Annotated in this window: 50 protein-coding genes (1 of these 50 cut by a window edge); 26 read left to right on the top strand and 24 right to left on the bottom strand. The window is 36.9% G+C overall.

The window, feature by feature from the left end; translation table 11 throughout:
- The first annotated feature begins 192 nt into the window (after positions 1–192).
- The 9 genes from hflX to BW964_RS12285 all read left to right on the top strand — a co-directional run bounded on the left by hflX (position 193) and on the right by BW964_RS12285 (position 9,856).
- On the top strand, positions 193–1,425 hold the full coding sequence (gene hflX / locus BW964_RS12325) for a GTPase HflX (RefSeq protein WP_076507556.1): 1,233 nt from the start codon (positions 193–195) through the stop codon (positions 1,423–1,425).
- The gene (locus BW964_RS12320) at positions 1,425–2,060 is read left to right on the top strand and encodes a DUF4919 domain-containing protein (protein WP_076507555.1); all 636 of its coding nucleotides are present in this window, start codon (positions 1,425–1,427) and stop codon (positions 2,058–2,060) included. Before hflX ends, BW964_RS12320 begins: the two co-directional genes overlap by 1 nt.
- Before the next feature lie 16 nt (positions 2,061–2,076).
- Positions 2,077–3,363 (top strand): cation:proton antiporter, encoded by a 1,287-nt coding sequence (locus BW964_RS12315; RefSeq protein ID WP_076507553.1) that lies wholly within the window; start codon positions 2,077–2,079, stop codon positions 3,361–3,363.
- 60 nt (positions 3,364–3,423) lie between these two features.
- Complete coding sequence (locus BW964_RS12310; protein ID WP_076507552.1) at positions 3,424–4,143, top strand: DNA alkylation repair protein; 720 nt, start codon at positions 3,424–3,426, stop codon at positions 4,141–4,143.
- Positions 4,144–4,229: 86 nt separating this feature from the next.
- Complete coding sequence (locus BW964_RS12305) at positions 4,230–4,898, top strand: hypothetical protein (protein ID WP_076507550.1); 669 nt, start codon at positions 4,230–4,232, stop codon at positions 4,896–4,898.
- 94 nt (positions 4,899–4,992) lie between these two features.
- Positions 4,993–6,933, top strand: a complete 1,941-nt coding sequence (locus tag BW964_RS12300) for a hypothetical protein (protein ID WP_228432006.1) — start codon at positions 4,993–4,995, stop codon at positions 6,931–6,933.
- Positions 6,934–8,172 carry a hypothetical protein gene (locus tag BW964_RS12295; protein WP_076507547.1) on the top strand — a complete coding sequence of 413 codons (1,239 nt, stop codon included), beginning with the start codon at positions 6,934–6,936 and terminating at the stop codon, positions 8,170–8,172.
- A 34-nt stretch (positions 8,173–8,206) separates the two neighbouring features.
- Complete coding sequence (locus tag BW964_RS12290) at positions 8,207–8,545, top strand: DUF6122 family protein (RefSeq protein ID WP_076507545.1); 339 nt, start codon at positions 8,207–8,209, stop codon at positions 8,543–8,545.
- Positions 8,546–8,785: 240 nt separating this feature from the next.
- A complete protein-coding gene (locus tag BW964_RS12285; protein WP_076507544.1) occupies positions 8,786–9,856 on the top strand; it encodes a calcium:cation antiporter in 1,071 nt (356 codons plus the stop codon).
- Positions 9,857–9,906: 50 nt separating this feature from the next.
- Here the strand turns inward: BW964_RS12285 and BW964_RS12280 are convergent, their stop codons facing one another.
- Entirely contained in the window at positions 9,907–10,287 is a 381-nt protein-coding gene (locus tag BW964_RS12280) for a group III truncated hemoglobin (protein WP_076507542.1), read from the bottom strand.
- Positions 10,288–10,887: 600 nt separating this feature from the next.
- On the opposite strand from BW964_RS12280, the gene BW964_RS22560 reads away from it, so the two are divergent.
- Entirely contained in the window at positions 10,888–11,061 is a 174-nt protein-coding gene (locus BW964_RS22560) for a hypothetical protein (protein ID WP_165789184.1), read from the top strand.
- Between the two features lie 271 nt (positions 11,062–11,332).
- On the opposite strand, the gene BW964_RS12275 is transcribed toward BW964_RS22560, so the two are convergent.
- The 4 genes from BW964_RS12275 to BW964_RS12260 all read right to left on the bottom strand — a co-directional run bounded on the left by BW964_RS12275 (position 11,333) and on the right by BW964_RS12260 (position 16,094).
- Positions 11,333–12,586: a fibrobacter succinogenes major paralogous domain-containing protein gene (locus tag BW964_RS12275; protein WP_076507541.1), complete on the bottom strand. Its 1,254-nt coding sequence runs from the start codon at positions 12,584–12,586 to the stop codon at positions 11,333–11,335.
- A 10-nt stretch (positions 12,587–12,596) separates the two neighbouring features.
- Positions 12,597–13,073: a hypothetical protein gene (locus BW964_RS12270; RefSeq protein ID WP_076507539.1), complete on the bottom strand. Its 477-nt coding sequence runs from the start codon at positions 13,071–13,073 to the stop codon at positions 12,597–12,599.
- A 134-nt stretch (positions 13,074–13,207) separates the two neighbouring features.
- Positions 13,208–13,900, bottom strand: a complete 693-nt coding sequence (locus BW964_RS12265; RefSeq protein ID WP_076507538.1) for a hypothetical protein — start codon at positions 13,898–13,900, stop codon at positions 13,208–13,210.
- Between the two features lie 589 nt (positions 13,901–14,489).
- On the bottom strand, positions 14,490–16,094 hold the full coding sequence (locus tag BW964_RS12260) for a helix-turn-helix domain-containing protein (protein ID WP_076507536.1): 1,605 nt from the start codon (positions 16,092–16,094) through the stop codon (positions 14,490–14,492).
- A 711-nt stretch (positions 16,095–16,805) separates the two neighbouring features.
- Between BW964_RS12260 and BW964_RS12255 the strand changes: the two genes are divergently transcribed.
- The 9 genes from BW964_RS12255 to BW964_RS12215 all read left to right on the top strand — a co-directional run bounded on the left by BW964_RS12255 (position 16,806) and on the right by BW964_RS12215 (position 32,246).
- Positions 16,806–17,444: a 4'-phosphopantetheinyl transferase family protein gene (locus BW964_RS12255; protein ID WP_076507535.1), complete on the top strand. Its 639-nt coding sequence runs from the start codon at positions 16,806–16,808 to the stop codon at positions 17,442–17,444.
- A 184-nt stretch (positions 17,445–17,628) separates the two neighbouring features.
- Entirely contained in the window at positions 17,629–18,039 is a 411-nt protein-coding gene (locus BW964_RS12250; RefSeq protein ID WP_123911950.1) for a hypothetical protein, read from the top strand.
- 437 nt (positions 18,040–18,476) lie between these two features.
- Positions 18,477–20,240, top strand: coding sequence for a fibrobacter succinogenes major paralogous domain-containing protein (locus BW964_RS12245; protein WP_076507532.1), 1,764 nt, complete (start codon positions 18,477–18,479; stop codon positions 20,238–20,240).
- A 272-nt stretch (positions 20,241–20,512) separates the two neighbouring features.
- Positions 20,513–27,553 carry a non-ribosomal peptide synthetase gene (locus BW964_RS12240; protein ID WP_076507530.1) on the top strand — a complete coding sequence of 2,347 codons (7,041 nt, stop codon included), beginning with the start codon at positions 20,513–20,515 and terminating at the stop codon, positions 27,551–27,553.
- A 64-nt stretch (positions 27,554–27,617) separates the two neighbouring features.
- The gene (locus tag BW964_RS12235; protein WP_076507529.1) at positions 27,618–28,343 is read left to right on the top strand and encodes a thioesterase II family protein; all 726 of its coding nucleotides are present in this window, start codon (positions 27,618–27,620) and stop codon (positions 28,341–28,343) included.
- A gap of 35 nt (positions 28,344–28,378) precedes the next feature.
- A complete protein-coding gene (locus tag BW964_RS12230) occupies positions 28,379–29,593 on the top strand; it encodes a TCR/Tet family MFS transporter (protein WP_076507527.1) in 1,215 nt (404 codons plus the stop codon).
- A gap of 749 nt (positions 29,594–30,342) precedes the next feature.
- Complete coding sequence (locus tag BW964_RS12225; protein ID WP_076507525.1) at positions 30,343–31,314, top strand: ion channel; 972 nt, start codon at positions 30,343–30,345, stop codon at positions 31,312–31,314.
- Positions 31,314–31,802 carry a YkgJ family cysteine cluster protein gene (locus BW964_RS12220; RefSeq protein WP_076507524.1) on the top strand — a complete coding sequence of 163 codons (489 nt, stop codon included), beginning with the start codon at positions 31,314–31,316 and terminating at the stop codon, positions 31,800–31,802. Before BW964_RS12225 ends, BW964_RS12220 begins: the two co-directional genes overlap by 1 nt.
- 114 nt (positions 31,803–31,916) lie before the next feature.
- Complete coding sequence (locus BW964_RS12215; RefSeq protein WP_076507522.1) at positions 31,917–32,246, top strand: hypothetical protein; 330 nt, start codon at positions 31,917–31,919, stop codon at positions 32,244–32,246.
- A 227-nt stretch (positions 32,247–32,473) separates the two neighbouring features.
- On the opposite strand, the gene gdhA is transcribed toward BW964_RS12215, so the two are convergent.
- The 3 genes from gdhA to BW964_RS12200 all read right to left on the bottom strand — a co-directional run bounded on the left by gdhA (position 32,474) and on the right by BW964_RS12200 (position 36,070).
- Positions 32,474–33,832: an NADP-specific glutamate dehydrogenase gene (gene gdhA, locus BW964_RS12210; RefSeq protein WP_076507932.1), complete on the bottom strand. Its 1,359-nt coding sequence runs from the start codon at positions 33,830–33,832 to the stop codon at positions 32,474–32,476.
- Positions 33,833–34,022: 190 nt separating this feature from the next.
- On the bottom strand, positions 34,023–35,132 hold the full coding sequence (gene dprA, locus BW964_RS12205; protein WP_076507520.1) for a DNA-processing protein DprA: 1,110 nt from the start codon (positions 35,130–35,132) through the stop codon (positions 34,023–34,025).
- A gap of 170 nt (positions 35,133–35,302) precedes the next feature.
- On the bottom strand, positions 35,303–36,070 hold the full coding sequence (locus BW964_RS12200) for a rhomboid family intramembrane serine protease (RefSeq protein WP_076507519.1): 768 nt from the start codon (positions 36,068–36,070) through the stop codon (positions 35,303–35,305).
- A gap of 247 nt (positions 36,071–36,317) precedes the next feature.
- Here BW964_RS12200 and BW964_RS12195 point away from each other — a divergent pair, with 247 nt between their 5' ends.
- Positions 36,318–37,244 (top strand): DUF3078 domain-containing protein, encoded by a 927-nt coding sequence (locus BW964_RS12195; protein ID WP_076507517.1) that lies wholly within the window; start codon positions 36,318–36,320, stop codon positions 37,242–37,244.
- A 234-nt stretch (positions 37,245–37,478) separates the two neighbouring features.
- A complete protein-coding gene (locus tag BW964_RS12190) occupies positions 37,479–38,402 on the top strand; it encodes a DUF3078 domain-containing protein (RefSeq protein ID WP_076507516.1) in 924 nt (307 codons plus the stop codon).
- A gap of 69 nt (positions 38,403–38,471) precedes the next feature.
- On the opposite strand, the gene sufD is transcribed toward BW964_RS12190, so the two are convergent.
- The 5 genes from sufD to BW964_RS12165 all read right to left on the bottom strand — a co-directional run bounded on the left by sufD (position 38,472) and on the right by BW964_RS12165 (position 43,222).
- Entirely contained in the window at positions 38,472–39,779 is a 1,308-nt protein-coding gene (sufD, locus tag BW964_RS12185) for a Fe-S cluster assembly protein SufD (RefSeq protein ID WP_185117121.1), read from the bottom strand.
- Between the two features lie 116 nt (positions 39,780–39,895).
- Positions 39,896–40,639 (bottom strand): Fe-S cluster assembly ATPase SufC, encoded by a 744-nt coding sequence (gene sufC / locus BW964_RS12180; RefSeq protein WP_073336742.1) that lies wholly within the window; start codon positions 40,637–40,639, stop codon positions 39,896–39,898.
- A gap of 229 nt (positions 40,640–40,868) precedes the next feature.
- Positions 40,869–41,273 carry a GxxExxY protein gene (locus BW964_RS12175; protein WP_076507514.1) on the bottom strand — a complete coding sequence of 135 codons (405 nt, stop codon included), beginning with the start codon at positions 41,271–41,273 and terminating at the stop codon, positions 40,869–40,871.
- A 90-nt stretch (positions 41,274–41,363) separates the two neighbouring features.
- The gene (gene sufB / locus BW964_RS12170) at positions 41,364–42,812 is read right to left on the bottom strand and encodes a Fe-S cluster assembly protein SufB (protein WP_076507513.1); all 1,449 of its coding nucleotides are present in this window, start codon (positions 42,810–42,812) and stop codon (positions 41,364–41,366) included.
- Between the two features lie 80 nt (positions 42,813–42,892).
- A complete protein-coding gene (locus BW964_RS12165) occupies positions 42,893–43,222 on the bottom strand; it encodes a HesB/IscA family protein (RefSeq protein WP_034739378.1) in 330 nt (109 codons plus the stop codon).
- 210 nt (positions 43,223–43,432) lie between these two features.
- Between BW964_RS12165 and BW964_RS12160 the strand changes: the two genes are divergently transcribed.
- Both BW964_RS12160 and BW964_RS12155 read left to right on the top strand, forming a co-directional pair.
- On the top strand, positions 43,433–44,371 hold the full coding sequence (locus BW964_RS12160) for a GLPGLI family protein (RefSeq protein ID WP_076507511.1): 939 nt from the start codon (positions 43,433–43,435) through the stop codon (positions 44,369–44,371).
- 9 nt (positions 44,372–44,380) lie between these two features.
- Positions 44,381–45,217 carry a GLPGLI family protein gene (locus tag BW964_RS12155; protein WP_076507509.1) on the top strand — a complete coding sequence of 279 codons (837 nt, stop codon included), beginning with the start codon at positions 44,381–44,383 and terminating at the stop codon, positions 45,215–45,217.
- Positions 45,218–45,270: 53 nt separating this feature from the next.
- Here BW964_RS12155 and ypfJ read toward each other — a convergent pair whose 3' ends face one another.
- Positions 45,271–46,128 (bottom strand): KPN_02809 family neutral zinc metallopeptidase, encoded by an 858-nt coding sequence (gene ypfJ, locus BW964_RS12150; protein ID WP_076507508.1) that lies wholly within the window; start codon positions 46,126–46,128, stop codon positions 45,271–45,273.
- 78 nt (positions 46,129–46,206) lie between these two features.
- Between ypfJ and BW964_RS12145 the strand changes: the two genes are divergently transcribed.
- The 3 genes from BW964_RS12145 to BW964_RS12135 are packed head-to-tail and all read left to right on the top strand — an operon-like array spanning position 46,207 to position 47,985.
- Positions 46,207–46,527, top strand: coding sequence for a hypothetical protein (locus BW964_RS12145; protein WP_123911949.1), 321 nt, complete (start codon positions 46,207–46,209; stop codon positions 46,525–46,527).
- Positions 46,527–46,853 carry a hypothetical protein gene (locus tag BW964_RS12140; protein WP_076507505.1) on the top strand — a complete coding sequence of 109 codons (327 nt, stop codon included), beginning with the start codon at positions 46,527–46,529 and terminating at the stop codon, positions 46,851–46,853. The genes BW964_RS12145 and BW964_RS12140 overlap by 1 nt, the downstream gene beginning before the upstream one ends.
- A 4-nt stretch (positions 46,854–46,857) precedes the next feature.
- Positions 46,858–47,985 (top strand): glutathionylspermidine synthase family protein, encoded by a 1,128-nt coding sequence (locus BW964_RS12135; RefSeq protein ID WP_185117117.1) that lies wholly within the window; start codon positions 46,858–46,860, stop codon positions 47,983–47,985.
- Here the strand turns inward: BW964_RS12135 and BW964_RS12130 are convergent.
- The 10 genes from BW964_RS12130 to nrfD form a co-directional block, all read right to left on the bottom strand.
- Positions 47,975–50,053, bottom strand: a complete 2,079-nt coding sequence (locus BW964_RS12130; protein ID WP_076507503.1) for an LTA synthase family protein — start codon at positions 50,051–50,053, stop codon at positions 47,975–47,977. The two genes, BW964_RS12135 and BW964_RS12130, sit on opposite strands and share 11 nt — an antisense overlap.
- A 216-nt stretch (positions 50,054–50,269) precedes the next feature.
- The gene (gene ribH / locus BW964_RS12125; protein ID WP_076507501.1) at positions 50,270–50,788 is read right to left on the bottom strand and encodes a 6,7-dimethyl-8-ribityllumazine synthase; all 519 of its coding nucleotides are present in this window, start codon (positions 50,786–50,788) and stop codon (positions 50,270–50,272) included.
- 4 nt (positions 50,789–50,792) lie between these two features.
- Positions 50,793–51,500, bottom strand: a complete 708-nt coding sequence (locus tag BW964_RS12120; RefSeq protein ID WP_076507500.1) for a YfgM family protein — start codon at positions 51,498–51,500, stop codon at positions 50,793–50,795.
- A gap of 188 nt (positions 51,501–51,688) precedes the next feature.
- Positions 51,689–52,225, bottom strand: coding sequence for an adenine phosphoribosyltransferase (locus BW964_RS12115; RefSeq protein ID WP_076507498.1), 537 nt, complete (start codon positions 52,223–52,225; stop codon positions 51,689–51,691).
- Complete coding sequence (locus tag BW964_RS12110) at positions 52,225–53,424, bottom strand: NTF2-like N-terminal transpeptidase (protein ID WP_076507497.1); 1,200 nt, start codon at positions 53,422–53,424, stop codon at positions 52,225–52,227. Before BW964_RS12110 ends, BW964_RS12115 begins: the two co-directional genes overlap by 1 nt.
- Before the next feature lie 241 nt (positions 53,425–53,665).
- Positions 53,666–54,682, bottom strand: coding sequence for a hypothetical protein (locus BW964_RS12105; protein WP_076507495.1), 1,017 nt, complete (start codon positions 54,680–54,682; stop codon positions 53,666–53,668).
- 162 nt (positions 54,683–54,844) lie between these two features.
- Positions 54,845–56,176 (bottom strand): quinol:cytochrome C oxidoreductase, encoded by a 1,332-nt coding sequence (locus tag BW964_RS12100; RefSeq protein WP_076507493.1) that lies wholly within the window; start codon positions 56,174–56,176, stop codon positions 54,845–54,847.
- 8 nt (positions 56,177–56,184) lie between these two features.
- Complete coding sequence (locus BW964_RS12095) at positions 56,185–56,886, bottom strand: c-type cytochrome (RefSeq protein ID WP_076507492.1); 702 nt, start codon at positions 56,884–56,886, stop codon at positions 56,185–56,187.
- 1 nt (position 56,887) lies between these two features.
- Positions 56,888–57,409, bottom strand: coding sequence for a DUF3341 domain-containing protein (locus BW964_RS12090; RefSeq protein WP_047398786.1), 522 nt, complete (start codon positions 57,407–57,409; stop codon positions 56,888–56,890).
- On the bottom strand, positions 57,396–57,671 hold the 3' portion of the coding sequence (gene nrfD, locus BW964_RS12085; RefSeq protein ID WP_073336711.1) for an NrfD/PsrC family molybdoenzyme membrane anchor subunit. The gene runs 1,122 nt beyond the window's last position; only the last 276 of its 1,398 coding nucleotides appear in the window; its start codon lies off the right edge, out of view; it ends in the stop codon at positions 57,396–57,398. The genes BW964_RS12090 and nrfD overlap by 14 nt, the downstream gene beginning before the upstream one ends.

Raw genomic sequence — 57,671 nt, 5'->3', positions numbered from 1 at the left:
GTTTTTTATAAGATTTATAACTTTTAATGATTATTAATCGTGAATCTTCTTTATAAAGTTATTAATTTTTTTGAAGAAAAAAGTCATTGTAAACTTAAATTAACATTAAAAAGTGGGGAAGATTAAAAAATGATTTTGTTTTTTTTTCTAAAATTGGTATCTTGTGAAAATCACAAACATAGACAGAAATTAATGCTAGATAAGAAAGAACATAATTACGAGAAAGCCATTTTGGTGGGCGTTATTACCCAAAATCAGGATGAAGATAAGCTTACGGAATATATGGATGAATTGGAGTTTTTGGCCTTCACAGCAGGGGCAACGGTTCAAAAACGTTTTACTCAAAAATTAACTCAGCCGGATTCCAAAACCTTTATAGGAAGTGGAAAAGCACAGGAAATAAAAGAATATGTAAAGGAAAATGAAATCGGAACGATCATTTTTGATGATGAATTATCTCCTTCCCAGCTCAAAAATCTTGAAAAAGAAATAGAAGTAAAAATTCTGGACAGAACCAATCTTATCCTTGATATTTTTGCCCAGAGAGCCCAGACTTCTTATGCAAGAACGCAGGTAGAACTGGCCCAATATCAATATCTTTTACCTCGTCTGACAAGAATGTGGACTCACCTTGAGCGCCAGAAAGGAGGAATTGGGATGAGAGGTCCCGGAGAAACGGAGATTGAAACTGACCGTCGTATTATTCGTGACAGAATTTCCCTGTTAAAAGACAAACTGAAAATCATCGATAAACAGATGGCAACTCAGCGAAATAACCGTGGGAAAGTGGTGCGTGCTGCTTTGGTAGGCTATACCAACGTTGGAAAATCAACACTCATGAATGCCCTTTCCAAATCTGATGTTTTTGCAGAAAATAAACTGTTTGCCACCCTAGATACAACCGTAAGAAAAGTGGTTATTGGAAATTTACCTTTTCTGCTTACAGATACAGTGGGATTTATCAGAAAGCTTCCTACACAGCTTGTAGAATCCTTTAAATCTACTTTAGATGAGGTACGTGAAGCAGATCTGCTGATTCATGTCGTGGATATTTCCCATGAAAGCTTTGAGGATCAGGTAGAATCTGTTAATAATACTTTAATGGAGATCAATGCGCATCAGAAACCGATGATCATGGTTTTCAATAAAATAGACGGTTTCAGCTACGATAAAAAAGATGAGGATGATCTTACTCCGTCTACCAAAAAGAATATTTCTTTAGAGGAATGGACGAAAACATGGATGGGTAAATCTAAATATCCAACAGTTTTTATCTCTGCTTTAACGAAAGAAAACTTCCCGGAAATGAAGAAAATGATTTATGATGAGGTCATGAAAATCCATATCTCCAGATTCCCATACAATGATTTCCTTTTCGAGTATTTCGATAACGATGAGGAGGAAGAAAACAACAACAACGATTAATGAAATATTACTTTTTCCTGTTATTCGTTTTATTTTCGTTTTTTGGGTTCAGTCAGAAATCAAAGATCGATCTGAAAAACATTGAAAAAAGTCTTAAAAATCCGGATTCTCCATACAATTATGAGAAGCTGATTTTTAAATATAAAGGATATCCGAAGTCTTTGGACAGTATTGAAGCTCAGTATTTATATTACGGCAGAAATTTCAGAGATAATAAGGTTTCCACTCTTGATGATGGTTTTAAGAGTCTTGCGGATGTTTTTAAAGAGAATAATTTTGACGAATGCATCCGACAAGGGAAAATCCTTTATGATAAAGATCCTACCAATCTGGATATCCTTCTTATCCTGCTGAGAGCATATGATTCTCAGAAAGACGGGAACAATTTTATGCATCATCTGAACCAGTTCCGTTCCCTTACGGAAGGAATAAAGAATTCCGGAGACGGAGCCTCTGAAAAGACGGCTTATCTGGTCAATTCTGTGGGGGATGAGTATATTCTCCTGAATATTCTGAATATTGGGAAAGATTATACCAGAGGATCCAAGGTAGCCAAAGACGGGATGTTTGATATCTGGGAAAAAGACGGAAAGAAACTATATATTAAAATACTTTATTTAGACCTAAAAAATTAATTTAAAAAGACACTTTGTGGAGTTATATTATTCATTTTCAGCCTTAATAGTATTAGCATCGATTTTTGCTTATCTTAATTACAGATTTCTGAAACTTCCCAGTACGATCGGGATTATGGTGATTGCCATTGTAGTTTCCATTTTTCTGGTAATGTTTGGAGAATCGGTTCTTCCGCGTACTTTCGGGCATCTTAATAAATTGATGAACAGTATAGACTTCACGGAAGTGCTGATGGGAGCGATGCTTAATTTCCTTCTCTTTGCGGGAGGAATTCACATTAACATCAATGATCTCAAAGAACAGTTCCGGCCAGTCCTTATATTTTCTACGGCAGGAGTTGTAATTTCCACATTTATAGTAGGGTTTGGAATGTTTTATCTGCTGCCCTTTTTAGGCATTCAGCTTCCGTTTATATACTGTCTTGTTTTTGGAGCTCTTATTTCACCTACTGATCCTGTTGCAGTTTTAAGTATCCTTAAACAAGCCAATGTTTCCAAGTCACTGGAGACAAAAGTAGCTGGAGAGTCCCTGTTCAATGACGGTATGGCTGTTGTGGTATTTACCGTGGTATTGCAGCTGGCGATTGGAAAAGAAGTGGATCTGGGGGTTGAAAGTATAGGACTCCTTCTGATGAAAGAAGCAGGGGGAGGTATTTTGCTTGGTGTTGTATTGGGATGGATTACTTCAAGGCTGATGCGTGAAGTAGATGATTACATTATTTCTGTTTTGGTAACCCTTTCGGTTGTTATGGGAGGCTATCTTATCGCAAGACAGATGCATATTTCAGGACCATTGACAATGGTGGCTGCCGGTTTGTTCATGGGTAATTTTAATGTCAGATTTAAGATGAAATCCGTGACACAGGATTATCTGATTAAATTCTGGGAATTGATTGACGAAATACTGAATGCCGTACTGTTCCTTTTTATCGGATTTGAGCTATTGATGATCAAAGACCTGAAGCACTTTATGGTTCCAGGATTATTGGCGATTGCCGTGGTTTTATTTGCCCGTCTGATTTCGATCTGGGTACCTGCAAGATTCATGTCACTGAGAACGAGATTTAGTCCGCAGACGATAAAAGTGTTGGTTTGGGGAGGGATCCGTGGTGGAGTTTCTATTGCTCTGGCCATGTCTATTCCCAAAAGTGAATACAGTGAAATCATTCTAAGTATTACCTATTGTGTGGTGGTGTTCTCTATTATCGTCCAGGGACTTACGATTGCGAAAGTTGCCAATCCGAAAGCGATTGCTAAAGAAGAGGAGGCGCAGGAAGCGGTTGTTTTAGATGAGAATGCTTAGTAAAATACTATTTTGCATTGCTTAGAATTTATTTACATTCGATCAATTAATTGAGATCCCATGAGTGCTATAATCAAAGAAATCCAGGAAGCCCTGGCTGTACTTTCTATTCCGGAAAAAGCTGAATTCTTTCCAAAGTTCTTCAAAACAGGAAAAGGTGAATATGGCGAAGGAGATCTTTTTTTAGGCGTAAAGGTTCCGGATCAGAGATCGGTTGCCAAAGAATATTACTCAGAAATAAGCTTGGAGGACTTGAGCATTCTGCTGTCTTCAAAATATCACGAACACAGGCTTACTGCACTTTTTATACTGATCTCAAAGTTTGAAAAAACAAAGGATCAGGCGGTAAAAGAGGAGGTGGTGAGATTTTATCTGGATCATCTTCCCTATGTCAATAACTGGGATTTGGTAGATTCTACCTGCTATAAAATCTTAGGAAGATATGCCTATGAAAATACGAAAGATGAGCTATTAAGAAACCTTTCAGATTCTCAGGAAATGTGGCATAAGAGAATTGCTGTGGTCGGTACAATGCATTACGTGAAAAAAGGATCTTTTGAACTGACGAAAGAATTCGTGACCAAAAACCTGAAACATCCTCATGACCTGATGCATAAAGCCAACGGATGGCTGCTACGCGAAATGGGACAGAAAAATGAAACGGAACTGATCCGTTTTTTGAATACCCATTATCAGGAGATGCCCAGAACTTGTCTGAGATATGCTATCGAAAAGCTGGATGAATCCGTGAGGCAAGATTATTTGAAAGGCAGGATTTAAAAAAATGGCTGTTTTCAGTGAAATAACAGCGTCCATAAAGTATTTTCAAACGGAATTAAGTAGTTTTGTGTTTTTAAAACTCAATTATGAAAAATTTTCTGAAGCTGTTCGCGCTGCTTATTCCTTTATTACTACTCACCAGCTGTTTTGATATTTTGGACAAAGTCAATGTCAAAGCTGATGGAACCGGGGAATATACCATTATTCTTAATGCCAGCAAGAGCAAAACCAGATTGGCTTCTATCTCTAAAATGGAGACCATTAATGGGAAAAAGGTTCCCAAAAAATCGGAAATTGAGAACAAAATCAACGAAGCGGCCAGGATTTTCAAAGCAACACCTGGAATCAGCAATGTGAAAACTTCAATGGATTTTGATCATTATATCATCAAACTGAGCTGCAATTTTAAAAAAATAGAAAATATCAACGCCGGGCTGGAACAGCTGAAAGCTAAAAATATCCTTGGCAAAATGATTCCTACTCAAATTTACAGCCAAAGCCTTGAAAAAAAATCATTGACGAGAAACAAAGTCAATACCTTTAAAGCAGATTATGACAAGATGGGGAAGGCGGACAGAGAAGTCTTCAACGATGCTAAATATACCTCCGTCATGCAGTTTGAAAATACGGTAAAATCTCAAACCAACAGTTCTTATATATTGGCTCCAAACAAAAAAGCAGTGAAGCTGGAAGCGGATATTTTAGACCTTATTTTTCAAAAAAAACAATTACAAAACACCATATTATTTCAATAAATTCTAACACTTAACCATGAAATCTATCCTTTTAAAAATACAAATAATTACTTTCATACTTTTGGGTTTTATGCTTGTTTTTGCACAAAAAAGCATGAAGCTTCCTGTTGATGCCGTCTTTTATATGGAAATCAATGGAAAACAGCTGAACCAGAAAGTCAATTGGCAAAAGCTGAATCCGTTGTTGCATGAATTAAGTAAAAAAAGCAAAGAGAAATCTTCATGGAATGACTATTCCAAGACGGGAATTAAGTATGACGCGACACAGTATCATTATGCCAGTTTTAATGACTCTATCCAAACTTATACCACTCATTTTATTGTAGACAATAAGGAAAAATTTCAGGAGTTCATCAATTCTACCAAGAAAAAAGGATTGGAAATTTCTAAGAAAAAGAACTATTCTTTTGTGGATATAGACGATAATATTTTTGTAGCGTGGAACAATGACCGTGCTGTTTTGAGCATGGTGAACTATACCAAGCCTTATAAGGATATATGGGCTGATGCTGCCGTAGACAGTGTGGCAACCGTTACCGACAGTGCTGCTGTAGTTGTAGACAGTGCCTACGCTATAGAGCCGGAAAAACCTTTCGATTACAAAGAAGAAATCATAAGTCTGAAAGATGAGATCAAATATCTGAAAGACAACATCAGAGAAAATAATAAGGAAATTACCAGAATTCAGAAAGACATCAAATATCTGGAAAAAAACCATAAATATCCAAAAGAAAATGTAGATACCCAGCATTCCGATGGTGAAGCTGAAGTCTATCCTAAGGAAGAGGAATATGCAGAAGCTGAAGTAGATACTGCGTATCAGAAGGAGCTGGACTCTATGAATATTGAAAATTTCAAAATTGTAAAGAAGATAGCAGAAGATCGTTTTGATCAGTATTTCAGCTCGAACCTTGAACTTGAAGTTCCAAAAGCAATGCTCAACTTCAGGGATCCCGATTCTGATGCTTTCGTGTACACAGATTACGGAAGAATGGTGAATGACGGAATCTATGGAAAAATGATGAAGCAGTTTCAATTTGGACAGTTTTTTAGAAATGCCTATGATTCCAATTCGTACTACAATTTATACTTTGACAAAGACAAGGTAAAGCTGGTCAACAATTATCAGCACAAAAATTCAGAGATTCAGAAAACAATTTCATCCGTTTATAAGGGAAAGAAAAATAAAAAACTGGCAGAGCTGATTAATGAAAAAAGCATTGGATACTACGTAATGAATGTCAATGGTGCAAAATCTTTTGATATGATGTACAGCCTCCTACAGGACACAGGAGACGGGGAATATAAAAAAGAGATGGAACTGATGATGGAAACCATGAAAATTGTTCTGGATGAAGAGGCGATCACTAAAATAGCACCAGGAAACGGAATCTTTGTTCTGAATGAGCTAAAATCTAAAAAGGTAGATTATACAGACTACGAATATGATGATGACTACAATGAAAAAGAAGTAAAGAAAACGAAAGATGTGGCCGTTCCTAATTTCACATTTGCTTTTGCAACAGAAAATGAAGGCTACTGGAACCGTGTTTTCAATGTAATGGCGACTAATAAACATTTGTCGAAGAAATTCTCAAAAATCGGCAACTTTTACTCATTTAAAGATGAGAAAGGAGGGGGTTATATGGATCAACTGTACATGACGGTAAAGGACGGGATTGTTTATCTGACAAGTTCTACAGACAATATAAACCCGCAAAATCAATCGGATATCTCCAAACAATGGGCTAAAGATTCTTCTAGGTATCCATTGTCCGGAAGACTGGATATGCAGAAACTTCTGATCGGTTTGGAGAAAGAATTCAAAACACCTTCTGAAAGAAAAACATTGGATCTGTTCAGAAAAAATGTCGGGGAAGTCTATTTCAAGACTGAAGTGAAAGGAGAAAGTTTGGAAACAGAATTAGACTATAACATCAAAAATTCTTCGGAAAACAGTCTAATGTATTTCTTTGATCTGTTTGATGAGATTTTTAAAATTAAAGAATCAGAAAAAAAGCCTCAAATTCTCTAGATGAATAAAAAGAAACTTATTGTCCCGTTAATTCTTGTACTCGCAGCTGCGTTCTATCTTGTTTTTTTTCGTCAAGACAAAACATTACAATACATTCCTGAGAATGCAGATGTCGTTGTTTTAATTGATGTGAAAAAATTAACGAGACAATATATTTCAAACTTGATAGCCCATCCATCAAAATGGTCGGGAAGCAAAACAAAAGATAACAAAGAGATTTCATTAAAAGACTCCGGAATCAGAATTCCAGACTTTTTACAGATCTTCCACCTCAAAGACACCAGGTTTTCAGAATGGTACAGCGTGGTTGAACTCAAAGATCCGCAAAAATTTTCGGCTTTTTTAAAAAGTCATCAGTTTATCTCCGAAGGGAAAAACCTCTTCCGGAAAGAACAGATTTTCATTAAAACAGAAGGCGAAAAAGCTATTATAGGAACTTCCGTTACGGCTTTTGAAAATATAAATAAAGCGCTCTTTGCATCCTTCGAAAAAAATAAATTGAATGCAGATCAGTTGATCACGCATAGTACAGGTAGTATTTCTTTCATTTCAGGTCAGAAAATTCAAAATTTTTCCATTGAGTTGAAAGCAGATGAAATTGAGATAAAGAATACAGCAGACACCGGAATTTTAGCTTCTGTTATTGATGAAGTCCAGAAGAGAAATCACTTTTTAGAAATAGAATTAGATGCCCGTAATGTAAAAAATTACGCTCACTTTTTAGATAAAAACCTCATAGATTCAGCGCAGATTAATTATTGTAAAGCAACGGCTGATCTTGAGCTGGTCAATGATACCATCATCAGTTATGGCTATGACGATAATTTTAATGAAATAGAGAAAAAGACCGTTCAGAAGATCATCCAGCCTAATTATATTATTGATCTTCAGAGTCAGGTTCCCGAAAAGGCAGGGGTGTATTTTCAGCATAAAAAATGGATCAATGCCCAGAATCAATTCACTGCGATTCCTTTTCAGCCTAACCATATTGATAGAAGTCATGGAGGATTTATCATCAAATCTACCAGAAAACCGATATCTTTATCCCCTAAGCGTACAGGCAATTACATCTTCATCAAAAACAGTCCGTTGCTGCTCTCTTCTTTAAGTACTTTAACGAATAGGGAAAAAAAGGTACTTTCTGACATAGAATATATTTTTTACGGAAATAAAGCACAGAACTATTGGGTTAAGATCAAAGCTAAAGAAGGAAAACTTCCTCTCATCCTAAGATGGTAAAAGATCTGTAATCCTAAAAATTGACTGATTATTAATGACTTTATCTGAAATTGCATTACTGAAAACAGGCACCCATTATTTCTTACATCTGGTTTTTCCGGTATTCATTGCCTTGATCTTTTTCCGCAAAGAATGGAAAAAAGCCTATCTTATTATGCTGGCCACTATGCTGGTAGATCTGGATCATATTTTTGCCAATCCTGTTTTTGACCCCTCAAGGAACAGTATAGGTTTTCATATTTTACATTCCTATTATGCCATTGCGGTGTATTTTTTGCTGCTATTTTTTAAAGGAAATATCAGAATTGTAGCCATCGGTCTTTTGTTCCATATGCTGACGGATTTTCTGGACTTCAACCTGTGGATTCATTGAGAGACGAAAACTGAAAGCAGGAGGCTGGAAGTTAATCGTCGGATCCACGATCTGCTCCGGTAATAATAAATTAATGAAGTTGAGTTTAAATAATGCAAAGTGACGACCGCTGTCCTCCGGATATCAATGAGTTTTCTCTTAGAAATTTCTGATTTCCTTGATTTATCAGATTAAAATATTATTAATATTTTCTTTTGATATTTCAAATTTCATAGATTTTTTGTATTTTGTTGACACTTTATGAAATTAAAAGAATTTTTACACTATACGTATATCTTCCCCGTTTTGGCAGTGGGATATTATTTTTCCGGCCTGATGGGCAGCGGAGTTGTTTATGATATTATTGCAGGGCTTCTGCTTACCGGAAGTGTCCTGTCCGCCGTGCATCACGCAGAAGTGGTCGCTCATAAAGTAGGAGAGCCGTTTGGAACGATTATTCTGGCACTGTGTATCACCATCATTGAAGTAGCGCTGATTATCTCACTCATGGTCGCCGGCGGAGATCAGGCGATCACGCTGGCCAGAGATACTGTTTTTGCTGCCGTCATGATCATTCTTAACGGGATTTTGGGGATTTGTATCCTCGTAGGTGGCGTTAAATATCATGAACAGTTCTTTGCAAGGACTTCTGCTACAACCTATTTGGTAAGTATTGTTTCAATTCTGGTGCTTACGCTGGTTCTTCCTAATTTTACTTCAAGCGTCAACGGACCTTTCTATAATGAAGCTCAGCTTATATTTATTTCAATCGCCTGTCTTGTGATCTATGGAGTCTTCCTGATGGTACAGACTGTACGCCACAGAAGCTACTTTATCGTTCCTGATGAACATCCTGAAGAACATTATATTCCTTCATTGAATAAAACGCTGATAAGCTTTGGTTTTCTGGTGGTTTGTCTGGTGATTGTAGTCTTGATGGCCAAAGGTCTTTCCGGGACTATAGAAGGCATGGTACAGAGCATAGGTGCTCCTAAATCTTTGGTTGGGGTCATTATTGCGGGAGTGGTACTTCTTCCTGAGGGAGTGGCTGCGATACGTGCTGCGAGAAGCAATCAGATACAATCCAGTTTAAATCTGGCGTTAGGATCTGCACTGGCAAGTATTGGACTGACGATTCCGGCGGTATCTACGGTTTGTATTATGTATGATATTCCATTAGTCCTTGGACTTGACAAGAAAGATATTATCCTTCTATCACTATCGGTATTTATTGTAATGCTCTCGTTAAGCCGTGGGAAAACCAATATCCTGTATGGAACTGTTTTATTAGTGAATCTGGCGGCCTATATCTTTACCGTCATTGTCCCATAATTAATTTTAAAGCAAAATCCTGCAGCCCGGGCTACATAACCAAACCCGGGCTATAGCCTCCTTGCAAGCTCCATTTTAAAAGCCATCAGCTTGGCAATGTTTTCGGATTTGTAAATGGCCATTTCCGCATTTTCTCCGGCAAAATTATCTTCAATCGTTGTTCTCCAGAGTTCAAGCCAACGATCAAAGTGCTTTTGCTCCATAGCCTGGATCTCGTTGATTGGAAAATGAACGCCCATAGGATTTCCTTTATAGCTCATCTGTCCAAACAGGATAGATTCCCAGAATGAATACATTTTCGGAAGATGCTTGTCCCAATCTACTTTCGCAACTTCGTTAAAGAAAAATCCAATGACCTCATCTTTAACCACTTTAGCATAAAATGAATTAACAAGATGTTCAATATCTTCTCTTGATTCCAATTTTTTCATCTTTCAAAAGTACTGCAAAATCAAACTAAAAATTCAATCATCAGCTTGATAAATTTCATAATCGAAAGTTTTTTTAATCAAAAGTTTATTTTAGTTATGATTGTAAGTTGCTGAAAACTAAGAGTTATTTTGATAATTAAAATATTCCTAGCTTTTTGAGATTTTATAAGTGATCGTATTATAGTCATTTGCTTTATATTTATTTTCTCTTAATCCCATATAATAAACAAAGTATCATAAAAAGGGGAGGTCTTCAAAGCTAGCAAGGTTTGTTAGCTTTTTATGATTTTTAACTAAATTATTTATCGTTTTTTGAGGTTTTCTGTAATTTTGCAAAGTAAATACAAAAACAATAATTTAATAAATATGAAGTACTTATTAATATGTTTGATGTTACTATTTTTTAACTGTTCTGGATGAAGGTGCTACATCTTTACCAGATGAAATTGGAAGGCTAAGTTTGATGTCGCAACATAAGGTAACAGCGCTGACTTATCAATTTAAGAAACGCGAAAGCAGTGATAATGCTGAATTATTGTCTCCAACATCAATACCATGTAAGCATTTAACGAGGTCTGGTAGTATAAATACTTTAAAACAATGAAAACATCTTTTGAAAAAGCAAAAAGGAAACTTTCAAAACCTTGGTTTGCAGCCGCTTCAATCCTGTTTGCAATTATGTTTATACAAACCATTGGAGGGAAATTTGAGGATAAGAATATTGAAGCCTGGAGTTGGCTTACGCAGAATATTTTTACCTGGAGTACTTCCTGATATAAAGGTATTGCAAAAATGCATACTCAAAATATAAACCTAAATTGATTGTTGGTACTTGTGCAATGGTCTTTCTTTTTAAGTATAAGCTCAAGGCTGTATCTATCTTAAAAAAAGACCCCTGCTCTTATTAGGAGCAGGGGTCTTAAAATTTTAAAAAACTTACCTCTTACTGCATCAAGTTGAGTACGAGCTGCGGTGTTACTATATAATCAAACTTAAATAGTATAAATAGACACCTCTTCAACAAGCTCAATGCAAAAATAAGTGATTATTCTTTGATGCAACGCACAACGTATCCAGAGGCACGACTTACGTCAATACCATTAGTAAGTTGATAAGGACCAACACCATAAGGAGCTGAACCAGTATTTCTATCTCTTACAAAATTAAACTTACGTGCATTATTACCTGAACCATTTGTAGAACTCATATAAATACCAGAGGCATCACGGTTAACTAAGGATCCATTAGCAGGATTACGAAGGCCAGCAGCTGGTAATGTCAAGGTTACTATACCACCTGTTCTGTACGTTAAAGCTGAAGAAAAGCCTAAAGGAGTAAAACTCCCAAAATCATTGGCAGAAACATTAATTGGCGTGTTGTGAAATGTACCAGCTGGTGGATCACCCGCTATATTTCCTATCACATTCTGCCATTGCGCTACTGTAGGTACTCTAAATCCTGCTGGGCATGGGTCATTGGCTGTTTTGGTAGCATCATTCAATGAAGTACTAGCGGGAACAGTTGTATTCCAAGTACCAATAATAGCCGTCTGTGTAGCAACTGGCGCAACTCTACCCCACTGGTAGTAGTTACCGTGTATTTGTTGTGTTGCAGCTATTAGGATATTAGGATCTTTTGTATAGTCTGCCCCAAGGTTATGGCACATGAAATTTTTCCAAGAGGTTTGTCCTGCACCTAAATAAGCACCACAAGTTTGTAAAGTAAAAGAACAGGTTTGTCCTCCAACAGTGATGGGAAACGTAGCAACAGAACCTATATTTGGTGTTCCCGATATTGTAAATACTAAAGAACCAGCACCAACTGCCAAGGTTCCTGCTGGAAGGGTTGCAGTAAGCCCCGTAGTACCTCCATTAGAACCAACTAAACTGTTAACAGATGTTGCAGGGTAAGCACCACCGTTTCCACCTGTATAATTTACGGTAACTGTTCCGCCTGTATATAATTTTCCAGGAATAAAATTATAATTACTGACAACTGCATTGGTACAATCTAAAGCGCCAATAACAGGTGGTGTCTCAACAGCCCCCATACATTTCCAAAGTGGAGCAGCTGGTGTTCCGAAATTAGTACGTAAGCATTGCAGCGTAGTATCATAATACGTTAATCCTTTAGCAGGAGAAGAAACTGGAGCAGTCGCCAAACTTACAAACTTAACCCCTTTAGAAGAACTACTGATCTCTAAACTAGAATTTGCATTTGGAGTGGCTGTACCAATACCTACTTGTCCAAAACTTAGATTTGCAATAAGTAATAAAATAAAAAACTGTATATGTTTCATTTTGTTTTAATTAAAATTTATTTAATGTAATCCAGCTAGTGGTAAATATTTTCACATCATCAGATGTTGAGTTGTAATACATCATCCCTGCAACACCTGTAGGGTCGCTAGCCAGGATTGGCAATATAATCCCTTTTGTAGCAACGTCTAACGCAGCATTACCATCAGGATTGGAAGTGCCAATACCAACATTACCATTCGCAAGAGCAGCGCCAGCTGTTTCAGTAATTTCAGTACCTGCTAGGAGGTTAAACCATTTATCGTTACTGCGTGATACTTGTAAACTATTGGCTGTGGTGTCATAAAACACAATACCGTCTGTTGGTGATAAAAAAGACGTAGTTCCACTAATTCTAGGAAATAATAATGGGTTTCCTACTATATGAAGCATCGAAGATGCGTCTGGAGTGACTGTGCCAATACCCACTTGTGCTTTGGAAGCAAACCCAGAAAGGACTAATGCTGCTGTGTAAAGTAATTTTTTCATAATTAAATGATTTTTAATAATGTATTAATTGTAATAAAGTCATAAGTTTCTGAATATCAGAGCGACGATCAGGTTGCCTCTATACTCACAATGACTGAAAATTAAAACTACCGACTGAAAACTGCAAAGTGAATCTAGGCGGTTTCTACTCCATGTGTTTTGGAGAAGGATGGAAAAAAAATTGTTGGTGGTCTAGAGAACAGTGCATAGTCAGCGAAGTCCTGCACGCAGTTGTTGTAGGTATAAATAAAGTAGTTACCTGCTACAGAAAGTGCTTTCTCCCCTAATAAACAAGCATAAAATTGCGAGAAATTCGTTACCGATTTTGTGTGTTTTTTTTGCAGGCTAGTGTGTGAAGTTGAAATTACCATCCCACAGGAAAATTGCATTTTTAATATTGCGTTTTCCTTAGATGATCTTGTTTTTATGACGGTCGCAGATCGTGGAACTTTAGCGTTGGTTCTCGCTATTTCTCTCAACTGAAAACGTACGGTTTGTTTTGTTTTTTTTGCTAAAAGTGAAGTTGTAGTAGTTTTATTTCTAATAGGAACATGCACAATAGAAGCATTACTAGTGCCATTTAGAATTACAACAGTATTGCCTACAATATACAGTGCATTATCGGTTGGGGAAGCAACATGTATGTTTTGCGAATTGGTAATTACCGTTCCCGAGGCAATATAGAGTACAGCATTTTTTTGAGAAAAGTAAAATGCACTATCTTGTGATTGGGCCGAAACTGAAAAACACCCTAATATAAAAAGCAGCAAAAATATGCAACAGTGTTGCACTGCATTGCATTGCATAGGGTTTCTTTCTATGTACATTTGAGTGCATTCATAATTGTGTGTAGATCGGGTCAGAGTTCATATAATAATTTCAACTTTGGCAAAAGGTGTTTTCCATTTGCCAAAGAGAAATAATTGCTTTTTTCATTTGTAGTTTTAGAATCTTAATCCAAATTTTTGCGAATTATTTATTCCAGACATGAATGACTCAAATATGTTTTAATGAGTGGGGAATTTAATTATCATTGAGCCATATTGAAAGTAAGGTCAAATATACTTTTACATTAGTTTGTGTCCTAAAGACAATATTTTATAAGAAGGGAGTAACACTTTTCCATGATTAAATTTGTGTTATTATGCTTCACATTGTTTTTTGCAAATTTATCTGAAACTAACGCTTTAGAAAAGAAAAACCCTTTTGATTTTCTGAAAATCAAAAGGGTTTTTCTTTAATTAGCTGATTTATAATTATATATTTTTTTAAAATTAAATACTAAAAAATTCCATTTAATGAAAAGGTAAAGGTTTAATTTAAATTTTATGAAATAAAAGAGCCTGAAATTTAAAAAAAATTACAATTAAAAAACTCAGATCAATAATAAAAATTCATAATTGAATAAAATTATATTTAAATATTCTTTGCGCTTTCCTGTTCGATAAAAGAAATAAAAGAAGAAGGTGAAATTCCTGTGATAGATTTAAACACCGTCGCAAATGTACTGTGTGATGTAAAGCCGCATTCTTCCGCTAAAGCTCCTACTTTATGTCTTCTGTGGATCTCTGAGGTATTTAGTTTGTGGATAATATAATTGATCCTCAGTTTATTAATATAATTTTTAAAATCAGTATTCTTATATTTTTTTACCACATATGAAATGTATCTGCTATTTGTATTAAATTCAGTGGCAAGGAAGGATAGAGAAACAAAGTTTTTAGTAAACATTTCATTCTCTTCAAACTGCTGTAACTGTTCCAATATTTTTGCTTCTGTTTCCTTATTAATGGCAATATCTATCTGCTTGTTGTCTTTAAGATCTATTAAATCAGAAACATTTTCCTCTTGAATTTCACTTTCTTCAAACGCTGAAATATCGACTTTTGTTTCTAAAACGTATTCTTCTTTTTCTTTATAATGATCTATAATCGCTTTAAATTTAAGATATTCTTTTTTCTGTTTTTTCCTATAAGTAATAAAAATTCCTATAAGACTTAAAATCATAAAAAATGTAACACCAATAATTATATTTTTTGACAGATCACCTTTTGCGTACTGTTGGTTTTCATTTTCAACTTTATTATAATCAGTATCAACAATATGACTATGTTTTTCAGCTTCACGCCAATTCAGATCTGCCAATTTTTTCCTGTAAACTGAGGCTTTTTTATATTGGTTTGTCTTTTCATAATATTCTGAAATATCATTGAAAACCCGCCTCTTCATTTCCGGATGATCGGTTGTTTCTGCAAATTTTAAAGCCTGCAAATAAAACTTTTCTGCTTCTTCATAACGTTTTTGTGAAAATCTCACCTTTCCTAATCCCTCGTGGACAAGTGATGTAACATAATAGGGCTCGGGAAGATTTTTCAGAGCTATTTGATAATGTTTCTCTGCGAGGCTATATTGATTTAAATAAAAACAATACACTTCTCCCAACATTTGATGTGTTCTTCCCACATTGATTTGATCTTCAGGAATTTTCGAACAATATTCGAGAGAGTGATTAAGATAAGTAATAGCATTACTGTAATTTTTATTGTTATTAATCTCATAATATGCCAATTCCTGAAGAAACAGAGATTTTACCTGCGCCTCTTTTTTCATATCATTAATCTTATCAGCTATTTTCAGTCCTTCCTCTGCGTACTTTTTAGATTGATGTAATAGTCCTAAGATTCTGTAGACGGTCGTTAAAAGTCCGCGGATTTTTGCCTGTAATTCATAACTTTCTGTTGTATCAAGAATATCTTTTGCTTTTTCCGCAAACTTTATACTTTCTTCATACTTACTTTGTTGCATATATAAACTGGCACTAAGCATTATACTTCTTCCTTCGTGCTGGGGTGTTTTGGAAGCCACTGTCATAGAATCTGCAATCTGCAATGCATGTTTCATATCTTTAGCGGCTACTTGTGTCAGAGTGGTCATATAAAGTCTTTCGTAGGGGTCATTGATTTTTTGTGCCTTTATTGCTGTAGAGCATATAAAGAGAATAATGACTAAGTTTTTATTCATAATTTATTAGCGTTGATAAATCTGTAATTAGATAATCCAACAAAGGTAGACTGAAAAGGAGTCAAACGTGATATATATTGTATTATATTATAATACCAAATTAATTAAACAACATCAATCTTTTGGTGCTATTTTTATTTTATAGAATGGTCTATGTAGTTGATAGACGCTATTAAAAAATTTCAGAAGGATAGAAACTTTCAGAAAAAAAATAACTGAAATTACCACAATTGCTAATAGATTAAAGGGTAATAAAATTGAAAATAAGAATGGTATAACTAATAGCGTCTGGTTTTATAATAGTGGTATGGGAAAGGCATTTGAAACGAAAGGTTATTTCGATGAATTTTCTGAAAATATAAAGTCAATAAAAGCTCTTTTAGTTAATAACTAAAAATAATCTTACAAAACGATCGTTCATGGAAAAGATATTTTGGGTAAAAAGAATTTCTTAAATTTTGAATTAATTTAAATATGTAATCAAAAGTTTAAGTACAAAGTTAATAATCGAAAGTTAAATCGTATGCCCTTTAAGTTACTTTTAATCAATCTTTTTTTTTATAAAAGTTTACAAAGAAATCACAAACTGATTTGGTTAGTAGCAGACAGTAAGAAATATTAGATTATTTTAGTTAAAATTACTTGCTTTCAATAATGGATATCGTGTGATTCCAAAAACAAAATGACTATTTTTAATATAATTTATATTTAATGAACATTCTATATTCATTTATTGATGAAAGCAGACACAAATACCTTATGGATAGGTATTTGAATACTTTCCCGGAAGATTTTAAAAAGGATATTCTAAAATACAGACGGTGGCAGGATGCCCAACTTTCCTTGTTGGGAAGAGTTCTTTTGCAACATGGATTAAATACTCATTATGGCATTAGTGAAGCAGAGATTGGACGGTTACCCAATAATAAGCCATATCTCAAAGGACACTCTATTTATTTTAATATCTCTCATTCCAAAAATCTTGTGATATGTGCCATCGCTGATTTTCCTGTTGGAATTGATATTGAGTTTTCAGATGATACCATCAATTATTTGGATTTTCAATTCCAGATGACGGCAGGTGAGTTTGAGAAAATTCATCACTCCGAAGATAAAATAAAAAGTTTTTTTACCTATTGGACAAAAAAAGAAGCAGTATTAAAGGCGGAGGGTAGTGGAATCCTGATTCCGCTTGATTCATTTGAAATCTTAAACAACGAATGTATTATTGATGGAAAAAAATTCTTCACTAAAGAGATTTTTATAGATAAAAAATATAGCTGTTGCATAGCATCTAATAAGCTGGATGTCCAAAATAAATCCATTTGTTTTGAATTGTTTCAAAATTGATTTCTCCCTGTTTGAAGGTGTTGTGAGGATTATTTTTTTATATTTTCACATAAAAAAAGAGGCAAAACAAATCACTAATTTGTGATAAATTGAAATGTTTTTTTTGAAATTTTCTTTGTGATTTCAAAATTAACACATATCTTTACATAGATAAAAGAATTGTTTCAACACAAAAAAACACACAATGAGAAAAAAAATATTGCTGCAAATTTGCATTTGCTTCAGCATGTTATCACTTGCACAAGTAGGTATTAAGAAAGATAATCCTCATCTAAGTACAGATCTTGAACTTGGGTCGAATAACAAGGCTTTAATTTTGAATAGAGTTCAAAATACAGATGCAGTTCCCAATCCTGTTAATGGAATGATGATTTATGATCTATCAGAAGAATGTGTGAAAGCATATCAGTCTGGAAAATGGTCAAAATGTTTAGGCAAAAACCTAAGAGCCAAAAAAAATTCAGGTCCACTATCTTTATCAAAGAACTCTGTAAACCTTCCCCATGATTTTAATTCTGGGCAGTCTTATCATGAACAAGACAGTACATATACGCAAGATAGGAAACCCCATGTGAAAGACGAGGTGTTGAGATAAATAATAACAATGCCCGCCGTAATTTTCATGGAATATAATGTTTATAATATGTAGTGCAGTAGTCCGGCAAAAGCAAGTGCTGTGACAAATGAAGTTTTGATTATTACGCTTAAATCGGTCTTATCCTGAAGGGAGTAGGTTGTATTGCCTTGAAATGAGTTGAATACACGTGTTTCCCTATGTTTAATCTAAATTCAGTAATTGCTTTACCAGTAGGTGAATAGTAATTGTTGCGGGATGATTTTGTCTAAAATGACATGGATTAATTTGCGGAAAGTTATTGTTTTTTAGGTGTTTATATGCCTGTTATTTACAATAATTCTCAAAAATATTCTTAAACTTTGTGTTCGGGTATACCACTACTTATTTTTTACAATTTCAAAAAAACACACACATTTATATCAACCAAATTCTTTATTAAAAACGAATATTTTAAGATGAAAAAACTATTATTAACGATTTATTTTAGTGTCAGTTCTTTATCTTTTGCTCAGGTAGGGATTAATGAGGCAAATCCTCATTTAAGTGCTGATTTGGAACTAGGGTCCAAAAACAAGAGTTTATTATTGAATAGAGTTCCTAATACCGGAGCTGTTGCAAATCCGGTTAATGGAATGATAATTTATGATGTAGCTGAACAATGTGTAAAGGCATTTCAGGGCGGTGCCTGGTCTCAGTGCTTCTGGAAAGAAAATGCAGCTTTTGCTTTAACATGTGCTTCTGCGGTATTTGCTCCGACTACAGCAACTCAAGGACAATCTTATACAGGAACCCTGACAATTCCTTATACTGGTGGAGATGGAAGTGCATATTCGGGACAGACTATTCAGTCTAATGGATTGGTAGCAACATTAGCGGCAGGTACTTTTTCTACCGGCGCAGGAAGCTTGCAGTTTTCTGTTACTGGTTTTCCTGTCACTTCTGGAAGTGCAGTATTTAGTATTACTATAAATGGAAGTACATGTAGTTCTATTACTCTTCCTGTAAATCCTGGAACTCCGGTACTTCCATCAAATATTACATTAGAAGGAAGATACTTTATTGCTTCTGTTTATGATGAGGATTATTCTCCGTTTACTGCTCCTACAGGGCCAGCTACTACTGCCAGACCTGTTGCTGCTGATGGAATAAATGAAACATTAGTGGACCTTCAGGGAGTTATTCCTACTTCAGGATTAACAGTCTATATCCCTGCAACAGCAACAGGAAGCGGAACTATTGGTTCTTTTAGCCAGACAATAAATGTTCCGGCTAATCTTACGGAAGACGGTATTTCCAGAAATATTACACTTTCCTGGAGCTCCCAATCATATAATAGTACCACTAAATCGATTGCGGCAACACTTAAAGCTGAAGGAGGCACATTGAATGCCCGCAAACTGGATGTTAATGCTGGAATAGGAAATGATTATCTTGGTGTGCTGTTGGGGAGATTTTTGATGCCTAATGCTGGGGCTCAGAAAGGATATGATGTTCGTATAATAGCAGCAATTCCGGACAGAATGTTTAATCAGCCTGATATTGATCAAAACTTTAGCCATAACTTCCTTTATCTTCCGATACAGGCTGAAGATGGTAACGTATGGTTAAACCATAACTTAGGAGCAGATTATACGAATGTAAATGATCCGAAGTTCAATCTTGGAAAAAGACCAACCTCTGCATCAGATTATAATGCTTATGGTTCACTATTCCAATGGGGAAGAAAACCTGATGGACATGACCTGATTAAATGGACCTCTTCTAACATAGGAACACCAGTTAACACTACTATTACTGGTACCACGAATGATAATCCTATAGATACTAGGTTCATTGCTACAGGTAGTGACTGGAGAGTAACTGGAAGTACTACGCTATGGGAAAATGCTACTTCTGCAAATAATCCGTGCCCTATTGGATTTAAAATTCCTACGCAGGCACAGATACAAACGTATCTAAATGCTTCTAATATAAGCAATGGTATTAATGGAGCAGTAGCAAGTAAATTAGGCCTTACTGCGGCAGGAACCCGAGATGCAGGTCTGGGAAATATATCAACTATTACAACAGGAACTTCCGGACTTTATTGGAGCAGTACAGCTGGATCAATATCCAGTCCAGCGGCTGCAGCTTTACAAATTTCTCAATTTGGAGCACCAAGTGCTGCATTCTTCCCAAGTAAAGGACAAGGTATATCAGTTCGTTGCATTAAAGAGTAAAACACAAATTTTAAATAATCACTAGGGTAGTTGTTGACTTTGTTAACAGCTACCCAATGTGGTTAAAATAGTCTCATATAATTAAAATTATTGTCAGTAAAAATAGGTCTGCTATTACCAAAATGTTAGACAATTAAAAAAAACAAAATTTAAAAAAGCACATATTTCTCAGCATGAAAATCCGATAATAACTTTTGAAAGCTAAAAATATTTGAAGAGCATCTGAAAAAAAATTCTAAACTAACACAATATCCGTAAGGATATAATCCCTTATGAAGCTAACATACTATCAATCAGTATTTTATAATGAATGGGTGCTGAATCCATTTAGAAGTGACTACAACATTATTTTTGACCAGTCAATGTCCGGATATATAGATATTCGGAGATTGAATTCAAGCCTAGTCCGGTTTGTCAATAGTAACTTACTACTCAACAGTAACGTTATAAATGAATCGGGAAGCTTACATTGGAAGCACAGACCGCTGCTCTCCGAAGATGCTCAAATATTGACTTTTATTGCCAAAGAGCCGGACTCTGAAGGAGTACTAAAGCTTGCCTTACAGCCGTTTGATCTTGAAAAAGACCAGCTGGCAAGATTTTATGCAATCAAACTTGATAATGGAGGATTTAGAATTATTCATATAATGTCTCATATTCTTGTTGATGGTCTAAGTGCAAACAGTATTTATGAAGAACTCAGTGCCTTTTACAATGATCTTAGTTATATAAACCCGATTAGTCTTGCAGAGCAGAAGAAATTATATGAAAAACTGAGCAGCCATTTTGAAAATATATTGACAGGTTGGAAATCAGAAATGTCTAATTTCTGGGAAAACAGTCTGAAAGATATAGAAAATATTGGATTTAAATTTTTGCAAACTTCAGATTTAGTTCGTTCAGATCTTGAACAGAAAGTCCCGGTACTTACCAATCCGATAAGTGAACTCCGGTTTAATTTTTCTGAACCTGTATTTCTTAAAGTAAGACAACTAACATCAAAATATAAACTTACGCCATATACTTTTGGGCAGTTGGTATTAGCTATTTTAATTCATAGAATTTCCGGAATAGAGAACCTGGTGATCAATTATCCTGTTGGTATTACAGAGGGACAGAATTTTATTTTTGGAGCCCACATCAATACGGTTTTTAAGGCATATAGATTTCATAAAGAATCTTCGCTTCAGGATCTTATACAGCAAAATTTAGAGTATACCAATCTACTGAAAAAGAGTAAGGCCAGATATCTTCCTATTGAAGAACTTATCAGTTATGCTCCTACATCAAATATATTAGAATTTGGATTTGTACAGACTAGTCTTAAGGATGTGGTTATTCATTATGAAGGAGCCATCAATGTAGTTATTAATAATGACCTGAACGTTGATTTGGTCGGGAAATTATCAATTGAACAGGAAGTAAGAGGTGGACAGATTAATTTTAAAGTTCGTTATGCCAATCAAAAACTTGATGTCAGACTGGTCACGGGATTTGTAGACATTTATAAGGAACTATTTATTGAAATACTGGAAGATTTAATGGAAGGGAGAGTGGAAAAGCAGATCACAAACTATGAGCTGCTAAGTCATGATTCTTATCAAAATACGGTAACTTCCTGGAATGGGATAGGGTCTGTAGTTTGTGATAAAACACTTCCTGAATTATTTGAATCTCAGGCAGCAAGAACTCCTGAAGCGATTGCGTTGGTTTATGGAGAAGTTAAATTGAGCTATAAAGAGCTTAATGAACGTTCAAACCGCCTGGCAAATTATCTGATAGAAACTCATGCACTTGAGCCGGATGATCTGGTTCCACTATGTCTGGAACGTTCAGAACATATGCTGATTGCTATTTTAGGAGTATTAAAATCCGGAGCAGCCTATGTTCCTATGGATCCCTCTTATCCATCAGAAAGAATAGAACATATCCTTAAAGATACAGGCAGTAAAATAGTTATTGCTGAAGAAAGGACTATAGAAAAAGTGACAAGTTCAGTGATAACTATTTCTATAAACGATTCTGTTTTCCAAACTATTCTGGAATCACAGGAAGTCTCAAATCCTGTTACTGAAGTTCAATCAGATAATCTGGCCTATGTTATTTATACCAGTGGAACGACGGGACTTCCCAAAGGAGTAATGGTGGAACACAGAAATGTAGTCAATGTAGTTTCTCACGTAAGAGAGGCTTATGGTTTCAGCGAAGGAGAGAAAATAACGGCTTATACATCCTATGTTTTTGACGTATCCGTATCCGAGTTTTTCAACAGTTTACTGTATGGCAACGAACTTCACCTGTTGGATGAAGACATGAAGAAAGATGCCGATGCCATTAGCAGATACTTAGTTTCTCATGAAATTGCCTACACCTATTTACCATCGGTAATGCTTTCCGATCTGCCTCGCGTTGATTATCCATTGCTAAAAGGATTATTATACGCAGGAGAACCATGTGATTACGAAACCGGAAAATACTGGTCAGAAGAGAAAGTATTATATAAACTTTACGGGCCTACCGAAGCAACGATCTATGCCACTTATAAACAGGTGGAACATGGAGATGTTCATCTGATTGGTCGTCCTCTAGGAAACAGTTCAGCTTATGTGCTGGATGAATTCCATCGCTTAATGCCTGTAGGAGCTGTAGGCGAACTTTACCTTGGAGGGGTCGGAATAGCGAGAGGGTATCTAAACCACGCTGACCTGACCGAAGAACGTTTTATTGCTAACCCTTTCCAAACGAAAGAACAGAAAGAGAATGGAGAAAATGGAAGATTGTACAGTACGGGAGACCTTGTGCGTTGGCTTCCTGATGGCAATATAGAATACATTGGCAGAAATGACTTCCAGGTCAAGATCCGGGGTTATAGAATAGAGCTGAGAGAGATCGAGAACCGCTTGTCTCAATATCCGGGAGTAAAACAATCAGTAATCTTGGCCAAAGAGAATAATGCAGGGATGAAATACCTTGCCGGATATTATGTATCAGCAGATGAGCTGGATAATGAACACCTTACGGAGTATCTTTCATCCTCTTTACCGGAATATATGGTACCGAGTGTCTTTGTTCATCTCACCTCTTTGCCATTGACTATCAATGGTAAGCTAGACAAAAAACAGCTTCCTGAACCTGAATTCAATGGAGACAGAGAATATGTAGCTGTGGAAAATGATTTACAGAGAACATTATCCCGAATCTACAGTGAAGTGTTGGGGATTGCTCCCGAACATATCAGTATCCATGATGATTTCTTCCGATTAGGAGGAAACAGTATCATGGCGATTAAGCTTGCCAATAAGATCAAACAGGAGCTAGGGATACAAGTAAAAGTAGCTAAGGTACTTACTCATAAAACAATAGTTTCTCTGGCAAATGTGTTAGGTGGAGATGATCATATTGATGAACAGATAACCATAACTCCTATAGAAATATCTTCACCTGAAGAGCAGCGTTTATCTTTTGCTCAGGAAAGGCTTTGGTTTATAGAAGCTTATGAAGGAGGAAGCAGTGCATACAATATCCCAATGACCGTTATTCTGAATCAGAAAACTGATGTTTCAGTTCTGTGTAAAGCTCTTGAAAAAGTAATCATGCGCCACGAGGTGCTCCGCACATTAATCAAAACGAATGAATATGGAATGGGCTATCAGGTAGTTACAGATCGTATTCCTGAATTTAAAATAACAGAAGTAGAGACGAGAGAAGAACTGGATCAATACATAAACAAATGTGCCAATAAGGTCTTCCGTCTGGATTCAGAAATCCCTGTCGAAATCAATATCTTCAGATTCAAAGGACAGCACTATCTGTCTGTTGTGATTCATCACATTGCTTTTGATGGATGGTCTACAGAAGTCTTTTTAAAGGAATTGACCAGTCTTTACGATACATTATCATTAGGAATAGCTTCTACGCTTCCTGAATTGAAGATTCAGTACAAAGATTTTGCTTTGTGGCAACGTAATTATCTGTCAGGTAAACGTCTGGATAGCCAGATTGAGTATTGGAAGGTTAAATTTGATGATTATCAAAGTCTGGATTTGCCAACGGATTTCCATAGGCCTGCAGATATCTCTTATGAAGGAGAAACGATTAATGTTGATATTTCGGGAGAAATATCCAAAGGTATCAGAGAGATTTCCAGAAACCTTGGAGTAAGTGTATACAGTGTCATGTTGAGTGGATATTATCTGATGCTTTCTGCGTATTCAGGACAGAACGATATTGTACTGGGAAGTCCAATTGCCAACCGCCACCATTCAGGTCTTGAGAACATTATCGGATTCTTTGTCAATACATTGGCCCTAAGAGAGAAAATTGATTCAGAGCAAAAAGTGAAAGACTTTATTCTTCAGGTGGCAGACTCAGTGACTGAAGCCCAATCTCATCAGGATCTTCCATTCGAGAAATTGGTAGAGGAGCTTGGAGTAGAGCAGGATACATCCAGACACCCTGTCTTCCAGGTAATGTTTGGTCTTCAGAACTTTGGAGACGAAGATTCAGCAGTGAAGGAAGAAGAAGCCTTATTCTATTCTTTTGATGGTGAAGTCAACTACCAGGCCGCGAAGTTTGATCTGACGACAATGGTGCATGATGGCCCGGAAGCGATACAGATGTCTTTCAACTATGCAACCTCTCTGTTTAGAAAAGAAACGATTGTCCGTATGGCCGATTCTTATCAATTCCTTCTGAACCAGATGGTAAAATCAGGAAGAGAGAATACAAGAATCGATGAACTTTCTTTGATCGCAGAGAACGAAAACAAACTGATAGTAGAAGTCTGGAATAATAACCACAAAGCATACAAGGATAAGTTTACCATTCATCAGCTTTTTGAAAATCAGGTTGAAATGACTCCGGATACTATGGCTTTAGTATATCAAAATGTAAGATTATCCTATCGTGAATTGAATGAAAGAGCTAATCGTCTGGCTAATCATCTTATCAAGGAATATCATCTTCAGCCGGATGATCTGGTACCACTATGTCTTGAGCGTTCTGAAGATATAATTATTGCAAGTCTTGCTGTGATGAAAGCCGGAGCAGCTTATGTTCCTATGGATCCATCATATACGGTAGATAGACTTAAGCATATTGTAAAGGATACTGGAAGCAAAGTTATTCTTACCCAAAAGGGTACAGCCAATAAATTAATAGAATCCTCTTTAGGAAAAGCAGATTTAATGATACTGGACAGCGAAAAGGTTATGGAAAAGCTTGATCAGTCAAATTCTGATAATCCTGTTGCCAAAGTAAGTGCAGACAACCTGGCTTATGTAATTTACACCAGTGGAACAACAGGACTTCCTAAAGGGGTAATGATTGAGCATTCAGGGGTGATCAACCTTATAGAATCAATGATCAAGGTTCACCGACTTGAAGAATATCAGGAAGTAGGATGTTTTTCGAACTATGTATTCGATGCCTTTGTCTACGAAGCATTTCCTGCACTATGTAACGGGAATACCTTGTGGATCTATAGTAATGACCTTAGAACATCAGTCAGTGAACTTAATGACTATATCAAAGAAAATAACATAAAAGTTTCATTTATTCCACCGGCTTTATTGAGGGAGGTTATAGATAATGGAACCCATTTGAAATTGATTTTTGCAGGAGGAGAAAGTTTCCCTGCTTTGGATAAAAATATAGATGATATCATGTTGGTTAATGAATATGGACCCACCGAAGGAACGGTCTGTGCTACATTCCATTACTACAAAGAAGGCAACAATCCATTGAATATCGGGAGACCTATAGCAAATACTACAGCATATATTCTTGACGGCCAATGTCGTGCTGTCCCTGTAGGTGCAATAGGAGAGCTTTATATCGGAGGATCCGGTATTGCCAGAGGCTACTTAAACCAACCTGAATTAACAAAAGAACGTTTCCTGGACAATCCATTCCAAACGTTAGAACAAAAAGAAAAAGGAGAGAATGGACGACTATATAAAACCGGTGATTTAGTGCGCAGGTTATCTAGTGGAGAACTGGAATATATAGGAAGAAATGACTTCCAGGTGAAGATCCGCGGATATAGAATTGAACTTGGAGAAATTGAAAACAGGTTACTCCAGTATCCTGGCGTGAAGCAGACAGTCGTTATGGCCAAAGAAAACAGAGGAGGAATGAAATATCTTGCCGGATACTATGTTTCTGATCCGTTTATAGATCCGCATATGATCTCTGAATTCTTATCAGAAACACTTCCGGATTATATGATTCCGAATGTGTATATACATCTGGAACACCTTCCTTTGACCATCAACGGAAAAATAGATAGAAAACGCTTTCCTGAGCCTGGGTTTATTGGAGTCTCAGAATATGCTGCTCCTAAAAACGACCTACAACGAAAACTTGCCGGTATTTATGGAGAAGTATTGGATCTGAATCCGGAAGAAATTAGTATTCATGATGATTTCTTCAAATTAGGAGGAAACAGTATCATGGCTATTAAACTGATCAAAAGGATACATCAGCAACTGGATGTTCAGCTTAAAATTGTAGAATTGTTCAAAGAGAAAACGATAAGTAAACTTTCTAGAATGATGATGAGTTATGGGAAAGAGTATAAGCCAATCGTTGCTTTTAATCAAGAAAATTGCAATCCGAAAATGTTCCTGATACATCCTGGAAATGGAGGTTGCGAAGTGTATCAGTCATTGGCAGAACAATTGAGAGCAGAATATGACTGTTATGGAGTAGATTCCTATAACTTATATAATGAAGAGAAGATCAGTAATATGAAGGGGCTGGCTCATTATTATCTGGAGCATATCGATGATATACAGAAGGATAATCAGCAGGAAGAATATATCTTGTTAGGGTGGTCTCTGGGAGGAAATATTGCACTGGAAATTGCATCAGAGCTTGAGAACAGAGGACGTCAGAATATTACAGTGTATTTGCTGGATACTGTTTTTTACGCTTCCGATCAGAAACTGATGGAATTGCTTTCGTTCCCTACAGATGAAGAGCTGAGTGAGAAATTGAATGTTTCTATTGATGACAGGCAGTTTACAGCTACTAAAAACTTTATGTTGGCAGAGTATACGATTATTAAAGAAAATATTTCAAACAATCTGAATTCAACAAAAGTGGTTTTATTCAAGGCAATGCTTGAGGGAGAAACCTTCAATGATTCAGTTAACAGTTATGTACAGGGGTTAGCCTGTAATAATGTAGATTCAGTCATTGAAAACCGTGATTTATTATCTGTTTACCCTATTAATGCATCCCATCAGACTATTCTGGAACAGAAAGAGCTGATCATTGACCTTCTCCTTAAAAAAGCTGCCAGTAATTAAAAAAACATGGGGGATGGTAAGAAGTCTCCCATGTTATAAACTACACACACACTAAAGAAAATCTATGAATAGAACATTGCCATATAAACCACAAGTATTTTTACTGCATTATGCAGGCGGAGACAAAAATTCTTTCCGCCAGCTGATCGAAAGTTTAGAACCCTTTTTTCAGGTAGAAACCCCTGAGCTTCCAGGTAGAGGAGATCGTATGGCAGAATCCTTTTTAAAAAATAAACAGGATGCTGTAGCAGATCTTTTGGTGCAGGTAAGAAAAGCACGCAAAAAAGAAGTTCCATATCTGATATACGGACATAGTATGGGAGCCATTTTAGGACATGAGATTTGTCTTGCAATGGAAGAGTCTATGGATGCTCCTGGTTATTTTCTTCCCACAGGATATCCCGGACCCAAAATAAAAAATAACCCACCGATTGCCGGACTGCCAAGAACAGAATTTTTTACCGAAGTACGACAATTGGGTGGACTTTCGGATGAAATAATGGAATTTGAAGAATTGCTGGATTTTTTTGAACCGATACTCAGAGCAGACTTTGGACTGCTGGAGGACAAGGAAAATATTCCGTTTGATGAAAAAATAAAGACTCCCGTTTTTGCTGTGATGGGAAAAAATGAACGGTATGCATTGAATATAAGAAACTGGACCCATTATACTGAATCTGAATGTGAATGCCAGATCGTAAACGGTAACCATTTCTTTATCAATCAAAATTTCAATTACCTGGCACAAGTGATTAAAAATCTAATGAATACGTCAATGGCTAAATCGTAAAATATTCATACTTACCTAAAAAATAACCTCTACTTATGCAAATAAAAAAAGATTACGCATTAGTTTTTATCTTTATTACCATCCTGATTGATATCATTGGGATAGGGATCGTTGCTCCCGTGCTGCCTACCCTAATTTTGAATCTGTCAAACGGAGACTTGAGTACTACAACACAATATATAGGATGGTTTATATCTATATATGCTTTAATACAATTCGTATTTGCCCCAATCCTGGGAAATCTCAGTGACCGTTTCGGGCGAAGACCAATACTTCTATGGTCTTTATTAGGGCTCGGAATAGATTATCTGATTCTTGCGTTTGCGCCAAATCTTATATGGTTGTTTGTAGGGCGAATAATAACAGGAATTATGGGATCCAGTATGACTACCGCTACCGCATATATTTCAGATATCAGTACTCCTGAAAAGAAAAGTCAGAATTTTGGAATGATAAGTGCTGTTGCCGGGCTTGGTTTAATTATAGGACCTGTCATTGGAGGACTGCTGGGGCAATATGGTGAGCGAATCCCTTTCTATGCCGCTGCCGGGCTGAGCCTTCTTAATTTTATTTATGGAGTTTTTGTTTTACCCGAATCTCTTAAAGAAAACAACAGAAGACCTTTTTCCTGGAAAACGGCTAATCCTATAGGAGCTATCAAAAGCATTAAAAAAGAGATATTAGCCCCTTCACTGATTGTTGCATTTGTATTCATTGCTTTGGCGGGCCATGCTATGCAGAGCACCTGGAATGTTTACGGAATGGAGAAGTTTAACTGGAAGGCGGATATGATAGGCTATTCATTAGGTTTTTTTGGCGTTTTATTAGTGGTTTTCCAAGGATTATTTATAGGATTATTTATCAATAAATTCGGAGAGAAGAAATCGATTATAATTTGCATGTTTATTTACTGCCTCAGTCTCTTATTATTTGGTTTGGTAAATAAATCATGGATGGCTTTTGCGGTGATGGTTCCTTATGCATTAGGAGGAATGGCTACCCCCATACTTCAAAGCCTGATATCATCTAAGGTTTCAGATAACAAGCAGGGACTCCTTCAGGGAGGGTTGTCGAGTATTGGCAATATTACTGCTGTTTTTGGCCCATTGTTAATGACCAATGTATTCGCTTATTTTACATATGACCATAGTCCAGTATTTTTTAGTGGGGCTCCTTTTGTTTTAGCTTCTATCCTGGCTTCAATAGGGAGTTTCTGTGTATATTTTGCTATAAAAAACGAAAAATATTAAAATAATTTCAGTAATATCATGATAGCTTCGGACTTATTCTTTCAGTTTTAGAAACCTACGGAAGGTGTATATTCCTGATAAGTTGACCACCTGATTCCCTAATAAATTGATCAATAAGCATAAAGTCTAAAAGATGTCTAAAAGATGGTTTAAAAATATAAAATTATTAATTAGTCTGCTCCAATTTGTGATTAGTTTTTTTCTTCTTAATGATTCCCTTTAACATCTACTCTTACGGAGTTATGAACCATTTTATCAAGGATAGCGTCTTCAATAGTCTGCTCAGTGATTACTTCATGCTATGCACACATTTTAAAAAAGTATGCTAATTCAGCCAGATTGATTAATCTTGAAATTATTCATCAGCTTACAAGTCCTCATGCTTTAAGACATTAAAGCAGTACATCTTGTTCAGTTAGGAGTAAATATATTTTTTATACGAGATTTTCCTGGTCATGCAAATATCCAGACTACGGATATATATGCCAGAACTGATTCGAAACAAAAAAGAGAAACTTTGGAATCCATTTATGTGATGTATTATCTCAGTGTAATAGTGATCGCTTTTGCAAAAGAATCCTGCACTAATTTAGGTAACTATTTATATTTAAGTTGTTCTAAAGCACTTTATTAAAAGCTTTGGATACATTTCATGAAAACAATATTTTATCTTTGCATCGTAAAAGGAGAAAATAATAAATTCGGATTCCCTCATTTACATTCAGGTCAGTAGAAAAAATAATAGAACAATGGCAAGAGGTTTCAGACAGAAGATTCGTCAGAAAAATACCGAAAACAGTGGTTTTGGAAGCAATGCATCAGGAAGGTTTATCAATAAAGACGGACTTCCAAATGTAAAGCGAAGAGGCGTGAATGTATTCAATAGGCTAAGCTGGTATCACACGATGCTGAACCTGTCGACCTTCCGTTTTCTTTCCTATCTGGTGATCGCGTATATTCTGATTAATCTGGCATTCGCATTGATTTATTATCTCATTGGAGTAGAGCATCTTACAGGGATTGATAAAAGTGATCCTCTGAATGAATTCATTGATGTATTTTTCTTCAGTTCACAGACCTTTACTACGGTGGGTTATGGAAGAATTGCACCAGTGGGTTTTACAGCAAGTCTGGTCGCTACTTTTGAAGCTTTTCTGGGATTGCTTACCTTTGCCATTGCAACCGGACTTTTTTACGGAAGATTCTCACGTCCCAGGGCTTATCTAAGATTTTCGGATATTGCAGTGATCGCGCCGTTCAAAGATTCACGGGCTCTAATGTTCAGGCTGGCGCCTTTCAAAAATAATGCTTTAACTGACGCTGAGGTGATTGTTTCTGCAGCGATTGAAGTGATTGAAAATGGAGCTCCGAAAAGTAATTTTTATGCTTTAAAGACTCATTTAAGCAAAATTAATACGCTGGCGCTGAACTGGACTGTGGTTCATGAGATCAAAAAAGACTCACCATTTTATGGCTTTTCTGAAGAAGATTTTCAAAATACAGATATTGAAATTATTGTCCAGGTCCGTGCTTTTGATGAAGTCTTTTCCAATACGGTGGTGCAGAGATCTTCGTATGTCTCACAAGAAATTGTTTATGGAGCTAAGTTTGCCCCCATGTACTATCCGGATAATCATGACCAGACAACCATATTGGATCTGGATAAAATTAACGAATATCAAAAAACAGATCTCCCGGCTATGGCTGCAGATCATGAATAATGAATTTAGACCTCTATAAAAAGCAGGCTTTACAAAAGCAGAAGGAACATAAAAAATTTCTGGACGGATTGAAAAAAAAACCGCCCAAAAACCTCGATTATATAGTTCAGGAAACCCATGATGAAGTTTTCGATGAAATAGATTGCCTGCAGTGTGCCAATTGCTGTAAAACAACCGGACCTCTATATACCGAAAAAGACATTGAACGCATTTCTAAGCACCTGCGTATGAAGCAGGCTGATTTTGAATCAAAGTTTTTAAGGGTGGATGAAGATAATGATAAGGTACTCCAGAATCTTCCGTGCTTTTTTCTGAATAATGACAATACCTGTTCCATCTATGAAGTAAGGCCGAAAGCCTGTCGTGAGTACCCGCATACAGATCGTAAAAAGATCTATCAGATCAATGATCTTATGATGAAAAACACTGTTATTTGCCCAGCTGCATTTGAATTCGTGGAAAAGATGATGAAGAATATTTCAAAGTAATACCCCTTTGTAAAATCTCTTAAATAATGATAAAGTACGTTAAATAAGATGATTACATATAATTTAATAAAAAATGTGTCGTTTAATTTAAACAACCATTTAAATATTAATAGTATGAAAAAGTTAGTTTTAACAGCAGCGTTTACTTTAGTCGGTGTAATCGCAGTGTCGGCACAAACACAGACACAACCTCAGAAACCAGCCGATACCACTCACAACCATACCACCCCAACTCAACAGCAGAATACACAAACCAACAGTTCTGCAGATGCACAGAAACAAAACACTACAGCAACCGCAACAGTAGATGGCTCAGCAATTCCTACCACAACAGCTGATGCTACAGCAACAGTAAATACGGAAACGACCACAGATACTGCTAAACCTGCGGAGGCCACGAAAGAAGAGAGAAAAAGCAAGAAAAAAGCAAAGTCATCGAAGTAAATATTGAATAAAGTAGAAAGGAAATCCTGAGGCACAATGTCTCAGGATTTTTTATAATCTTTAAATAAATTTCTTGTTAATATTTTTGAGGCTATCATTCAGCCTTAAAAATAAAAAAGCGCGATACAGGTACCGCGCTTTCTCCTTTCACTTTTTACTTTTTTCCCATTATCCCGGGAACAGGCTTTATCAAAAAAGGCTGGGAACTTTCCCAACCTTTATTATTTTTATACTACACCCTGAGCTAGCATTGCTTCTGCAACTTTCACGAAGCCGGCAATGTTTGCACCTTTCACGTAGTTTACGTAGCCGTTTTCATCTTTTCCATAGTCTCTGCAAGCCTTGTGGATTCCGATCATAATTTCTTTCAGTCTTGCGTCAACTTCTTCAGAAGTCCAGTTAAGACGGATAGAGTTTTGGGTCATCTCAAGACCTGAAGTAGCAACACCTCCAGCGTTGGAAGCCTTACCAGGAGAGAATAATATCTTATTATCCAGGAAATAGTTGATCGCATCTAATGTAGAAGGCATATTGGCTGCTTCAGTAACGCAAACACATCCGTTTTCTACCAAAACTTTAGCATCTTCAAGATCAAGTTCATTCTGAGTAGCAGACGGGAATGCAACATCACATTTAACCTCCCAAGGACGTTTTCCGGCGTGGAATTCAGCAGAAGGATATTTTTTAGCATAGTCTTCAGCTCTGTTGTTCCCAGAAGATCTAAGTTCTAATAAATAATCAATTTTATCTCCACTGATACCGTCTTTATCGTAGATGTAACCGTCCGGTCCTGAGATTGTCACAACTTTAGCCCCAAGCTCAGTTGCCTTTTTGATGACTCCCCAAGCTACATTTCCGAAACCTGATACACTTACAATTTTATCCTTGAATGTTTCATTGATCGTTTTAAGCATCTGCTCTGCGAAGTATACTACTCCATATCCTGTGGCTTCAGGACGGATAAGTGAACCTCCGTACGCAAGACCTTTTCCTGTAAGTACTCCTGTAAATTCGTTTCTTACTTTTTTGTATTGTCCGAAAAGATATCCGATCTCTCGGGCACCTACACCAATGTCTCCTGCAGGAACGTCTGTTTCAGGACCGATATGCTTGCATAATTCAGTCATGAAAGCCTGGCAGAAACGCATTACTTCCATATCAGATTTTCCTTGTGGGTCAAAATCTGAACCTCCTTTACCTCCTCCCATTGGAAGAGTAGTCAATGAGTTTTTAAATACCTGCTCGAAAGCAAGGAATTTAAGAACTGAAAGGTTTACAGTAGGGTGGAAACGAATTCCTCCTTTGTATGGTCCGATCGCAGAGTTCATTTGGATTCTGAATCCTCTGTTTACCTGGATCTCTCCTTTATCATCAACCCATGGAACTCTGAAGATAATGATTCTTTCAGCTTCAGCCATTCTCTCTAGAAGCTTCATTCCTGTATATTCCTTTTTGGTCATAATAAACGGAATTACAGTCACAGCTACTTCTTTTACGGCTTGTAAAAATTCTGGTTCATTTGGATTTTTTGCTTCAATCTTGGCAATAAACTCCTGGATTTTCTGGTCAATATTATATTGTTCCATATAGTAGGGTTGAATATTATTGTCAACAAATTTAATTTTTTTTTCAAGATTCACAATACTGTATTTCAACATTGCTGAAAATTAAATAATAATGTTCCGAAATATTATTAAATTGATAATTAATGATCAAATTTTGTTGAAAATTAAAAGTTACGTCTCAAATAATGCAATATTAAGAAATCGTTAATTCTCAAATTGCACTAAATTGCCTCCCGGAAAATGATTTTACTTTCCCCAAAAGCTCTAATTCCAAAATTACAGGAAGAATTTTATAAGAAGGCATTGAAATCATCTCTGCCAGATCATCAAGAGATACCTGAGGATTGGCTTTGATCGACTGATAAACGGATTCTTGATTTTCAGTAAGTTGTATACTTATCTCACAGTAAGGAAACAGCTCGGCTACTTTCTCTTTTGAATGATTGAATCCCAATGAATCCACAAGATCTTTTATGGTAGAAATAGCGGATGCTTTATTCTGGAAAATCAATTGATTACATCCCTGGCTATAAGGATCTGTGATTTTTCCGGGCAGCGCAAAAACTTCCCGGTTGTAATCATTGGCAAAAGCTGCCGTGCTCACAGAACCGCCTCCGAATCCCGTTTCAACAACGATGGTTGAAGGCGAAATTCCTGCGATCACTCTGTTCCTTTGAATAAAGTTTTCGCGGTCCGGTTTTCGGGATGAATTGAATTCGGTGAGCAATGCGCCGCCCTCTTCCAGAATCTTCTCGGAGAGTCTTTTATTTTTAGCAGGATAAAGCATATGAAAACCATGAGCGAGCACAGCGACAGTAGGTATTTTATATTGAATAGACTGCTCATGCACTTCCTTATCAACGCCAAGAGCTAATCCGCTGACTGATATGTATTTGGAGGTCTTTGTGGTTTCGAAGAACTCACCGATGAACTGCTTACCATATGCAGTCATATTTCGTGTTCCTACAATGCTGATCTTCTGCAATGAATCGTCAAAATTTCCTTTTTGATAGAGAATGGCAGGACAGTCGTCACATTCATTGAGCAAATGAGGAAGTTCATTAAGATATCGAAGCAAAATCGTGATGTTATTGTTTTCACAGAATTGTATTTCCCTTTCTGCAAATTTCAAATAGTTCACATTACCGATATCAGAGACTGTTTTTTTGCCGATACCGTCTGTTATATTATACTCTTTCTTTGCTCTTTTCCAGGCTTCTTCTGCACTTCCAAAGGTTCTTACAAGTTTATGGAAATTGATGTCGCCAACCAGGCTGCATTCGCGCAGAGCGATGGCATAAAGATATTCTTCCGGGATCATGTGTGTTTTTTTTCAAATGTAATAAAATAACCTGACTTGAATATTGTCAGCAAGCCTAAAGATCCAGGTTATTCCTCCTACTGAATAGCCAGAGGCGCGTTGATTACTTGTAGAAGCACTTATCGCATGTCCCAGTAAATTCCAGCTTCCCTCAACGTCTTCCTGTCCCTTTACTTCCTTCTTAATTCATCCAAATGATCCCAGATATCATCTCTTTTTTTATAAGGCAGTTCCAGAAAGTCATCAGGATGGTTTTCCTTGTATTCCTGCCACAATTTATCATCCTTTTCGCTATAATAATTAGGAAATTCCCAGATGTATTTTTTCTTTCTCTCCCCAACATTTTTAAAGGCAAAGGCAATAATGCTTCCTACAACAGCTCCCGAAAGATGGGCCTGCCATGAGATCTTACTAGGCTCCTGCATCGTGTAGAAAAGTTCCTCGGGAAACATTCCCCAAATCAAGCTGCCATAGTATAAGACAACAAGGAGCGATATGGTAAGCAGTTTCGTATTCCATTTAAAAACACCGCTGAAGAACAGAAAGAATGCAAGAACGTACACGATCCCGCTGGCACCAATAGTACAGGTGTACATATAGTCGCCCGTAAGGATGTCTATTGGAGGGAGCATCCATACAAGCAGCCCTGTAGCCAGCCAGCCGATAATAAAGACTTTATTGGCTACTAATGGATAAAACTGGTAGAGCAGAAACAGAAGAACGGCTACCGGAATAGAGTTTCCTATAATATGATCAATATTTCCGTGCAGAAGAGGAGCTGTGATAACGCCCAGCAAGCCTTCCGGTAATAAAGGTATAATGGCCCCAAAACAGCTTTGGAAAAAGCCCTGCATCTGCAGAAAGTAGCCGAACCACATTGCGGACAGCATCAGCAATGGAGTTATAACAGCTCTTTTGGAAATTATATTTTTAAACATGTGGAGGGTACGTCAAATCAAAAGCCAATGATAAATTTCGGAAAATTTGTCGATGTAGAAGGATCAGGACGCTGTATTTTAAGACAAAAGGTTCCAATTTTAAAATACAGAACTTAATATTTGGTATTAAACTGGCTTGTTTTTGGTTGTCTGAAATGAATTTTGCTTATTTAAAGGTTTTTATCAACCTGAATTTGCTTTAAAAAAAATTATATTAATATTTTTGTAATGAAAATCATGTAAAATAATGAAGAAGTTTTTATTGATTCTTTCCTTTTCTATGGGGATTTATGCAAGTGCACAAGAAGAATTGAAAAAAGATTCAGTAGTCGTAGATACGGTAAAATACTGGTCGGTATTAGGAAAAAACAGTTTAATGATCAATCAGGCCGCCTTTTCAAACTGGGCGGGTGGGGGAGCCAACAATGTAGGATGGCTTGCCGGGGTGAATTACAATATCACCTATGAAAAAGACAATGATCTCTGGGAGAATATTATTGCTCTGGATTATGGGCAAAACGATACAAAAGGTCTTGGAGTAAGAAAAACGCAGGATGTAATCAATATCTCTACCAATTATGGGCGTAAATTTTCCAAAAGCTGGTATTTCTCTTTAGGTGCGGGGCTGCAGTCACAGTTTGCCGCCGGATATGAAGATGGCAATAATCCTGCGGCAAAAAAAATATCCAATTTTATGGCTCCGGGCTATCTGAATCTCGGGATGGGTATCACATACAGGCCTAATGATAATTTGACGGTTACCCTTCGTCCTACCAACGCCAGATGGACCTTTGTGCTGGATAAAGAACTTCAGTTTGCTGGAAGCTATGGATTGAAAAGCGACGGAGACACTTCCTTGCTGCAATTCGGTTTCCTGGGAACGGCATTATATAAAGTGAAATTGATGGAGAATGTGCATATTACCAATACGGCCTCCGTATTTTCCAATTATCTGGATCATCCGGAAAGACTTGTTCTTGCGTACGGAGCCGCTGTGAATTTTAAGGTCAATAAGTTTATTTCATCCAACATTACGCTGGATCTTCTTTATGATCATAACCAGGTCCAGAAAACTCAGCTGAAGCAGACACTTGGAATAGGATTCGCTTATATGTTGAATAATGGGGTAAAACGTTCTGACCGGAAAGACAGTCAATGGTGGATTAAAAAATAGATTACAATTGATTTATCCTATACAAAAGTGCTTCAGTACGAGGTGCTTTTTTTGTCGCCTGAGCATAAGGTATTTTAAGTTTTCATAAGTTCATTTTACTCTTTTTATTGCTTTTTTTGAGAGTAACATGCGTGTTTTTAATGTATTAAATAATAGTTTTCATATTTCAAAGATGAGTGATTAGTTTTTTAACAAAAATTATATGTATATTTTTGTAACGAAAAATCCTTACTTATGAAAAAACTTTTATTGGCCGCTTCCATATCTTTTGGAATAAGCACAATGGCCCAGGAAACCAAAACTGATGCCGCTACAGCAGATACGGTAAAAGCATGGTCTATCCAGGGTCAGAATACATTAATGCTCAATCAGGCAGCTTTCTCCAATTGGGTAGGTGGAGGAGCCAATAATGTGGGCTGGCTTGCCGGAGTGAATTATAATCTTACCTACGAAAAAGGGAAAGACCTTTGGGAAAACATTATTATTCTGGGGTATGGGCAGAACAATACAAAAGGTATCGGTACCAGAAAAACACAAGATGTAATCAATTTGTCAACCAATTATGGAAGGGAATTTGCCAAAAACTGGTATATTTCAGGAGGTATTGGTCTTCAGACACAATTTGCAGGAGGGTATGAAGACGGAAATAATCCCGATGCCAAAAAGATCTCCAATTTTATGGCTCCGGGATATCTTAATATCGGTGCCGGTGTTACCTATCGTCCTAATGATAACTTTACGATGACCCTTCGTCCTGCCAACGCAAGATGGGCTTTTGTTCTGGATGAAGATCTTCAGACAGCTGGAACATACGGTCTTAAAAATGGCGGAGATTCTTCTCTGTTTCAGTTTGGTTTTTTGGGCACAGCTATATACAAGATCAAGATCATGGATAATATTAATCTGACTAATACCGCATCGGTATTTTCAAACTATCTTGACCATCCTGACCATCTGGTGCTTGGGTACAGCGGAATCCTTAACATGAAGATCAATAAGTTCATTTCAACCAATATAACACTGGATCTCTTGTATGACCACAATCAGATCCAGAAAACACAGCTTAAACAAACATTGGGAGTTGGCTTCGCCTACAATATAGATAATGGGAAGAAACGTTCTGATAAGAAAGATAATCAGTCCTGGATGAAGAAGTAATTCTCCACCAAATATCAATAAAAAAGCACTTCTACTGAAGTGCTTTCTTGGTATCAATTTATATAAGTCCTAAAACTCTAAATCCACTTTAAGCTTTTCAGCCAGAAGTTTCGAAATTTTTTCTTTAAGCGGCTCAATGTCAATGTTTTGCATAGCATCATTGGCAAAAGCATATAGAAGCAAGGCTTGAGCTTCCTTCTTGGAAATTCCTCTTGCTCTCAAATAGAACATCGCTTCTTCATTCAGCTGACCTACGGTACAGCCGTGAGAACATTTTACATCATCTGCAAAGATCTCTAACTGAGGTTTGGTATCAATAGAAGCCCCTTCACTTAGTAAAACATTATTGTTCTGCTGGTAAGCATTTGTTTTTTGAGCCAATTTATCTACGAATACTTTTCCATTGAAAACGCCGTGGGCATTTCCGTCGAAAATACCTTTATAGTTCTGGTAGCTTTCACAGTTCGGGAAATTGTGATGCACTGCTGTATGGTGATCCACCAACTGATCTTTTCCAATGATCGTGATTCCGTTCATAAACGAATTGATATTGCTTCCGTTATGAATGAAGTCCAGATTGTTTCTTACCAGCTTTCCTCCGAAAGTGAAGGTATTCACCGTCGTTAAGCTGTCTTTTTCCTGTCTTGCAAAAGTACTGTCGATAAGATATGACGTATTGTTGTCATTCTGAAGCTTATGCCAGTCAGCTTTTGCGTTGGGATAGGTAAAGATCTCCGTCACCGAATTAGTCAGCACATAAGTACTGTCAAAATTGTGGTGACTTTCGATAACCTCTACTTTGGCTCCCTCTTCTACAATCAGTAAGTTTCTTGTATTGTAGAATGTATTTTCTTCCTGATTTTGAGAAATATAAAAAATGTGGATCGGTTTTTCGATCACTACATTTTTAGGAACTTTCAAAAAGAAACCATATTTGCAGTACGCAAGATTTAAGTTGGTGAAAGCCGTATCCTTAGAAGCAATGGTATTGAAATACTTATCAAATACTTCTTTGTGTTTCCCGTCATTCAATGCATAGTTGAATGAAAGAAATTCTACGTTCTCAATAGAAACTTTCGAAAGTTCTTTATGAAGTTTACCGTTTACAAAAACGATCCAGTCAAAATTCTCTTCCCCTAAATGCAGCTGATCCAGCTGTTCTCTGGTAATATTGTGACTTTCTTTAGGGAAAAAATTATAATTTTTCTCCGTGATCTCTTTTACGTTGGTATATTTATATTCTTCGTCTTTTTTAGTCGGAAAACCTAAGTTTTCGAAGTTTTGAAGAGCAGATTTTCTCTCTCCATCCAGAAATCTGTGATGAAGACTCTCCAAAAATTCACCGTGATTGTCAATAATCTGATCGTATAAAGCCATTACTGATATTTCGGCCATCACACCTTATTTTATATATTTAAAAATAATATTATGTACTGCGGGTTTTCCGCATTTTCAGAAAGGATTGATAAAATCCCGGCTGAATAATTTTCTTCTTAGTTAAGAAGCCAGTCGTACCCTTTTTCTTCAAGTTCCAGAGCAAGAGATTTATCACCGGTTTTGATGATTTTTCCATTGGCAAGAACGTGAACAAAATCAGGCTGAATGTAGTTAAGCAATCTTTGATAGTGAGTAATCAAAAGAACTGCATTTCCTTCATTTTTAAAGTGATTAACACCATCTGCAACAATTCTTAAGGCATCGATATCAAGCCCTGAATCTGTTTCATCAAGGATCGCCAGTTTAGGATTAAGCATCATCATCTGGAAGATCTCATTTCTTTTCTTTTCACCTCCGGAGAATCCTTCGTTGAGTGATCTGGAAAGAAAATCTTTTTTTATACCCAATTGCTCAGATTTTTCGCGGATCATTGCAAGCATTTCTTTTGCCGGCATTTCTGATAGTCCGTTTGCTTTTCTTGTTTCGTTTAAAGCAGCTTTGATAAAGTTGGTAACAGAAACCCCAGGTATTTCCACCGGATATTGGAAAGAAAGGAAAATCCCTTTGTGTGCTCTTTCTTCAGGAGCATCTTCACTGATGTTTTCTCCCTGAAAAAGAATTTCTCCGTCCGTTACTTCATAATCTTCTTTTCCTGCAATCACAGAAGAAAGTGTAGATTTTCCAGCTCCGTTCGGTCCCATGATAGCATGAACTTCGCCCGGCTTTATTTCAAGATTAATACCTTTTAAAATTTCTGCGCCGTCTTCAATTTTGGCGTGCAAGTTTTTTATTTCTAACATATATTTTAGTTTATCGCAAGATCAGACTGACATTTTTGTCTTTTGTAATCCTAAACCACTAATCACAAATGTTCCGGGCCCCGCGAATGAAATACAATTTTTAATTTATTTTAAACATTAAGAAGTTAAGTTTTTCCTAATGTATTATTTTTTTAAGCAAACCAATTAATTGATTTGAATGAAGGACTTTAAGGTTTGCAAATCTACTTAATTCCACAATGTTTTATTCTTAATCTGCAAGTTTTGTAAAATATTCATTGATTAAAGGAATCATAGATTTAGTAATATTATCCGTATAAAAATTAATTAGCAGGCCCTGAGGTTTTTTCAAAATTTTCATATATGTCATCAATTGAGCCTGATGTACCGGTAATAAACTTTCAACTGTTTTGATTTCTATAATAATTGTATTGTTCACAAGCAGATCAATTTTCAGTGGAGTTTCAATCTCAATTTTTCCATAATTGATTTTGGTACTGATTTGCTGATCAACTAAAAATCCCCTTTCTTTTAATTCATAAGCCAAACACAATTCGTAAACACTTTCCAGCAGACCAGGACCCAATTCTTTATGGACCTTGATGGCACATCCTATGATGTCATAAGAAAGCTGTGTTACTTCTGTTTTGGTCATCTTTAATTTTCTTCAAAAAATTGATTTATCAATTCTTTAACACTAAGATTTTAAGAACGCAAAATACTTAATTTCTTAATGTTTAAATAATTATCCTACAGAACCTTCCAGAGAGATCTCCAATAATTTTTGAGCCTCAATAGCAAATTCCATTGGAAGTTTATTCAATACTTCTTTACTGAAACCGTTCACAATCAAAGCAATTGCTTTTTCGGTGTTGATTCCTCTCTGGTTACAGTAGAAGATCTGATCTTCTCCGATTTTAGAAGTGGTAGCTTCATGTTCCAGCTGGGCAGTAGGATCTTTGATCTCGATATAAGGGAAAGTATGCGCACCACACTCATTCCCCATCAATAAAGAGTCACACTGTGAGAAGTTTCTTGCTCCCTTTGCAGAAGGCATTACTTTTACGAGACCTCTGTATGAGTTTTGAGATTTTCCTGCGGAAATTCCTTTCGAAATAATCGTTGATCTTGTATTCTTTCCAATATGGATCATTTTCGTTCCCGTATCGGCATACTGGTGATTGTTGGTTACAGCGATAGAGTAGAACTCACCGATGGATCCGTCTCCTTTTAAGATACAAGAAGGGTATTTCCAGGTTACGGCAGAACCTGTTTCAACCTGGGTCCAAGAGATTTTTGCTTTTGTTTCACACAATCCTCTTTTGGTTACAAAATTGAAAACACCTCCTTTTCCTTCTTCATTTCCGGGATACCAGTTCTGCACGGTTGAGTATTTGATCTCAGCGTTATCCATGGCAATCAGCTCTACAACGGCCGCGTGAAGTTGGTTTTCATCTCTTGAAGGGGCCGTACAGCCCTCAAGGTAAGATACATAACTTCCTTCGTCCGCAATCACAAGGGTTCTTTCAAACTGACCTGTTCCTGCCTGGTTGATACGGAAGTATGTAGAAAGCTCCATCGGACATCTTACGCCTTTGGGAATATAGCAGAAACTTCCGTCAGAGAATACTGCGGAATTCAATGCTGAATAAAAATTATCTCCTCTTGGAACTACTTTTCCAAGGTATTTTCTTACCAAATCAGGATGGTTTTTAATCGCTTCCGAAATGGAACAGAAAATAATTCCTTTTTCCATTAAGGTATCCTGAAAAGTGGTTTTTACAGAGACAGAGTCTATAACGATATCTACGGCAACTCCTGAAAGTCTTTTTTGTTCCTCGATATTGATTCCTAATTTGGCAAAAGTCTTCAATAGTTCAGGATCCACCTCATCAAGACTGTCCAGTTCAGGTCTTGCTTTTGGAGCTGCGTAATAACGGATCGCTTGGAAATCAGGCTTTTGATATTTAATGTTAGCCCACTCAGGTTCTGTCATTTTCAGCCAGATTCTGAAAGATTCCAGTCGCCATTCCGTCATCCATTCAGGCTCTTCTTTCTTCGCAGAAATAGCACGAACGATGTCTTCGTTTAATCCGGTTGGGAAATCTTCATAATCGATCTTCGTTTCCCACCCGAATTCATATTTTTTATTTTCAAGATCAACTCTTAGGTCGTCTTCAGTATATTTACTCATTTTAATAGATTTTAGAGGTTAGTTTTTAGAGGTTAGTATGGGCAATATGATCATGTCTAACTTCGGGTTCTAACTTCTAATTATAAAGAAAAACTCTCTCCACAACCACACGTTCTGGATGCATTAGGATTGTTGAAAACAAACCCCTTTCCGTTTAATCCTCCTGAATATTCAAGGATTGTTCCTGCTAAATAAAGGATAGACTTTTTCTCAACAATAATTTTTACGTCATTGTCTTCAAAAACTTGATCTGTGTCTGTCTTTTGATTGTCAAATCCCAAAACATACTCTAAACCAGAACATCCTCCACTTTTTACCCCTACTCTTATATAATCTTCAGCAGGGTTGAAGCCATCTTCCGACATGAGTTGGATGGCTTTTGCCTTTGCTTGGTCTGATACTTTTATCATTGTATTTATTTAGAATGATTTAATGATGCAAAAATACGAACTAATTTCCGCAATCTCAAATTGATGGTGTCTATTTTAACGATTTTACGTATTAGCAAAAATTCAGGTGTTAAAAATAACATAATTTCTCTTTTGCAAATAAGATGATTCTGTTTTTGATTTAACTTTGGATAGGATCTTTTATCCAAAGAATAATTATAAAGAGTGATAATGAAAATAAGACTACTGGCCTTTTTCTCCCTGTTTTTAACGATAGTTGCGCAAGGGCAAACCACGAGATACATTTATGAAACTTCGGTGAATCCGGATTCCATTAATCTGGTGAGCTTAAAGAATGAAAAAACTTTTTTGGATATAAAAGGCGACAAATCTTTATTTATCAGCGAAAATAAACTCATTAGGGACTCGTTATTTACTGTTTTTAAACCGGATGATAAAGAAAATCATAAAAAAGTAGACCGGAAATTGACAAAACCGGAGATGAAAAAACAACCTGAACCCACATTTTTTGAATATTATATCACTAAAAATATTTCAGGGCAAAAAGTGTACTATCATGATCAAGTGTTGGGTAAGCAAATTTACTATCAGGAAGACAGACCTTTACAATGGGAAATTACAGAGGTTAAAGAGAATCAGAACGGATATCCTGCCCAAAAGGCAGTTGCCAGTTTTGGCGGAAGAGTCTGGACGGCCTGGTTTGCCAAAGATATTGCTATTTCCGATGGACCATACAAGTTTTATGGGCTTCCCGGATTGATCGTAAAACTGGAAGATGATAAAGGTGATTATAAATTTGATCTCGTCAAAAAAATAAAAATTCAAAATTCTTTCGAAGAACAGGTGAGTCCTGATGCAAGAGAAAGTACAAGATTGAGTTTCAGAGGAGATCAGGCGGCCATAGGGCTTGAAGTGGGTAGAAAAAGAAGACTTCCGGCAGGGGCCGAAAAAGGAGGGATGAATCCGGGAGGAGGAAGACATGGAGGTGGAATGCGCGGTGGTGGAATGGATGGCAATGGAATGGACGGTGGAAGAGGAATGCCTAATGGAGGAAATCAGAATGGTCCAACCCTTACAATGCCGGATGCCGGTGTTAGTAATGCTGCGTCTCAAAACAATATGAGTCAAAATCCAATTGAATTAAAATAAAAATCCAAAATGAAAAAAATAGGCATCATTGCTTTAGTACTTTTTATGCAGCATATCTCTGCACAAAATAACAGGTTTGTATATCAGGTAACCATGAAACCTGATGCGGAAAATAAAAACGATATTAAAACTGAAAATGCCTATTTAGATATTTCAGCAGAGAAGTCACTTTTTTATTCTGAAAACAGATTCAAGAGAGATTCTACCATGCAGAAAGTTTTTCAAAGCGGTGCTGGCAGAGCTTCGATCAACAGGGAACAGATGGAAGCGTTCAGGTCCAATATCAATTATTCTGTAGAGAAAGACAAATCAACCCAGAAAATATCTTACAAAGATAGAATAGGAAGAGATGTTTATGTGTACGAAGAAGACCGTCCTCTGAACTGGAAAATGTCTTCCGAAACTACTAAAATAGGGGAGTATAAGGTTCAAAAAGCAACCACCGATTTTGCCGGAAGAAAATGGACGGCTTGGTTTACCACAGATCTGCCCTATCAGGATGGACCTTATAAATTTGGAGGGCTTCCGGGACTGATTGTTAAAGTAGAAGATGATAAAGGAGAGTATTCTTTTGATCTGATGAAGAATTATAAAATTGCTGAAATTCCTGCTTTGAACCAGTTTGGAAATGTGCTAAAGGTAAAAAGAACAGATTATCTGAAACAACAGGCAAAGTATAAAACAGATCCGATGTCATTCATGCAAAGCAGTGGAGGCGGTGGATTTCCTTCTCCTCCAAGAGCTTCCGGCGGCGGAAATCAAAATCCTGCAGATATGAGAAAAAGAGTAGAAGAAAGAGTAAAAGAGGAAGCTAAAAGAAATAGTAATCCAATTGAATTGCAATAAAAAAATAACCCTGAAGAATTTCTCTTCAGGGTTTTTAACTATATAAAAAAGGATTATTTTAAAAGCTGGTTGAACGTATCTCCCTGCTTAATGTCTCCCGTATTGTAACCTTTCATAAACCATTCTTTACGTTGCGCTGAAGAGCCGTGCGTAAAGCTTTCCTGATTGACGTAGCCCTGGGATCTTTTTTGGATATTATCATCACCTACGGCCTGAGCAGCATCTATAGCAGATTGTATATCACCCGGCTCCAGAATGCCCTTTGTATCATTCGTTCTTTTTGCCCATACCCCGGCATAAAAATCTGCCTGAAGTTCAGTAGCCACAGAAACTCTGTTCATTTCTTCCTCAGAATATCTTCCGCTTCTTCTTAATGCGTCTACTTTTTGGGTCGTTCCGAGAAGAGTCTGTACATGATGTCCAACTTCGTGAGCTAAAACATAAGCAACGGTAAATTCTGTCACCTTGGCTCCGAACTTTTGCTGCAATTCATTGAAAAAGCTCATATCCATATAGACCTTTTGGTCGGCAGGGCAGTAGAAAGGTCCCATTGCAGACTGAGCTATTCCGCACCCAGACTCTGTTGTGTCTTCAAAAAGAACAATTGCAGGCTCGGTGTATCTCATGCCGTTTTCTTTAAAGATCTGGTCCCAGGTAATCATGTTCCATTTACCCATCATGTCCACCATTTCTCCGATTTTATTCTCTTCTGCTGTAAGTTCACGTTTTTGTCCGTTTCCGGAAGATTGTACGCTGCCGGAATTTAGAATGCCGGAAGGATCACCTCCCAAAAAGAAGATTATCGCAGCTATAATCAAGGTTCCGAGTCCTCCGCCAACGACCATTCCTCCGCTGCCTCCAGAGCCACGGCGGTCCTCAACGTTTCCGCCTCTATCGTCTGTCCATTTCATAATATAATTTTTTTTGCCTTGTAAATTTAAAATAATATCATTACTAAATTACTACTTTTGTGAAAAATTACTGCCCTCGTGAAAAAAATTAAACTTTGCCTGTTATCAGTTGGGATAATGGCATTTACAGCCTGTAAAAAAGAGAAAGAAGATGAAGTAAACAACGTAGATAAGACGGGTTCTATTGAAACAGAACTTTCTGTTGAACATCTTGATAATACAGATATTCTCATCACCAAACACAAAATCTGGAAAGACAAGAAACTTTTTAAAGAAATTATAAAAAGAGATACCATTCCGAGTCTTGGAGATACTCTTGTCGGAGGAGAAGATAGTGATGGCAATGACCATATTGCCAAAACGAAGAAAGATTACGAATTCTTTATAACGGTTCAATAATGAAAAAGTCCAGTTCTATAAAATTACTCTTCGTTACAGGGATCCTGGCCGCCTGTTCTCAGGAAAAACCTAAAGATAAAGCAGAAAAGAAAGTCTACATGAGGTCTGATACTACAGCGTCTTATACAAGGACACATGGTTTTATGGCTGGAATACTTCTGTATCATGCCTTCAGGCCGTATGGCGCTTACAGTTATGGATCTTATCAAAAAGCAGGCTATTACAGTGATGCCATCAGCAGTAAATCCAATATCGGAAGAAATAATTACAAAGGAAATGTCATAAGAGGCCAGTTGGGAAGAAGCGGGTTCAGTGCATCATCATAAATTTATGGAAAGAATTCAATCACAATTCAGGAAAGACTGGCAGCATAAGCTTGAAAACCTGGGTTTCGGCTATCATTCTCTGGACGGACTTTACTGGGACGAAAGTCATTATTATCAGTTGACCGCAGAGGAAATCAATACCATTGAAAGTGCTACTGCCGAACTCTGGCAAATGTGCCTGGAAGCGGTGGATTATATTATTGAAAAAAAACTTTGGGACCACTTCAATATTCCTGAATGGTTCCGGAATTATATCATCACAAGCTGGGAAGAAGATCATCCGTCTATTTACGGAAGATTCGATTTTGGGTTTGATGGTAAAAATTTAAAACTACTGGAATTTAATGCCGATACACCGACTTCTTTATATGAAGCATCGGTTATACAATGGTATTGGCTGCAGGAGCAGTTTCCGTATAAAGATCAGTTTAATTCTATCCATGAGAAACTGGTAGAGTACTGGAAACATCTCAAAAATTATCTGAATCCCCATCATATTTATTTTGCATCTCTTACCAATATTGAAGATGTAACGAATGTGGAATACATGCGCGATTGCGCTTCACAGGCCGGTTTTGATACGGAGTTTATTCCTGTTCAGGATATTGGCTGGGCTGAAGAGATCTCTGAGTTTGTGGCTGCAGACCAGTCGGTCATGGAATATATTTTCAAGCTTTATCCTTATGAATGGATACTGGCAGACGGTTTTGGAGAAAAACTCGTAAAAAATGGCTTCAGATCACAATGGATTGAACCTGCATGGAAAGTTCTGCTTTCATCTAAAGCTATTTTGCCGATCCTTTGGGAGATGTATCCCAACCATCCTTATCTGTTAGAATCTTATTTTGAACCCAAACACCTGAAAGACTTTGCTAAAAAGCCTGTTTATTCCAGAGAAGGTGCCAATGTGATCCTTTACAAAAACAACATTCCGGTTGAGGAGAACGATGGAATCTATGGTAAAGAAGGTTTTATCTACCAGCAGTTATTTGAACTGCCTGATTTTGACGGAAATTATCCGGTCATCGGCAGCTGGGTCATCGGGCAGGAACCTGCCGGTATTGGGATCAGAGAAAGTGTTCATCTGATCACCAATAACCAGAGCCGTTTTGTTCCTCACCTTATCGGTTAAGTTTCTTTTCTTTAAGCCAGAATGAAGTAGATTGATAGGCAGATGCAGCATCATTGACCAGTTTCTGTTCCGGATCTTTCAGAAGCTTTTCATCATAATACAGTTTGAATTCAGGAGCAAGGCTGCTGGATTCCAGCTGTAAAGAGTACTGTTTTACTTTTTTTACCGGCGAAATGATCGTTAAACGTCCGTCTTTTACCAAACCAAGATCCTGATATGTTGCGATATATGCTTTGGGCTGGAATTCTTTTTTGAAGACATCCTGACCAAGGAATTTAGATTGATAACTGAAATTCAACAGTCCGAATACCGTAGGCATGATATCAATCTGAGACATCAGCTTGTCAAATTTCTGAGGCTGAATAAAGCCTTCGGAGAAGATCATTGCCGGAATTCTGTATTTGTCCATAGGAAGTTCTGTTTTCCCTGCGCTGGATGCACAGTGATCGGCAATAATCACAAAGACTGTATTTTTGTACCAATCCTGCTTTTTAGCCATTTCAAAGAACATTCTGAGTGAATAGTCGGTGTATTTTACCCCTCCGTCCCGTGATTTTGCTGTTCCCGGAATATCAATTCTTCCTTCAGGGTAGGTAAAAGGTCTGTGGTTGGAAACGGTCATCCAATGGTTGAAGAATGGTTTCCCGGATTTAGCTTCAGCATTCATCGTCTGGATCGCTTTTTTAGCCATATCTTCATCGGCAACGCCCCAAACATTCGCAAAAGTGATTTCTTCAGGTTTAAAATTATTTCTGTCGACAATACCATAACCGTTTCCAGCGAAAAAGTCCTGCATATTATCGAAATAGCTATAGCCGCCGTATAAAAACTTTACATCATATCCTTTAGACTTGAATACGCTCCCTGTCGTGAATTTATTTTTGTTGTCATCTCTTTTGATCACACTTTCTCCCGCAGTAGGAGGAATACAAAGCGTCAATGCTTCAAGACCTCTTACGGTTCTGTTTCCGGTAGCATACAGATTGGTGAACATCATTGAACGGTCTGCAAGACTATCCAGGAAAGGAGTGATCTTTAAAGTACCTCCGTAATGTTCCATAAAGTCGGCGGATAAACTTTCGATAGAGATCAGAACGACATTTTTCTTAAGTTCCGGCTGTTCTGCAACTACATTTCGTGTTAATGACGGTTCAGCATACTGGCTCAGGAAGTTCTTTTCAGCTTCCTGCTGGCCGATCTGCGGATAAAACTGGAAATAGTCAAGCTCATTATGGGTAAATGCCCAATAGAATTTAGGAAGTCCGTTATCTTCGATTTCGTCAGCAAAAACATTATCAGACCTGATCTGCATTAAAGAAGATATACCGAAAATACTGATGCCTGCCATCACGACAAAAGTTCCTACCAGAATCATTTTCTGTTTAAAATTCGGAAGCTCTAAAAGCTCGTCTTTCGTTTTCTTATAAATAAACCAGGTAACGGCTAAAGTGATGATAAGGATTGCTGAAAACAAAGGAACAACAGGATAGCTTTCCATTATGTTTCCAATGACTTCGTTGGTGTATATTAAATAATCTACTGCAATGAAGTTGTAACGTACTCCAAATTCATTATAAAAGAAATATTCACTTACAGCGTTAAAGATGATGAGAAGAACATACAGCAAAAGTGTAATGAAATACAATACATTTCTGATCTTGATTCGCTTTGAAGGAATAAAAAGCATCAGTCCGAAGAAAAGAGTCTTGATTCCCACAAAAGTTAAAGCTACTTCTGAGATAGATCCCCCGTATTGATTGAAGATATTACTGGGGATCAGCAGAATGTAAAGGAAAAACAATACCAAAGTGCCAAAAATGATGTATCCGTATGGCTTTTTATATTTTGAATTTGAAAGAAATAAAAAGTAAATTGCCAGAATTGTACTGGCTAAGGTGAAAACAAAAATATCATTCAGTAAACCGATAGAAAGAACTTTTATTACTTCAAAAAAGCCAAAACTAGCCGTCGTGATCGGGTGAAAAAAGAATACGACCCGCACGATCAATGAAATGATAAGATAGAAAATTCCTAAATATAAGAATGGTTTTATTTTGCTTGGAAACATGTACGTTAGGTATAGGTTAATTTCCGCAAAGATAGTTTTTGTCTGCAACTTTTAAATAAAAACATGATGTTTCTTATCGTTTTTTTGCATTATTGGTAGAGAATTAACTTATGATCCTGTGAAGCTTTAGGTATGAAAATAACCTTTTGAAGTTGGTTTCAATGAAAAAAGGACTATTATCAAATAGTCCTTTATATTGTTAACGGGTATTAAATATTAAAGGTGTCCGAAACCGATGTTTCCCTTTTTGTCAGAAAGATTCTTTTTGAAATCAATCATTCTTAAAGCGGTTACCGCTGCTTCTACTCCTTTATTTCCCAAATCTCCGCCGCTTCTTGCAATTGATTGTTCTTTGGTGTCATCAGTCAATACGCAGAAAATAGTAGGGATATCGGTTAAGATATTACAGTCTTTGATTCCCTGTGCTACTGCTGAGCATACAAAATCAAAATGAGGGGTTTCACCGCGGATGACACATCCGATAGCAATGACTGCATCGTATTTTCTTTCTTTGCAAAGCTGCATGCTTGCATAGTTGAGCTCAAACGCACCCGGAACCGGGAATAGTTTAATGTTTTCTGGTTTTACGCCTTCTTTTTCAAGAATTTCCAAAGCTGCATCACGAAGATTGTAAGTTACAAAATCATTCCACTCAGAAAAAACAATGCCGATAGAAAAATCTTCGGCATTTGTTATATGAAGTGGCTTGTAATCGGAAAGATTAACTGTTGCCATTTTTTTAAAAGTATTTAGTCATTTCAATATAAGAATCAGACATTCCGTTATCGTAGTCCTGATATTTCTCGTCAATAGCAGAGAAGTATTTCTTAGCTTCAGCATTTTTCTTTAATCCTAATGCTACGATACCTGCTTTTCTTGTGAAATAATAAGTCGTGTAAGGATCATCAGAAGCCGTTGATGCTTTGTCTAATAAAGATAGAGCCTCGTCATTTTTGTTAAGACCAGACTTTGCATCTGCCATCGCACCGAATTTTAAGGCCATCAATGTTTTGTTGTCAGATGAAAAATGATCCAGAAGATCATATGCTTCCTGGAATTTTCCTTCTTTGAATTTTAATAAACCTGCATTGTAAGCAGAAAGTTTACCAATATTCGTTCCTGAATATTCGTTATATGTTCCTATAAATCCTGGATTTGCAGCAGATTTTCCACCTAAAGCTTCTTTATCTTTGCCTTCAGTCTGTTTCTTTTGAGCAGCAAGGAAGCTTTTTACCGCTTCAACGTTTTGAGGAGCCACTACAAACTGTTTGTAAGCGAAGAATCCTAAAACACCTAAAACCAACACCCCGAAAATAATCCCTAATTGCTTGGAATATTTTTCAATGAATCTTTCTGTGTTTAAAGCCTCTCTGTCAAGGTCTTTAAAGAACTCAACTGTTTCTTTACCTTCTTGCTCGTTTGGAGCATTCTTACCCAATTTTGCCATAAATTCTTAAAAATTGAAATGCAAATTTAATTGTTTCTGAATGATTTACAAAATACTTTGAAGTATTATTGTGAAAATGTTATGAATTGTCAAATGTTGATGATAAAAACGCCTGGAGTGTCGTCAGTGTGACATCTCTAAGCCCTGTATCTTTACCATCTTTAATACTTAATTTTTAGAGTAAAAGTTTAGTATTCAAGGATGTTATAAATCTCTGCTCCGAATTTTTTCAGTTTTTGGTCACCATTAAGATCTTTTAGACCAATAAGGAAACTGAACTGGGCAACGGTTGCGTCTTGCTTTTCTACAAGTTTTGCGGCGGCTTCCGTCGTTCCGCCGGTGGCCAGAAGGTCATCATGAATAAGGATTCTCTGTCCTTTTTTGATCTGTCCTTCACGGGTCTCAATGATGGCGCTTCCATATTCCAGATCATATTTTTCTGAAATAATAGGGGGAGGAAGCTTTCCTGCTTTTCTGATTAAAATAAAAGGGACTTCCAGAGCGACTGCAATGGCAATTCCGAAAAGATAACCGCGGCTTTCTATTCCGCATACGGCATCTACTTTTCCTTTACTGAAAGCAGCCAGGTCTGTGATGACCTCTTCATAAAGCTTTGGATTTAAGAAAATTGGGGAAATATCCTTGAATTGGATTCCCGGAATAGGAAAATCAGGGAAATTTTCAATGGTTTCTTCCAGTTTTTTAATCAGTTCTTGTGAGGCCATTATGGATTGATTTTATAGCTGGAAATTTTCCAGTCTCCATTTACATTTTTAAGTCCGAAAGTTACTTTCAAAGAAGTTGTCTTTCCGTTCTTGTCTGTTACATCGTAGGTTGCGTTGACGCTGGCGCCGCTGGAATTGTTAGCGTTGGTTGTAATATTCTTTACACTTACGTTTTTCACGGATCCAAAACCTGAAGTAGGATTGGAGAATGATTCATAGCTTCCCCAGCTTGGATTGCTTGACGTATCGTAAGCAGCCTTAAGATTTTGAGAGCTTACACTGTTTAAGAACTTACTTACGGTATTTTTAGGATCTGCTGTCGGTTGCTTAGGAGCCGTTGGAGTCGTTGCCGGTGCAGTAGGATCTGTAGATGTAGCGGGTGCAGGAGTTGGATTATTGGGATCAATGACCGCATTGGGGTCCTGAGTTACAGCTGTTGAATCAGTTTTTGGTACTGCAGGAACTTTCAGAGCTGATGGATTGACATCAAGTCCGATTTTAGACATTTTGAAAGTCTTTGCCGTTGTTTTTACTGAAACTGTAATATCGATTTTGCTGTCTACTACTTTAGCTGCAGGAATTGAAGAGAATTTTAAATTAAATCCTTTAAAGTTATTATCCTGCATCAGGTTTTTAGCGGTAGAAAGTTTCACCCCATTGCTGAATACTTCTAAAGTCGCCTCTAAACCAGCGCCGGTAAATGAAACAGGATTTCCTGCTGCGTCTACAAGTCTTGGAACGATTTGGATAGCGGTAGGTGCGCCTGTTCCATCATCGCCAGTAGGTCTGGTGATAATGCTCAGTGAACTTGCTTTTACATCATTCGCATCAGTTTCTTTGGCTTTATCGTCTCCGAAGATGTTCATTTCTCCAAGAGAAGGAGGAGATGTGCTTGCCCATTCGATTCCGTTTTTTTGTGCTACTTCATCAGCCATGGTAAGAATCTCCGGAACTTTCTTTCCGTCGATCAGTTTTCCAAGAGCTTTAAGTTCTTCTACATCACCTTCTGCTTCTACACCAAAAGTCTTCAGGATGTAAAGAGCTTCGCTGAATTTGATCTGTTTAATAGTTGAAAGGCTTGAAGTCATGTCGTTGATACTTGACTGAAGCGTTTTAGTATTCGTAGCATCTACATGATCCTTCCTGCATGCTGTAAAAAGCAACAGACTGAGAACAAGTAGAAAAGAAAACTTTTTCATTTTATTTTGTTTCCTGCAAATTTAGTAAAACCTTTAATAATAGCTGGTTTTTATTTTTGTTTTGTATTTTAAGCTTGTGGAAACATCTATTTGAATGGTTATGAATGATTTAAGGATGAATTTATAGGCAGTACGCGTTTAGTGTGATAGAATCAATTTTCTTCATGAAAAAAGACAGCTTAATAATGTCAGTCTTTTTTTTGTATAAATTATAGAGTGTTCCTGTAAAATTTTCAGAGGTTTATTTTTTATTTTCCTGTTCTTTCAGATCATCTTTGAAGAATGAGCTGAAGATGGTCTGCATATTGGGAAATGAGGGTTCCTTCCAGTATTGGGTCTTGTAATTACTCTTTTCTTTGTCAAATTTTACGGATTCGATATCATTGCTATTACTGAAGTCTAATTCTGTGGGATAAAAATTATTATAAAGGATGATCTGGTTGTAATTGGGTTCACTTTTATGTTTAAGTTTTACAAAAGCGACTTCATTGTATTCCAGGAAATCTTTCAGGTTTTTTCCTGATCCTTTTTCAAAAGACATATTCAAAATGGTTCTGATATCGAAGAATCTAAATCCGAATAAGGAAAACTCCTTCTCCTGAAGAGCAGCACCTGTGACTTCTATCTGATCTTTGCGGTCTCCTTTTAATTCTTTGATGGTATTTCTTTTTGTTTTGTATTCTTCAGGGTTTCCAACATTCTTAAGTTTTGGAATTTTTAAGGAGTTGCCATAATCCCAGGATGAAGTTTCTTTTTTCTCATTTTTAGGTTCTACCAATCTAAATACTCTGTACTGTTCAACGTTCGAGCTTTTTAGGTTTTTAGTTTTGTTATCAAAAATATACGTGACAATTCCGTCTGCATAGCTGTTCAGTTTACCGTTGACCGTTACATAGGCATTGAAGTTTCCTTTGATGATAATATATTTTGCGGGTTTTGTGTTTTTGATGACAATCGTTTCTATTTCTTTAACCTGATCATTAATTTTGATCACGTCCTGATTTAATTCGGAATAGGAGAGTGTAGCAACAGGAAAATTATTATAAACCAGTTGAAATTTTTCCTGTGAAGGAGCAATAGACTGCTTATCAATTTTACCATCGATATCCGAGTAAGCGAGAATACTTCCGTCCTTTCCGAAAACGGAAACTTTAGGAAGAGGTTTGTGGGTCTGTTCAGAAACAAAAGTAATGGTTTGTGCCTGAATGAAGCTGAATAAGAAAATGAAGAGGGTAAGGAGCAGATAATTTCTTTTCATAATAATATTTGTTTTTGGTTGCTTAGGTGAATGATCAATCTCATTAGTAAGACGCACTCCATCTAAAATGGTTGCCTGAAAAGTTTATATGTTAACTTCTTTGCACAAAAAAAGACTGATCATTATAATCAGTCTTTTTTATTGTATTGATGTTACAAGTCCTTAGAAAGGATACTCATAAATTTCAGATTCGTGAAGGTAAGGGTTACCTGTAGGGATCAGTTTCAGTTTAGACAATGCTGTCAGTACTGTGAACATGAACAATCCAACTACAAAAAGAAGTGCACCTAATATTAAGATGAATACTTCAGGAGTTTTCCAGTATGGACCTACCGTTCCAGGCATTACCATATTGAAGTAGTCAAGGATGTGTCCTAAAATAACCACTACAGCCATTACGGTTACTACTTTGTAATTTCTCTTGATGCTGCTGCTCACTAATACCAATAGAGGTAATAAGAAGTTTACGATCAACATTGGCAAGAAAGTAATTCCGTAGTGCTGGAATCTTCCGAAGAAGTAGTTCACCTCTTCCGGAACGTTCGCATACCAGTAAAGCATGAACTGAGCAAACCATGTATAAGTCCAAAGCATACTTGTAGCGAAAAGGAATACTCCTAAATCGTGTAAGTGGTTGTCATTGAACTGAGGTAAGAATCCGTTTTTCTTTAGATAAACACTAAAAAGGATAATCATCGCGATTCCACTTGAAAGACAGCTTACCATTGAATACCAGATATACATTGTAGAATACCAGTGAGGGTCAATAGACATCAACCAGTCCCAAGCCCAAGCCGCAGAAGCAAATCCGAAGAATGCGATATATCCTACTGCCCATCTGTAAAGGAATTGATACTCTACTTTTGATTTAGTCTCATCTACTTTTTTAGACTGAGCCTTCAGTTTCCAGGCAAAGAATGAAGCACCTATTACATAGATAAACGTTCTTATAGCATAGAAAGGAATGTTTAAGAATCTTTTCTTTTCGAATAAGATCACATCAAAATGAGCAGACGTTGGGTCTGTCAGATCCGGATCCATCCAGTGGAAAATATGACCCTGATGGAAGATGTTCAATAGCATTAAGATAACTAATATAGCACCTCCGTAAGGAATATAAGAAGCAATAGCTTCCATTACTCTTGTAATAATGATTGGCCATCCTGCATGAGCTGCATGCTGAATACAGTAGAAAAATAATACTGCACAGCTAAGTCCAAAGAAGAATACAGCTACGAAATGTATTGATGCTAAAGGCGAATTATGAATCTGCATTGTCGCATGCTCTAAATGAGAAGCTTCATCTTGAGGTCCTACCATTTCACTGGAGTGTGTAGGGGCATTGTGGCCTGCAGAATGTACTGCCTCCATCATTTCTTTAATTCTCTCCGTACTGATTCCATTATTCATGAAAAAACCAATACCAAACAGAACTAAACCTACAACAAGAAGTATTAGAGAAGTTGATTTTAATTTTGGTGAAAAACTATACATTTCTTTTCTTATTTTTTAGTTTCGGTAGTAGTCTCTGTTGTCGCTGCAGCTGGTGTAGCTGTAGCCGTTGTAGCTGCTGCGGGTGCTGCTGCTCCTTTTTTGAAGGCGCTCATCACATACATGGCTACTCTCCATCTGTCACCAGCATTAAGCTGACCAGCGTAAGATCCCATTGCATTTCTACCGTTAGTTAATACATAATGAACAGATCCTACCGTAAGCTCTCTGTCAGCATAGTTTGGTACCCCAGAGAAAGCTCCGGTTTGTACAATCGGACCTTGTCCATCACCACCAGTTCCGTGGCATGCCGCACAAGTATGATCAAATAACATTTTTCCTCTTTCAATATCCTTCGCAGCATTAGCCGGATTAAGAGGAGATCCTGTCATTTTTTTAGAAGCTTCATAACCAGCGTTATATTCGTCTACATTTTTAGGAAGAAGACTTTCTTCGAAAACTCCGTCTTTGTTTTGAGCCACTGATCCTTCTACAGGAGCAAGACCTGTTGCAAAACTATTTTTAACGAAAGCAGGGATTTCATTTTCATGATCTGAATAGGCATCCTGAGCTTTCATTAATGGATCGTAAGCTACCGGAAAGTACATATCCGGAAAGTATACGAGGGGTGTATTTTCTTTTGGTCCGCAAGAATTAAGTAAAACCGTTGTTAAACCTAAAATTGCTGTAATTTTTAATACATTCTTTTTCATTTTAAGCGTCTTTAACAGTTATTTCTTCAACTCCAGTTTCAATCAGCAACTGTTTTACAGACTCTACGTCTTCAGTTACAAATTCCATCATGAATTTATCATCAGTAGTTCTTGGATCTGGATTCTGAGCCGGAGCTCCCGGATACATTTTGTTTCTAACTAAGAAAGTTAAAGACATCATGTGAGCGGCACAGAAAACCATTAATTCGAACATTGGAACTACGAATGCAGGCATGTTGTGCGCCCAGTCAAAAGCAGGTTTACCACCAATATTTTGAGGCCAGTCATGATTCATTACATACCAGGTTACAGTAGCACCAATGGTAACTCCATAAAGAGCATAGAAGAATGCAGCATCAGAAATTCTGGTTTTCTTTAATCCTAGAGCTTTGTCAAGTCCGTGAACCGGAAACGGAGTATACACTTCGTTGATCGCAATTCCTTTATCGTTGAATGCTTTAACGCCGTTCATTAAATCGTCGTCATCGGCATAAAGTCCGTATACAATTTTAGTGGTGCTCATCTCCTTCTTTTGCTTTATAAGTTTCACCTGAAATTTTCAGAATTGATTTTAATTCAGCCTGTGCAATTACAGGGAACGTTCTTGCGTATAATAAGAATAATACAGAGAAGAATCCGATTGTTCCTAAATATACACCCACATCAATGATCGTTGGCTTAAACATAGTCCAAGATCCAGGTAAGTAATCTCTCGAAAGGTTGATAACGATAATGTCAAAACGCTCGAACCACATACCGATGTTGATAATCAATGCAATGATAAA

The organism is Chryseobacterium shigense, assembly GCF_900156575.1.
Taxonomy (GTDB): Bacteria; Bacteroidota; Bacteroidia; order Flavobacteriales; family Weeksellaceae; genus Chryseobacterium; species Chryseobacterium shigense.
The sequence above is the reverse complement of the archived record's forward strand: the minus strand, read 5'-3'. Positions and strand labels throughout refer to the sequence as shown.

What these genes read in the sequence shown, in the direction of transcription:
- BW964_RS12280 (WP_076507542.1), bottom strand. Translation starts at nt 10,287, where the DNA reads ATGAAAAAATTGGAATCAAGAGAAGATATTGAACATCTTGTTAATTCA.
- sufD (WP_185117121.1), bottom strand. Translation starts at nt 39,779, where the DNA reads ATGGCTTTATACGATCAGATTATTGACAATCACGGTGAATTTTTGGAG.
- BW964_RS12130 (WP_076507503.1), bottom strand. Translation starts at nt 50,053, where the DNA reads ATGTTTCCAAGCAAAATAAAACCATTCTTATATTTAGGAATTTTCTAT.
- BW964_RS12270 (WP_076507539.1), bottom strand. Translation starts at nt 13,073, where the DNA reads ATGAAAAAATTACTTTACACAGCAGCATTAGTCCTTTCTGGGTTTGCT.
- BW964_RS12300 (WP_228432006.1), top strand. Translation starts at nt 4,993, where the DNA reads ATGAAGCTTCCTGTTGATGCCGTCTTTTATATGGAAATCAATGGAAAA.
- BW964_RS12160 (WP_076507511.1), top strand. Translation starts at nt 43,433, where the DNA reads ATGAAAATAAGACTACTGGCCTTTTTCTCCCTGTTTTTAACGATAGTT.
- BW964_RS12295 (WP_076507547.1), top strand. Translation starts at nt 6,934, where the DNA reads ATGAATAAAAAGAAACTTATTGTCCCGTTAATTCTTGTACTCGCAGCT.
- BW964_RS12215 (WP_076507522.1), top strand. Translation starts at nt 31,917, where the DNA reads ATGAAAAAGTTAGTTTTAACAGCAGCGTTTACTTTAGTCGGTGTAATC.
- BW964_RS12225 (WP_076507525.1), top strand. Translation starts at nt 30,343, where the DNA reads ATGGCAAGAGGTTTCAGACAGAAGATTCGTCAGAAAAATACCGAAAAC.
- BW964_RS12105 (WP_076507495.1), bottom strand. Translation starts at nt 54,682, where the DNA reads ATGAAAAGAAATTATCTGCTCCTTACCCTCTTCATTTTCTTATTCAGC.
- BW964_RS12255 (WP_076507535.1), top strand. Translation starts at nt 16,806, where the DNA reads ATGAACATTCTATATTCATTTATTGATGAAAGCAGACACAAATACCTT.
- BW964_RS12190 (WP_076507516.1), top strand. Translation starts at nt 37,479, where the DNA reads ATGAAAAAACTTTTATTGGCCGCTTCCATATCTTTTGGAATAAGCACA.
- BW964_RS12100 (WP_076507493.1), bottom strand. Translation starts at nt 56,176, where the DNA reads ATGTATAGTTTTTCACCAAAATTAAAATCAACTTCTCTAATACTTCTT.
- BW964_RS12235 (WP_076507529.1), top strand. Translation starts at nt 27,618, where the DNA reads ATGAATAGAACATTGCCATATAAACCACAAGTATTTTTACTGCATTAT.
- BW964_RS12265 (WP_076507538.1), bottom strand. Translation starts at nt 13,900, where the DNA reads ATGTACATAGAAAGAAACCCTATGCAATGCAATGCAGTGCAACACTGT.
- BW964_RS12115 (WP_076507498.1), bottom strand. Translation starts at nt 52,225, where the DNA reads ATGGCCTCACAAGAACTGATTAAAAAACTGGAAGAAACCATTGAAAAT.
- BW964_RS12090 (WP_047398786.1), bottom strand. Translation starts at nt 57,409, where the DNA reads ATGAGCACCACTAAAATTGTATACGGACTTTATGCCGATGACGACGAT.
- BW964_RS12285 (WP_076507544.1), top strand. Translation starts at nt 8,786, where the DNA reads ATGAAATTAAAAGAATTTTTACACTATACGTATATCTTCCCCGTTTTG.
- hflX (WP_076507556.1), top strand. Translation starts at nt 193, where the DNA reads ATGCTAGATAAGAAAGAACATAATTACGAGAAAGCCATTTTGGTGGGC.
- BW964_RS12120 (WP_076507500.1), bottom strand. Translation starts at nt 51,500, where the DNA reads ATGGCAAAATTGGGTAAGAATGCTCCAAACGAGCAAGAAGGTAAAGAA.
- sufB (WP_076507513.1), bottom strand. Translation starts at nt 42,812, where the DNA reads ATGAGTAAATATACTGAAGACGACCTAAGAGTTGATCTTGAAAATAAA.
- BW964_RS12250 (WP_123911950.1), top strand. Translation starts at nt 17,629, where the DNA reads ATGAGAAAAAAAATATTGCTGCAAATTTGCATTTGCTTCAGCATGTTA.
- BW964_RS12195 (WP_076507517.1), top strand. Translation starts at nt 36,318, where the DNA reads ATGAAGAAGTTTTTATTGATTCTTTCCTTTTCTATGGGGATTTATGCA.
- dprA (WP_076507520.1), bottom strand. Translation starts at nt 35,132, where the DNA reads ATGATCCCGGAAGAATATCTTTATGCCATCGCTCTGCGCGAATGCAGC.
- gdhA (WP_076507932.1), bottom strand. Translation starts at nt 33,832, where the DNA reads ATGGAACAATATAATATTGACCAGAAAATCCAGGAGTTTATTGCCAAG.
- BW964_RS12165 (WP_034739378.1), bottom strand. Translation starts at nt 43,222, where the DNA reads ATGATAAAAGTATCAGACCAAGCAAAGGCAAAAGCCATCCAACTCATG.
- BW964_RS12110 (WP_076507497.1), bottom strand. Translation starts at nt 53,424, where the DNA reads ATGAAAAAGTTTTCTTTTCTACTTGTTCTCAGTCTGTTGCTTTTTACA.
- BW964_RS12095 (WP_076507492.1), bottom strand. Translation starts at nt 56,886, where the DNA reads ATGAAAAAGAATGTATTAAAAATTACAGCAATTTTAGGTTTAACAACG.
- BW964_RS22560 (WP_165789184.1), top strand. Translation starts at nt 10,888, where the DNA reads ATGAAAACATCTTTTGAAAAAGCAAAAAGGAAACTTTCAAAACCTTGG.
- BW964_RS12320 (WP_076507555.1), top strand. Translation starts at nt 1,425, where the DNA reads ATGAAATATTACTTTTTCCTGTTATTCGTTTTATTTTCGTTTTTTGGG.
- ribH (WP_076507501.1), bottom strand. Translation starts at nt 50,788, where the DNA reads ATGGCAACAGTTAATCTTTCCGATTACAAGCCACTTCATATAACAAAT.
- BW964_RS12305 (WP_076507550.1), top strand. Translation starts at nt 4,230, where the DNA reads ATGAAAAATTTTCTGAAGCTGTTCGCGCTGCTTATTCCTTTATTACTA.
- BW964_RS12230 (WP_076507527.1), top strand. Translation starts at nt 28,379, where the DNA reads ATGCAAATAAAAAAAGATTACGCATTAGTTTTTATCTTTATTACCATC.
- BW964_RS12155 (WP_076507509.1), top strand. Translation starts at nt 44,381, where the DNA reads ATGAAAAAAATAGGCATCATTGCTTTAGTACTTTTTATGCAGCATATC.
- BW964_RS12220 (WP_076507524.1), top strand. Translation starts at nt 31,314, where the DNA reads ATGAATTTAGACCTCTATAAAAAGCAGGCTTTACAAAAGCAGAAGGAA.
- BW964_RS12135 (WP_185117117.1), top strand. Translation starts at nt 46,858, where the DNA reads ATGGAAAGAATTCAATCACAATTCAGGAAAGACTGGCAGCATAAGCTT.
- ypfJ (WP_076507508.1), bottom strand. Translation starts at nt 46,128, where the DNA reads ATGAAATGGACAGACGATAGAGGCGGAAACGTTGAGGACCGCCGTGGC.
- BW964_RS12260 (WP_076507536.1), bottom strand. Translation starts at nt 16,094, where the DNA reads ATGAATAAAAACTTAGTCATTATTCTCTTTATATGCTCTACAGCAATA.
- BW964_RS12245 (WP_076507532.1), top strand. Translation starts at nt 18,477, where the DNA reads ATGAAAAAACTATTATTAACGATTTATTTTAGTGTCAGTTCTTTATCT.
- BW964_RS12175 (WP_076507514.1), bottom strand. Translation starts at nt 41,273, where the DNA reads ATGACCAAAACAGAAGTAACACAGCTTTCTTATGACATCATAGGATGT.
- BW964_RS12240 (WP_076507530.1), top strand. Translation starts at nt 20,513, where the DNA reads ATGAAGCTAACATACTATCAATCAGTATTTTATAATGAATGGGTGCTG.
- BW964_RS12310 (WP_076507552.1), top strand. Translation starts at nt 3,424, where the DNA reads ATGAGTGCTATAATCAAAGAAATCCAGGAAGCCCTGGCTGTACTTTCT.
- BW964_RS12290 (WP_076507545.1), top strand. Translation starts at nt 8,207, where the DNA reads ATGACTTTATCTGAAATTGCATTACTGAAAACAGGCACCCATTATTTC.
- BW964_RS12275 (WP_076507541.1), bottom strand. Translation starts at nt 12,586, where the DNA reads ATGAAACATATACAGTTTTTTATTTTATTACTTATTGCAAATCTAAGT.
- BW964_RS12140 (WP_076507505.1), top strand. Translation starts at nt 46,527, where the DNA reads ATGAAAAAGTCCAGTTCTATAAAATTACTCTTCGTTACAGGGATCCTG.
- sufC (WP_073336742.1), bottom strand. Translation starts at nt 40,639, where the DNA reads ATGTTAGAAATAAAAAACTTGCACGCCAAAATTGAAGACGGCGCAGAA.
- BW964_RS12200 (WP_076507519.1), bottom strand. Translation starts at nt 36,070, where the DNA reads ATGTTTAAAAATATAATTTCCAAAAGAGCTGTTATAACTCCATTGCTG.